Source organism: Sorangium sp. So ce590 (genome assembly GCF_051521365.1).
Classification (GTDB): domain Bacteria; phylum Myxococcota_A; class Polyangia; order Polyangiales; family Polyangiaceae; genus Sorangium.
Window position 1 is genome coordinate 5946149 of the sequence record NZ_CP150346.1, and the last position, 56808, is coordinate 6002956.

A 56808-nucleotide genomic window follows, 5' to 3' on the forward strand; every position below is an offset into this window, starting at 1 on the left:
CCGGGGCAATCCACCGTTCCGGATCGCGAAACCCGGGGTGCTGCTCGATGTGCACGAATCGCCGAGATCGCCGGGGAAGGGGCGCCGCCGCGCTGCCGAGGCCCCACTCCATCGGCGCGCCGTTGAGGAGCTGCCCCTGGACGTTGCTCGTCGCGTTCAGCGAGCACGCACGGCTGCCGGCGACGCCGATCCGCCATGTCGGCTCGCGGGCGAGGAGGTTCTTCCTGAGCTCCAGGATCTTGTCCTCCCCCGCGGGGGGCGTGTCCACGCCGTGAGAGAGGTGCACATCCACCGGCGCGCACGTGTCCTCGGCCATGCCGTGCCACTGAATGGCCCACCACGGCTTCTCCCCGTAGTGGGCCATGACCTCCACATGCGTTGTGTGGAACATCGTCGCCGCGTTGCGGGTGGCGTCCGAGCTCGCCGAGGAGCCGTGGAATCCGCCCTCGCCCGGCCTCGCGTCGCGGTGCGCGCCGGCCAGGAGGAAGGTGCGGGATCTCGTCTTCTTGAAGACGGTGACGGCCTGCGTCTCGGTCCCTGCGTCCGCGATCGGGTGCGACACCTGGTGGCTGAGCTCCCGCTCGGCGCTCGCGTCGACGATGAAGGCCCCAAAGCCCCGATCGACCACCCCGTCCCCGTTCCAGTCGGCGGTCTCCATGAGCACGCAGTAGCTGCGGCCGTTGTCCGCGTCGCGGAAGCGCCGGATCTGCACGAAGAGCGACAGGCTGTAAGGGAGCGCGAAGCCGCAATCGCCGCGCATCATGGCGGAAGCGACGCTCCGCCAGGCGCTCATCTCCGCGAAGCTCGGGGCGACGAACGTCCCTGATCCCCGGCTGGGCATCTGGTCGCGAAGGCACGCCACGAGCGCCTCGAGGGTCGCGCTCGATGGACAGGTCCGCTCGACGGCGCCCGTGGCGCCCGTCGGGCGCGTCGCCAGGAGGACGCCGGCGCTCAGGACGAGAAGGAACGATCGGTCGCACCGCATGCCAAAGACACCTCCGGCTCCGGGCTCACCGGGCCGACGTGCGCCGCGTGCAAGGCCGGGACCGGGCGAGAGAGGGGCGCGCTGTGCGGATCGTTCGCGGTCGCCGCGGCCACCACATCGCAGCATCCCTCGGACCGCAGTGTCACGCCCCGCAAGGTCCCCGAAAAATGGCGGAAATAGTGGAGGCCTTATCCTCGGCGGCGTGAAGCTCCTCCCGCAAGCGCTGCTCGGGCGCGAGACCGCCGAGGCGATCGCCATCCCCGTCGGGGCCCTCGCGGCCTCGCTGCTCGTGTTCGGCGCCTTCGTGGCCTCCCAGGGGGCGAACCCGCTCGGCGTCTATTACGAGATGTACCGCGGCGCCTTCGGCACGTGGTTCTCGTTCCAGAACACCCTCCTGCGCGCCGCGCCGCTCATGCTGACCGCGCTCTGCACGGCGCTCCCGGCGCGCCTCGGCCTCATCGTCATCGGCGGCGAGGGCGCGGTCGTCGTGGGCGGGCTCTCGGCCGCGTCGGCGGCGCTGGCCTCGCGGGCGTTCGGCGCGCCGCCCGTCGCGGTGCTCGCCGCGATGCTCCTGTCGGGGCTCGCCGCCGGCGCGCTCTGGATCGGCCTCGCCGGCGCGCTGCGCGTGTACCGCGGCGTGAGCGAGACGATCAGCAGCCTGCTCCTCAACTACATCGGGATCGCGATCCTGAACCACCTCGTCGAGGGCCCCCTGCGCGACCCGGCGAGCCTGAACAAGCCGTCCACGGCCCCGATCGGCGCCGAGAACGCGCTGGGGAGCCTGCCCGGCGTCGAGGTCCACTGGGGCCTCGCCTACGGCGTGCTCGCCTGCGCGCTCTGCTACGTGCTCATGCACCGGACGACGTTCGGCTTCGCCGCGGCGATGAGCGGCGGCAACGTCCGCGCGGCGCTCCTCGCCGGCCTGCCGGTCAAGCGCCTCGTCGTGATCACCTGCATGCTCGGCGGCGCGAGCGCTGGGCTCGCCGGCATGGTGGAGGTCGCGGCCGTCCACGGCCGCGCCAGCGCGTCGCTGATCAGCGGCTATGGGACCACCGGGATCCTCGTCGCGTTCCTCGCGCGCCACGACCCGCTCGCGATCCTGCCGGTCGCCCTCCTGCTCGGCGGCATCGGCGCGAGCGGCGGCCTGCTGCAGCGCACCGCGCAGCTCCCCGACGCGACGGTCACCGTGCTCCAGGGGATCCTGTTCATCGCGATCCTCGCGAGCGAGACGCTCCACGGGCGCCCCCGCGCCGCCCGCGCGCCCGAGGTCCGGCAGGCGGCGCCGGCATCGGCGGTGGCGTGATGAGCGACGCAACGGCGCTGGGTCTCTGGGGCATCCCCCTCGCGGTCGCCGCCGGGGCCATCCGCATCAGCACGCCTTTCCTCTTCGTGAGCCTCGGCGAGTGCCTCACCGAGAAGAGCGGCCGCGTGAACCTCGGCCTGGAGGGCACGCTCGTCATGGGCGCGATGGGCGGCTACGGCGTCTCTTACCTCACCGGCTCTGCCTGGCTCGGCGTCCTCGCCGCCGGCCTCATCGGCGCGGCGCTCGGCGCGCTGCACGCGTGGCTGTGCTCGAAGCCGCGGGTCAACGACATCGCGGTCGGCATCGCGCTCATGCTCTTCGGCGTCGGCCTCGCCTTCTTCCTCGGCAAGCCGCTCATCCAGCCGACGGCGCCCCGCCTGCCCGCGATCTCGCTCGGCTCCTTCAGCGATCTGCCGCAGGTCCGCGCCGCGCTCGAGGTGAACGCCCTCTTCCTCATCGGCGCCGCGCTCGCCCCGCTGCTGCTCTGGATGCTGAGCCGCACCCGCTCCGGGCTCGTGCTCCGCACCGTCGGCGAGAGCGCCGACAGCGCCCGCGCGATGGGGGTCGACGTGAACCTCGTCCGGCGGCGCGCGACGATGGCCGGCGGCTTCCTGGCCGGCGTCGGCGGCTCGTTCCTCTCGCTCTTCTATCCCGGCAGCTGGAACGAGGGCCTGTCGAGCGGACAGGGGCTCATGGCCGTCGCCCTCGTCATCTTCGCGCGCTGGAACCCGGTGCGCTGCCTCGCGGCCTCGCTCCTCTTCGGCGGCGCGAGCGCGCTCGGCCCGGCGCTCCAGTCGGTGGGCGTCACCTGGGGATACCACCTCTTCAACGCCGCGCCGTACATCGTCACGCTGGCCATCCTCGTCGCCGCGAGCTCCGCGACCCGGCCCCTGCGCGACCAGCCCGCCGAGCTCACGCTCGCCCGATGAGCCCTGAAGACGCGAACACCCCAGGAACCACGCGAAACGCTGCGAAACGCTGAACGACAGGAGGACTCGACGCATGACCTACGTGGCCGCTGACCCCTACGCCTGGCCGTACAACGGCGAGCTCCGCCCCGAGACGACGGCCCTCATCGTCATCGACATGCAGACCGACTTCTGCGGCAAGGGCGGGTACATCGATCGGCTCGGATATGACATCTCGCTGACGCGGGCCTGCATCGCGCCGATCCAGCGCGTGCTCGCGGAGGTGCGCCGCCGTGGCGTCCACGTCCTGCACACGCGCGAGGGGCACCGGCCGGACCTCTCCGATCTCCCGGCGAACAAGCGGTGGCGCTCGCGCCGGACCGACGGCGGGCGCGGCACGGGCGTCGGCATCGGGGATCCGGGGCCGTGCGGGCGGGTGCTCGTCCGGGGAGAGCCGGGCTGGGAGATCATCCCGGAGCTCGCGCCCCTGCCCGGCGAGCCGATCATCGACAAGCCGGGCAAGGGCTCGTTCTGCGCGACCGACCTCGATCTCATCCTCCGCCAGCGCCGCATCGAGAACCTGATCCTCACGGGGATCACGACGGACGTCTGCGTGCACACGACCCTGCGCGAGGCGAACGATCGCGGCTACGAGTGCGTGCTGCTCTCCGACTGCTGCGCCGCCACGGACCCCGGCAACCACGCCGCGGCCCTGAAGATGATCACGATGCAGAACGGCGTGTTCGGCGCGGTCTCGACCTCCGCGGCGCTCCTGGAGGCGCTCGCGTCGTGATGGCCCCGCGCGTCCTCTCGAGCCCGGCGGCGAGGCCGACCCGCGCCGCCGCCGCCCGCGCCGCCGGCCCGCTCGGGCCGCCCCCGGCGCTCTCCGCCGCCGGGATCACGAAGCGGTTCGGGCCGCTGCTCGCGCTCGACGACGTGTCGCTGCGCCTCGCGCCCGGGAGCTTCCACGCGCTCCTCGGCGAGAACGGCGCCGGCAAGAGCACGCTTGTCAAGTGCATCATGGGCTATCACCCGGCCGACGCGGGCGAGGTGCGGGTCGGCGACGCCGCCCTGTCCATCAGGAGCCCGCGCGAGGCGCGGTCGCTGGGGATCGGCATGGTCTACCAGCACTTCACCCTGGTGATGAACATGACGGTCGCCGAGAACCTCGTGCTCGCGCGCCCGTCGCTCCCCCCCGTCATCGACTGGCGCAAGGAGCGCGAGGCGATCCGCGCGTTCATGGCGCGCATGCCCTTCCGGATGGATCCGGAGTGGACCGTGCGCGAGCTGTCCGCGGGCGAGAAGCAGAAGCTCGAGATCCTGAAGCAGCTCTACCTCGGCAGCAGGATCATCCTCCTCGACGAGCCCACCTCGGTCCTCACGCCCGCGGAGGCGGACGAGGTGCTCGGGATGCTCCGGCGGATGGCCGACGAGCAGCGGATCAGCGTGCTCATGATCTCGCACAAGTTCCGCGAGGTGACGGCGTTCGCCGACGAGGTCACGGTGCTGCGGCGCGGCCGGGTCGCGGGCCGGGGAGAGGCCCGGGATCTCACGCCGGCGGCCATGGCCGAGATGATGGTCGGCGCGCAGCCGGCGCGCGTCTCCGCGGCGCGCGGCGACGCGCCCGCCGGGGAGCCGGTCCTGCGCATCGAGGGGCTCGCCGCGACCGACGGCCGCGGGCGGCCGGCGCTCGACGGCGTGACGCTCACGGTCCGCCGCGGCGAGATCGTCGGGATCGCCGGCGTCTCGGGCAACGGGCAGGAGGAGCTCGTCGAGGTGCTCGCGGGCCAGCGGGCCGCGCGGGCGGGCAAGGTGCTCGTCCATGGCGAGCCGTACGGCGCCGGACGCGAGCAGACCCGGGCGCACCGGGTGCGGTGCCTGCCCGAGGAGCCGCTGCGCAACGCCTGCGTGCCTGCGATGTCGGTCGCCGAGAACCTCGGCTTCCGCGCCTTCGACAGGCCGCCGTTCACCGCGCTCCGCTTCGGCGTGAGCCGCGCCGCGCTGCGGCGGTCGGCCGAGCGCCTCGTCGCCGAGTACGCCGTCGAGACGCCCTCGGTCGACGCGCCGATCGGCCGGCTCTCCGGCGGGAACGTGCAGCGGGCCGTGCTCGCGCGCGAGCTCGGGCTCGGCTCCGGCGAGGGCATCGAGCTCCTCATCGCCGCCAATCCGTGCTTCGGGCTCGATTTCGCGGCCGTGGCCGAGATCCGCTCCCGCATCCTCCTGGCGCGCAACCGCGGCACGGCCGTCCTCCTCGTGAGCGCGGATCTCGACGAGATCTTCGCCCTGGCCGACAGGGTCCTCGTGATGAGCGAGGGCCGCATCGTCCACGAGTCGCCGATCGCCTCGGCCGACGTCGCGGAGATCGGGCGCGCGATGGCGGGGCACCGATGACGGCGCGGGCCCCCGAGATCGCGGCGAGCCCGCGCCCGTTCCGCCTCGCCGAGCCGGACGCGGTGGCGCTGCTCGTCATCGACATGCAGCGCGATTTCCTGGAGCCGGGCGGCTTCGGCGCGGCGCTCGGCAACGACGTCCGCCGGCTCCAGCGCATCGTGCCGACGGTCCGCCTGCTGCTCGACGCGTTCCGCGAGCGCGGCCTGTCGATCATCCACACAAAGGAGGGTCACAGACCGGATCTCTCGGACTGCCCGCCCGCGAAGCGGGCTCGAGGCGCGCCGGGCATGCGGATCGGCGATACCGGGCCGATGGGCCGCATCCTCGTCCTGGGCGAGCCTGGGAACGACTTCGTCCCCGAGCTCGCGCCGGCGCGTGGGGAGCTCGTCCTGCCGAAGCCTGGCAAGGGCGCCTTCTACAGGACGGGGCTCGACGCCCGGCTCGCGGCGCTCGGCGTCTCTCAGCTGCTCATCGCCGGCGTGACGACCGAGGTCTGCGTCCAGACCACGATGCGCGAGGCGAACGATCGCGGTTACGAGTGTCTGTTGATCGAGGACGCCACCGAGAGCTATTTCCCCGAGTTCAAGGCGGCGACCCTGGAGATGGTCCGCGCCCAGGGCGCCATCGTCGGCTGGACCGCCCCCGCCGCCGCGGTCCTCGAGGCCCTCTGATCCACGTCTATTGGTTGACGGAGCCGATGGCGCCGTTGACGAGGTAGTTCATGCTCTCGAGCACGAGGTCGGTCTGCCTCTGCTCGACGGCCTCGGCGATGACCACCTTGCCCTCGTTGTCCTTGACCGGCCCCTTGAAGATGACGAGCGTGCCGTCCGTGAGCCCCGCCTTCGCCTCCTCGGCCTTCTTCTTCGCCTCCTCGGAGACGGCGGGCCCGTAGGGCGAGAGCTTGACGAACCCCTCCTTGAAGCCGCCGCGCAGGAGGTGTTGATACGGCTTTCCTTCGCGGATCCACGCCATGTAGTCCGTGTATACCTTGGACCAGTTCCACTCGGCTCCGGTCAGGTACCCCTTCGGGGCGAGCGTTGCCTGGTTTGTGTGGTAACCGGTGCTGAAGACGCCGCGGCGCTCTGCCAGCTCGATGATCACCTTGGGCGAGTCCACGTGGGCGGTCAGGACGTCGACGCCTTGGTCGATGAGGCTGTTCGCCGCCTCCGCCTCCTTGACGGGCATCGACCAGTCGCCGGTGAAGATCACGGCCGTCGTCGCGCTCGGGTTCACGCTCCGGACGCCCAGCGTGAAGGCGTTGATGTTGCGAAGCACCTGCGGGATCGGCTTGGCCGCGATGAACCCGAGCTTGCCGCTCTTCGTCGTCATCCCGGCGACGATGCCGGACACGTACTCGGCCTCGTCGATATAACCGAAATAGCTGCCGACGTTGCTCGGGTGCTTCGACGCGTCGTAGAGGCCGCCGCAGTGGAGAAAGACCTTGTCCGGGAACTTCTCCGCCACCTTGAGGATGTGCGGATCGAAGTAGCCGAAGGACGTCGGGAAGATCACCGCCGCGCCGTCGAGGTGGATCATGCTCTCGATGGTCTTCTGCACGGCGACCGTCTCGGCGACGTTCTCCTCCTCGCGCGTCTTCACGCCGGCCAGCTTGGCGACCGCGGCGGCGCCCTCGGCGTGCGCCTGGTTGTAACCGTAGTCGTCCCGGGGGCCGACATAGATGAAGCCCACCGTGAGCGGCTGTTCGCTGGACGCCTCCTTGCTGCAGCCGGCCGCCGGCAGCAGCGAGAGCGAGAGGAGCAGCGGACGCAGGAAGGCGAAAGAGCTCCGGCGGCGCGGCGTGTCGGCTCCACCGGGGAGGAGCGGAGTTCTCGGGGTGTTCTTCACACCCTGGATCTGTACGCGCCTCTTCATTTCCGAGAGTTTTCCCGGCCATGAATTGTTCGCGCCCCACGCGATCGCCGTTGAGCGCGGACCGCTTGCCGTGCCATGGTTCCATCAACATGGGAGATTCGCGATGACGTCCATGAATCCAGCAGCAACGCGGAATGCGGCACCTGGGCATTTGCCGTTCATCGTTGCAGACGTGATGGCGCTCACCGCTCATCCGGACTTGGTCCCGTGGCGTCGCTTCCGGGAAGGTGTCGAGATCCATCGCCTTCACGGGAGCGGCGACGCGGGCTCCTCGGCGGCGCTCCTGCGCTATGCGCCAGGCGCGTCCGTGCCCCAGCACGTCCATCGCGGCCATGAGCACATCCTCGTGCTCGCTGGCTCTCAGACGGACGAGCGCGGGCACCACCGCGCCGGCACGCTGGTGGTGAACACCCCGGGCACCCGGCACAGCGTATCGAGCGCCGAGGGCTGCATCGTCCTCGCGATCTGGGAGCAGCCCGTCGTCTTCATCTGATCCACCTCACGAGGGGCACAGTCCGGTCATCTGGACATCCTCCCCGGCCATCTGGACATCCTCCCCGGCCATCTGGACATCCTCCCCGGCCATCTGGACATCCTCCCCGGCCATCTGGACATCCTCCCCGGCCATCTGGACATCCCACATCCGTACCCGGCGTCGGGGGCCGTCACGCGCAGCCGGGTGGTGGGGGCATCTGCCCGGAGAGATGTCACATGAAGGCGGGAAGGCGGAGGTTCGCCCGGACGCGGCCCTGCCGGCTCGGATATCCTGAGGGACATCGCTGCGATGCACGTCGCCCGGTGCACGCGGGATGGACGCCCGACGCGCGCCTGGTCCTCGTCTGTTCCTCATCTGTTCCTCATCTGTTCCTCACCTGATGCACCTCGTCTGCCAAGGCCTGATACGCGCCAGCGCGCTGGAATGGCGCCCCGGACCCGACGCGTGGGTGCTCACCGTCGCGTGCCATGCGCTGTTCGAGCTCGCGCCGTTCGAGTCGCCGATCACGAGCGGCCCCGCGGCCCCGCTGGAGGACGAGGGGGACGAGCGGCGGTTCGTCGAGCCGTGGGGCCCTGTCGCCCCGTTCAAGCGGTGGGGTGAGGTGCTCGTCGTCGGCCACGCGCACGCGCCCGAGGCCGGCGCGGCGACGTCGCTCATCGCGCGGCTCTCCGTCGGCGACATCGACAAGGCGATCGAGGTCCGCGGCGACTCGTGCTTCGCGTCGGACGGATCGCTCGGCGAGCCCGCGCCCTTCACGCGCGTGCCGCTCCGCTGGGAGCGCGCCCCGGGAGGTCCGTTCAGCGCGAACCCGGTCGGCGTGCCGACGGGCAGCGGCGCGCTCGCCGATGGATGGGGGCGAGCGCGCGCGCCGAACCTCCTGCCGATGGCGTCGTCGACCGCGATCCGGCACGGTCTCCTCGGGCCCGCCGGCTTCGGCCCGCTCCGGCCGGAGTGGCCCGACCGGGCGCAGCGCCTGCGCCGGCACGCGGCAGGCTGGGATCACGCGCGCTGGACCGAACGACCGCTGCCCGATGGCATCGACGCCGGGTACTTCAACGTCGCGCCGCTCGATCAGGTGACGAACGAGCTCACGGGCACGGAGCCGATCGTGCTCGAGCACCTGCACCCGCGCTTCCCGCGGCTCGCGACGCGCCTCCTCGCGCCGGCGCCGAGCGCGATCGCGGCGCTCAACGGCGTCGAGCAGCGCGTCCCCCTCCGGTGCGACACGCTCGTCATCGACGCCGATCACGGCGTCGCGGCGCTCGTGTGGCGTGGGCAGCTCATGCTCGATCGCCCTCCGGGCGAGGGGGTCGTGCTCGTCAGCCAGGGCGAGCTCGCGCCGAGCCTCACGGGCACGATGATGGCCCCGCTCTCGTCGAGGCCTTCCGCGGCCCTCCCGTTCCTGCAGACCCCCGCGCAGCTCGCCCCGGAGCCGCCCGCCGGAGCCGCGCCGGACGCGGCCGACCCGCGCTTCCCGCCGGCCGACCCGCGCTTCCCGCCGGCCGACCCGCGCTTCCCGCCGGCCGACCCGCGCTTCCCGCCGGCGCCCCCGTCGTCGCGCCCCGGCGAGGAGGAGGACCCCGCGCAGACCGTCGTGCCCGCCGTGGTGCTCCCGAGGCCCGCGCTCCCGTTCCACGCGCTCTCGCCGGTGCGATCCCACGGTCGCTCGCTCGCGCCGCACGAGCACGAGCACGAGCCGGAGGAAGGGCCGCCGACGCCGCCGGCGCCGCCGACGCCGCTCCCGCCGCCGGCGCGGCTCGCGGCGATGAGCGTCGCGGAGCCCGTCCGGACGGCGGCGGCCGCGCCCGACGCCGCCGTCCCCGAACGACGTCCCGCGGCTGTCCCCGAGCCGCTGCCCGCCGAGGGGCCGTCAGAGCCGACCTTGCCGGTCGAACCGTACCCCCTCGCGCGATGCGCGGCGATCGCGGCGCGGCTCGCGAGGCGCCCCGAAGCGCTGGACGCGATCCTCGCGGCGGAGGCGCTCTCGACGGACACGTGGGAGGCGCTGCACGCGCACTGGCTCGACGCGATCCGCGCCGACGTGGGGCGCGGAAAGAGGCGGCTGCTCTCGTCGTACGACGGGGCGTACATCGCGGCGCTGGAGGCCGAGCGAGGGCCGATCACGGCGGGCGAGTACGCCCGGCTCGTGATCGCGTCCGAGCGCGGGAACGACGCCCGGACGCGCGCGGAGCTCGGCCTGCCAGACGGCGTGCTGCTCCGGCTCCGGCGCGTGTGGCTGGAGAGGATCGTGAAGGATCCGATCGCGGCCCAGGAGGTGCGCGCGGCGATGCGCAGCGCGGCGGAGGCCTAGAGAGAGCGACTAGTTGAGGTCGATCGGGTCGCCGTAGACCTGCGTGTGGCCGCTCGAGTGGATCGTGATGTCGGTCCCCGAGATCACGATCTTGCCCGACTTCTCGAGCACGATGCTCGACTTGCCGCAGACGATCTCGACCCTGTCCCCGACCCGGGTCGCCTGCACGCTGCCGATCTCCACCGTCTCGTTGTTGCCCACGGCGCGCGATCGGTTCATTCCGACCACCTCGCGCGCGTTGTTCATCACCTGCTTCGCGAAGTCGTTGCCGACGGTCTGATCCTCGTTGCGCCCGATCGCGCTCACGCGATCGTTGCCGACGGTGACCTCCTCGTCGCGCTTGACGGTCTTGTGCAGGTCGCGCTCCGCCTGCATCCGGACGAGCTCCTTGCCCGCCGCGTCCTCGAACATGATCTCGTTGTAGCCGCCGGTCTCGGGCGACGAGCTGCTCTTCCAGCCGCTCTGCGTCTTGTTCTCGGGGAGCTTGTACGGCGTCTTCTGGAGGTTCGTGTACACCCGGCCCGTGATGATCGGGCGGTCGGGATCGGCGCCGAGGAAGTCGACGATCACCTCCTGGCCGACGCGCGGCAGGCTGGTGCCGCCGAAGCCGGCGCCGCTCCACGGCTGGCTCACGTGGATCCAGCACGACGACCCGTCGTTCATGCGGCCCTCGCGGTCCCAGTGGAACTGCACGCGCACGCGGCCGAACTCGTCGACGTGGATCTCCTGGCCGGGCGCGCCGACCACGGTGGCGCACTCGACCCCCTGGACGCGCGGCTTCGGCGTGCGGAGCGGCGGGCGGTACGGGACGTCCGCGGTCACGCCCCGGCACGCGTGCCGGAGGGAGCCCGGGATCTCTCCCGTGAGCGTCGACTCGAGGACGAGGAGCGCCCTGTCCGGGCCGAGCTCGGCCTTCGGGTGGTCGAGGAACGAGAGGACGGTGCCCGGCGCGAGATCGATCGTGTTGGTCTCGAAGGTGATCTCGCGGGCCGAGGCGCGCTTCGCGTCGAGCCGCCGCTGCGCGAGCGCGGCCCCCTCGGACTCGTCCGCGCGGTACTTGCCCTTGTCATCGGCGGCAGGCGTGCTCTCACCCCGGTCGCTCTCGAACAGGAACGCCCCGGGGACGTAGTGGAACCGCTCGAGCCGCTCCTCGACGCCGCCCGGGCCGGAGGCGCTCGCCACGAGATCGTACGACGCCGGTCGCCGGGTGTCGTGGTCGCGGACCGTGTACTTGCCCGGGCGCAGCCGGCGGGCGACGTGAACAGCGGTGACGTGCTCCCGGTCGGCGTCGGTCGGGTGGTCGCGGAACGCGATCGGGCGGCGACGGGCGTTGCCGTGCGGTCCGTCGTCGAGGACGAGCCGGCTCTCGCCGCCGCTCTCGAAGTAGAAGCTCACCCCCGCGTCCTCGAGCATGCGGCAGAGGAACGTGTAGTCGCTCTCGCCGTACTGGACGCGGTACTTGCGCTTCCTGTAGCTCCCGATGAGGCGCAGCGTCGGGGCGATCTCCCGCTCCTCGAGGAGCTTCAGGGCGATGTCGATCTCCGACATGTGCTGGAAGATCCGGTGGTTGCGCCGCTGCGTCGCGAGCCACAGCGCGGGGACGAGCGTGAGCTCGTAGGTGGAGAGGTGGCGCTCCTCGACGGCGATCTGCCGGAGGTGGCTGCAGATGCCGGACCACGCGCGGACCTTGTCGCTGTGCGCGGCGAAGCGCATCGGCCGGCCGATGACGGCCTCGAAATCGATGTCCGGGTTGTCCGACACGGCGACGACGCGCACCTCGAAGAGCGCCGACATGCGGTCGGATACCGTGAACTGGCGCACATCGAGCATGTCCCCGGACGCGACGTGCACCTCCGCCCGGGCCTCGCCGCGCGCGCTCAGCGCGCCGGCCACGCCGTTCCCCTTCACCAGATGAGCCGGGTTCGCACCGTCGTCCATACATGCTCCCATGCCCGCTCCTCCCGCACGGGACGTGACGGGGCCGACCGGTGGATGGTACCCGGCGAAGCGAGCGCGCCACAAGGCCGGCTCCGGCCCCTCACGAGGAGGACGACGAGGCGCAGCTCGCTTTCTCGGGCACAGAGGTTCAGGTGGACCGCACTTTGCCGTAGGCTGGGCATCCATGGATCCACGCGGGAAGTCGCTCCCCCCGGGGCCGCTCGTCACGGACGAGGACATCCGGGAAGAGCTCCGGCGGCTGTTCGACGCCGGCCCCGATTCGGGGCTCGTCATCCGGGTCTACGGCGAGTCGGGCGAGGGGGCGGCCGCGGCGGACGCCTTCCGCGAGATGTTCGCGTCGCTGCGCATGTACGAGGGGAAGCCGCAGGACCAGCCCCTGGAGATCCTCGTCGACGCCCCGAGCAAGGCGCACATCGCCCGCGCGCTGTCCGTGCTCGGCCACCAGCAGCACCAGAAGCGGATCCTCGATCACATCCTCACGACGTTCGGCCGCCGCCTGATCGACCCGCTCGCCGAGATCCTCGACACGACCCCGAGCGGCTCGTTGACGGCGCGGCTGACCATGCTGCGGGACATCTTCCTCGCGCACATCGCGGATCTGCGGATGACGCCCGAGTCGCAGCAGATCCTCACGAGCGACCTGCGCAAGCTCCTGTCCGACGACTACCTGGCGATGGTGGCGGAGAACGAGGAGCGCGTGCAGCGCCCGCGCGTGGCGAGGCTCGCGCAGCAGATCCTGAGGCTCGTCGGCTCGACGTTCCACCAGGCGCTCAAGCGCTGGCCGGCGCACGCCGAGCAGATCGCCTCGTCGATCGCGCGGCGGAGCCCGAAGAAGGTCCGGCTGAGCGAGGTGCCGAGGCTCATCCGCGGCCAGATCACCGACGGCATCGAGGAGTTCCTGTGGATCGAGACGAGCGCGGACATCGAGGGCGCGCTCCGCCCGATGCTCGCGGAGCACCAGGACGTGATGCCGGTGAAGCAGGCGACGCTCGAGCGCTCCACCTACCGGGAGTTCGCGGACGCCTGCTGGGCGATCATCGCCGAGCATTGCTGACGGCGGGTCGAGCGCGCCGCCGGCTCGCCTCCCGTCGCCCATCGTCACCGGACGTCGACCTCTTCCCTCGTCGCCGGGCGCCGACCGCCTCGCCGGACGCTGAGATCCTGCACGTCCCGGTCGCTCTGCTCACCGCCTCCGCCACATGTCCCGGTCGATCGCGTCCGGCGGATGGACTGCTGTCCTCCGGAGGGGGACCCCGCTCGCGCCGCGTGGGGAATGATTTCCGTCACCCGCTGTTGTAAGGGGCCGCTGGCGCCTGGACCGCCGCGCTCAGCGGCGTCCCGTTCGCCGGCGCGGAGAGCTTCTTCCCTGCGCGGAGGGGTGCACGGCCGTGATCGAAATCAGCGACCTATACAAGTATTATGGCGACCGGAAGGCCATCGGGCCCCTGTCGTTCTCCATCGAAACGGGCGAGATCGTCGGGCTGCTCGGCCTGAACGGCGCCGGCAAGACGACGACGCTCCGGATCCTCGCCTGCGACCTCCTGCCATCCGCAGGCCGGGTCCTCGTGGACGGGCTGGATGTCGTCGACCACCCGCACGAGGTGCGGTCCCGCATCGGATATCTCCCCGATCGGCCGCCGCTCTACGAGGAGATGAGCGTGCGCGCGTTCCTCCACTTCGCGGCGCGCCTGCGCGGCGTCGAGCCCGGCGCCGCCGACAAGCGCGTGGCCGAGGCGCTCGCGGTGACGCAGCTCGAGGACGTCGCCGCCGATCCCATCAGCGCGCTGTCGCACGGCTACAAGCAGCGCGTCGGCATCGCCCAGGCGATCGTGCACAAGCCGCGGCTGCTCGTCCTCGACGAGCCGATCAGCGGCCTGGATCCGGTGCAGATCGTCGAGATGCGCTCCCTGCTCCGGAGCCTGCGCGGCGAGCACACCATCCTGCTCTCGAGCCACATCCTCTCCGAGATCAGCGAGACGTGCGATCGCATCCTCGTCATCCGGGACGGCGAGATCGGCGCGCAGGGCACCGAGCAGGAGCTCTCGGCGAAGCTCCTCCACGGCGTCCGGATCGAGCTCACGGTCCGCGGCCCCGCGGCCGAGGGCGCCGGCCACCGCGTGACGCGCGGCGAGGCGGCGCGGGCGCTCGAGCTCGCCCGCGAGATCGAGGGGGTCACGTCCGTCGAGCAGCTCGCCACGACCGAGCCGGGGAGCGACGTCGTGAGCTTCGCGGTCGAGGCCGATCGCGACGTGCGGGCGGCGCTGTGCGCCGAGCTCGTGCAGGCGGGGATCGGCATCCTCGAGGTGAAGCGGAGCGAGCGCGAGCTCGAGTCGGTGTTCCTGCGGCTCGCCACGCGCGCGCCGCAGGCGACGAAGGGGAGGCCCGCCGCCGCCGACGGGGCGAGGGCCGGCGGCCAGGCGAAGAAGGCCCCTGCCGGGGAGCAGGCGGAGGAAGGCGAGGGCGAAACATGAGAGGGACATTGCTCGTCGCGCGGCGGGAGCTGTCCGCGTACCTGAGGTCACCGCTCGGGTACGTCGTCGCCGCCGCGGCGTTGCTCATCGACGGCATCTACTTCCAGGTCGCGGCGCTCGGATCGGGCGCGCGGCTGTCGGCGGAGGTGCTGCTCAAGTTCTTCGACGGCACGGCGTTCATCACCATGGTCGCGGCGCTCATCCTCTCGATGCGGCTCATCGCCGGCGAGCGCGAGAGCGGGACGCTCATCCTGCTCAGGACGGCGCCCGTGCGCGACGGCGAGATCATCGTCGGCAAGTTCCTCGCCGCGCTCGCGCTGGTCGGCGTGATGACCGCGATCACGATCTACATGCCGCTGATGATCTTCGTGAACGGCAAGGTGTCCGTCGGGCACATCCTGGTCGGCTACTCCGGGGTGCTGCTGCTCGGCGCCGCGTCGCTCGCGATCGGGCTCTTCGCCTCGACGCTCGCGGCGAGCCAGGTCATCGCGGTCATCCTCGGGGCGGCGATCCTCGGGACGCTCGGCTTCCTGTTCCTCGTCGCCCGCGTGACGGCGCCGCCGCTCAACGACTTCGTGAGCGCGCTGAACCTCTACCCGCTCAACCAGAAGCCGTTCCTGAACGGCGTGCTCCGGCTGGAGAACGTCCTGTACTACGTCGCGGTCGCGTACTTCTTCCTGCTCGCCGCGACCCACACCCTCAGAGCACGGAGGTGGCGGTGAAGGACCAGAAGACTCAGGCCGACGAGGCCGAGATCAGCGGCGAGGAGGCGAGCGCCGCGCAGCGCGCCGCCGCGCCGGCGCCGGGCCCGGAGCAAGAGGCCCCGCCGGCTGGCGAGCCGGCGCCCGCCGCGCAGCCCGGGGCGCCCGCGCTGAGCGCCGGGGGCTGGATGGTGCCGGCGTACGCGGGCGCGCTCCTCGCCATCTTCCTGGGCGAGCGCGTGGTGCCCACGATCGATGGGCTCCGCTACGCGCTGTCGGGGCTCGGGCTGCTGACGCTCGTCCTCGTCACCGCGCTGCGCTTCGCGACGGCCGTGCGCGAGGCGGGCGAGCGCCGCGTCGTCGAGCGCGCGCTCGCGATCCTGTCGGCGCTCGGGGTCGTCGCGGTGGCGGCCTACTTCACGACGACCGACGCGGGGCGCGACCTGCTCGGCGTCTCGCAGGCCGCGCCCGAGCTGCGCGCGCGCATCGACGCGGCCACGATGGTCGGCTGGATCGCGCTGCTCGTCATCGCGACGGTGCCGCTGTTCTTCGGCGAGGCGGCGCTCGCGCCGATGCGGCGCGCCGAGCGCATCGAGGGCCGGCGCGTGCGCGCCGCGACGCTCTCGGGCGTGACGCTCGCGTTCGCGGCGGTCTACTCGGCGCTCTTCGTGTACGCGGCGAGCCAGCTCGATCTCAAGGCGGACTTCTCGTACTACCGCACGGCCCGCCCCGGCGACTCGACGAAGCGCGTCGCCGAGAGCCTGACCGAGCCGCTCAAGATCACGGCCTTCTTCCCGCAGCTGAGCGAGGTGGGCGCCGAGGTCGAGGGCTACCTGCGCGAGGTGAAGGCGGCGTCGCCGCAGATCACCGTGGAGATGCAGGACCGGCTGCTCGTCCCCGCGCTCGCCAAGGAGGCGAAGGTCACGCAGGACGGCGTCCTCGTGCTCTCGCGCGACACCTCGCGCGAGACGCTCACCATCGGCGCCGACATCAAGACCGCCGGCGCCAAGCTGAAGAGCCTCGACGCCGACTTCCAGAAGGCGCTGCTCAAGGTGATCCGCGCGCAGCGCACCGCCTACTTGACGGTCGGCCACGGCGAGATGAACGAGGCGACCTCCGCGGCCGAGGGGCGGACGGCCAAGAACCTCCGCAAGCTGCTCGAGTCCCAGAACTACGCCATCAAGGATCTCGGGCTCGCCCAGGGCCTCGGCAGCGAGCTCCCGAAGGACGCGAGCGTCGTCATCGTGCTCGGCCCGCAGAAGGAGTTCCTGCCGGAGGAGGTCGCGGCCCTCAAGCGGTACGCCGACGACGGCGGGCACCTCCTGCTCGCGCTCGATCCGGAGGCCAAGGTCGACCTGTCGCCGCTCGCCGGCGCCGTGGGCCTCACGTGGAGGCCCGAGGTGCTGGCGAACGATCGGGTCCACGTGCGGCGGCGCTTCAACGACTCGGACCACGCGATGCTGGTCACGACGCGGTACTCCTCGCACGCCTCGGTCTCGACCTTGAGCCGCCACGCGCAGCAGGCGCCGACGATCTTCCCGGGCGCGTCGTCGCTCGACAAGGTCGAGGGCGGCGACCTGAAGATCGACTTCGTCGTCCGCTCGCTGGGCGAGACGTTCGCCGACGCGAACGGCGACTTCAAGTTCGACGACGGGAGCGAGAAGCGGAGCGCCTACAACCTCGCCGCGGCGGTCTCGAAGGAGCTCGCGCCCGGCGACGGTGGCGGCAAGGACAAGAAGGAGCTGCGCGCGTTCGTGGTCGCCGACGCCGACGTGTTCAGCGACGCAGCATTCAGGAACGAGCCCAACATCGTGCTCGCGCTCGACGCGTTCCGGTGGCTCGGCGGCGAGGAGAGCTTCGCCGGGGAGATCACGACGAACGAGGACGTCCGGATCGAGCACACGAAGGAGAAGGACCAGGTCTGGTTCTGGGCCACGATCCTCGTGGCGCCGGCCATGGTGCTTGGGCTCGGGCTCTTCATCACGCGCCGCGGGCGGCGCGCGAGCGGGAGGCGCGCATGAGGTTGGATCGCAGCTTTTTCGTGCACCTCGGTCTTCTCGTGGTCGCGACCTTGTTCGCGGTCGTCGTCTGGACGCGCGACAAGACGGCGGCCGCGCTCTCGGTCGCGGACGTGACCGTCTGGGCCGGCCGCGCCGAGGACGTCGAGCGCATCGCCTTCGAGGGCAAGTCGAAGACGGTCGTCCTCGAGGCGAAGAAGGACAAGGACGGCCGTTACTTTGTCGGCACGGCCGAGCGCAGGACGACGCCCCCGGCCAGCAAGCCGAAGGACGATGTCCACGAGGACCACGGCGACGAGCCGCACGACGACCCGCCTGCGGAGCCGGAGCCGACGGTCAAGACGACGACGTTCGTCTCGGTGAGCGGCGGCAACAAGCTCGCCGAGACGATCGCGCCGCTGAAGGCCCTGCGCTCCATCGGCCGCATCGCGGACGATCGCGCCAGCGAGTTCGGCCTGGCCGAGCCGGAGGGCACGATCACCGTCAAGCTGCGCGGCGTAGAGCGCAAGCTGGTCGTCGGCGGCGCGACCCCGGGCGGCGCGGACCGCTACGCGCGCGACGAGGCCACCGGCGAGGTGTACGCCATCAAGGGCGACGTCTACCGCGATCTCGAGACCGCGGAGTCGCGGCTCATGGAGCGGGAGCTGCACGAGTGGAAGGACGTCGCTCTCACCCGGGCGCGCGTCATCGCGGGCGACAAGCGCCGCGAGCTCGTGCGCAGCGGCGATGAGGGCAAGAAGTTCTGGGCCGATCCAGCGAGCCCCGAGCAGAACGACGAGACCGTCGGCAACTGGATGAGCAAGCTCGACCGCCTCCGCCCCACGGAGTACCTGGCCGCTGCCCCGGAGCAGAAGGAGGTCGTGGCGCGGATCGAGTACACCGGCCGCTCGGGCGACATCGGCTTCATCGAGCTCGTGAAGGGGCCCCCCGGGGCGAGCGGCAAGCCCGACTACTTCCTGGTCACGGAGCGCACCCGCCTCTACGGCAAGGTGCCCGTGGGCGTCGCGGAGCAGGTCGAACAGGACGTCGGCGCCGTCGTCAAGTAGCCCCTGCGCCTCGCGAGCGCGCCCGGGGCAGCCCCCCGGCGCGCTCGCCGTTCCAGGGGCGCCGGCCGCGTCCCGCGGCGCAAGCTGCCCCGCCGGGATCGCTCTTTACTTGCCGTCCCGGGGCCGGTCCTGCAACGCTCGTGCGCAATGATCTTCCGACGATGGCCCACCCTGGCGCTGAGCGCTGCGGCGGCGCTCGCCACGGCGTGCAGCTCGCCGCCTCCACCGCAACCCGTAACGCCGGCGCCGGTCGTGACCGCGGCGCCCGAGCCGCCGGCCCCTCCTGCCCCGAAGCCCTGCAAGGCGCTCGACGAGCAGTGCCAGGCAGATGAGTCGACCCGGGCGAAGATCGCCGGGAGCTCGCTCGTGCTCACGCCCGCGAAGGGCTGGACCTACGCCCAGGCAGAGAGCGCCACGATCGCGCAGGCCGCGGACGAGGGCCCTGCCCTCGCGACGGCGCAGGTCGATACGGGCGAGGGCAAGCAGACGGCCGAGAAGCGCGACGCCGCGCTCGACGCGCTGGCGCGCGAGATCAACGTCACGCTGCCCAAGAAGAAGGTGAGCTGGAAGAAGCCCGACGACGTCAAGGAGATCGCCGGAAGGAAGATCGGCCTGTGGCAGAGGGAGGGCGCCGTGCGCGGGACCAGGAAGGGCCCGCTGCTGATCTTCGCCGACGCCGGCACGGACGGGGAGATCGTGATCGGGCTCGGCTTCGTGCCCGACGACGACAACTCCGGCGCCGACGCGACCATCCTGCAGTCGATCGAGTCGATCTCGGTCGCGGAGGAGTGATCTCGTGACGGCACCGAACGTCGCGCCGGGCAGCGTCGTCGCGGGGAGGTTCTCCGTCCGCTCGCTCCTCGGCTACGGGGGCGCGACGGCCACCTTCCGCGCGGTGACGGCGCAGGCGCGCGACGTCGCCCTCAAGCTGTACGCGCCGGCCATCGGACAGCGGCCGGACGCGATGCAGCACCTGCAGCGGTACGTGGCCGAGACGAACAGGCTGCCGCACGAGCTCGTCGCGCACATTCTCGAGGCCGGCTACGACCCGGGGACGGCCGCGCCCTTCACGGTGACGGACATGATCCACGTCCCGTCGCTCGCGGAGCTCGCGCAGCGCCGGCCCATGAGCTTCGAGGAGGTCGGGGCGATGCTCCGCTCGCTCGCGGCGGTGCTCGACGCGGCGCACGCGCGCGAGGTGCCCCACCACGGCATCAAGCCGACGAACCTGTTCATCGACCCGAGCGCTCCGGGCAGCGTGAAGGTCACCGATTTCGGGCCGTCCGTCGCGCGGAGCATGCTGCCGACGTCGGAGGGCTACGTCCTCTCCGCCCCGTGGCTCGCGCCCGAGCAGCTGCAGGCGGGCGCCCCGGCGGGCGCCGCCGCCGACATCTTCTCGGCGGCGCTGGTCGCCTTCTTCGCGCTCACCGGCCGCTCGTACTGGCGATCCTGCCAGGGTCAGGTGGACGTGCCGGCCTGGCAGCGCGAGCTCATGGCGCCGCGCCTGTCCGCGTCGGCGCGCGCCGCGGAGCTCGGCGTTCCGGTGAGCCCCGTGCTGGACGCCGCCTTCGCGCGCGCGCTGGCGCACGATCCGCGCGATCGTTTCCGCTCGGCGAGCGAGCTCGCGGCCATGCTCAGCGGCTTCTCGGCCGCGGCGATCGAGGTGGGCTCGACGCTCGCCCTGTCCCCCTCGGCGAACGAAGCGCCCGCGCCCGTGCCGCCGGCCCACGCCGTCCCCGCGGCGAGCGCGCCCGCGCCTCTGCCGGCGGCCGACGCGACGCAGCTGGCCCCTTCGCCTTTTTCACCATCGACGCAGCTGGCCTCCTCGCCTTTTCCGGCATCGACGCAGCTGGCCCTCTCGCCTTTTCCGGCATCGACGCAGCTGGCCCCCTCGCCTTTTTCACCATCGCCGCCGCCGCCCCCCGCGCCGTTTCCACCCTCGGCGGCCCTGTCATCTTCACCGCAGCCGCCGCCCCCTTTCGCTGACGCGAACCTCGGGCAGGCGCCGTCGCCTTCGGCCCAGAGCGCCGCTGCCGCATCCCCTCGGAGCGCCGGCGCGATGCTGACCGCGGTCAGCGCGCCGCGGTCGCCCTGGGGCAAGGCGGCTTCCCTGACGGTGGGCATCGCTGCGGTGCTGCTCGTCGGGGGCACGGCCGCCGCGTGGTACGTCATGGATCGCAGGGAAGAGCCGCAGCCGAGCCCCGCCGCGTCGACAACGGCGTCCTCCATGGCCCCCGTGCCGACGGCCGCGCCCGCGCTGCCCGAGCCGATCGCGAGCGCGCAGGCGGCCGATGCCGGAGCCCCGGCCACCGCGACCCCGATCGACGCAGGCGCCTCGACCGACGCGGGCGCGAAGACCGACGCGCTCGTGAAGATCTCCTGCAAGCCCGTCGCGTGCGAGGAGATCACCGTCGATGGCAAGGCGACCCGAGCCCCTGAGGTCGAGCTCGATCTCAAGCCGGGAGTGCACAAGGTCAGCGTCAAGCGCACCGGCTACTTCCCGCGGAGCATGAGCATCGTCGTCAAGGCTGGCACGCCGCTCGTGCAGGAGTTCCAGCTCACCGAGATCCCCCCGGCGCCGGCTCAGCCCGCGGGGCAAGCCACGAACAAGCCTTGCGGTAAGTTCCTCAAGCGCTGCAAGTAGCCGCGGTCCGCGCGCTCACGCGCGAGGGTGCGCCCGTCGGTACGCGGCGCGCACATGATCGTCGGCGAGGTGCGTGTAGATCTCGGTCGTCACCACGTTCGCGTGGCCGAGGAGCGCCTGGACGCTCCGGAGATCCGCGCCCCCCTCGAGCAGGTGCGTTGCAAAGGAGTGGCGGAGCTTGTGCGGCGAGCTCGGCTTGCCGATCCCCACGGCGCGCGCGTATCCCCCGAGGAGCTTCCACACCGCCTGCCGGGTGAGCGGCCCGCCGCGGGGGGACAGGAACAGCACCTGCGTCGCTGCGCTGCGCGGGTGCGTGGCGCGCGCCTCCAGGTAGGTGTCGATGGCCGCGAGCGCCGGCTCGCCGAGCGGCACGAGCCGCCGCTTCCCGCCCTTGCCGAGCGCCGTCACGATCCCCTTGCGCCGCTCGATGTCGGCGACCTTGAGGCGCACCACCTCGCTGACGCGCAGGCCGGCTGCGTACATCACGTGGAGCATCGCGCGATCGCGCAGCCCCTTGAAGGTCCCCTGCTCGGGCGCCTCGATGAGGAGCGCGATCTCGTCGAACGAGAGCACCTTGGGCAGCCGCCGCCCGACCCTGGGTCGCTCGATCAGCGCGCATGGATCCCGCTCGATGCAGCGCTCACGGAGCAGGAAGCGCATGAACCCGCGGACCGCAGAGAGGTGGCGAGCCGCCGAGCTCGCGCTGATACCCGCCTGACCGAGCGCGACCAGGTAGGTGCCGAGCAGCGCCTGGTCGATGCCGTCGACGGTCGAGATCCCGGTCGCCTCGGCATGGGCGACGAGCTTGGCGAGATCGTGCCCGTACGCCTCGAGCGTCAGGGGCGCCAGAGCCCGCTCGACGCGGAGGTGATCCAGGTATGCGTCCACCCAGGTCGCGAGGTCCACGGCCAACGCTACTGCGGAACCGGCCACGGACGCCAGAAAGCCGGGCGGAGCAGGTGCCCACAGGACGCCCCGGACGGCACCACGTCGTCCTTCCTTCCGGTCAGGAACCTCCCCGTCCTGGTTCCAGCCGGACGCGGAATGCGTCACAGTGGGCCTCGTGGTGTCAGCCTTCGAGGTCGTCGAGCCCCGCGGAGCGGAAAGCCCGGTCCTCGTCGAAGTACCGCACGCGGGTGTCCACATGGATCCCGAGTCGCTGTCCTGGACCATCGCGCCTGCGCGCAGCATCGGGCGCGACGCCGATCTCTACGTGGACGCGCTCTTCCAGGACGCTCCGGCCGAGGGAGCGACCCTCCTGTTCTCGCGGATGAGCCGGCTGGTCGTCGATCTCAACCGCAGCGAGTCCGACTGCGACGGCGATGCGGTCGAGGGCGGCGGTCGGGCGCCGTTCCCGAGGGGGCTCATCTGGCGCGTGACAACGGACGGCGAGCCCATCCTTGTCGCTCGACTTCCGAGGCGGGAGCTCGAGCGCCGGCTCGACCGCTTCTATCGCCCCTACCACCGTACCCTCAGCGAGATCCTCGCCCGCAAGCGCGAGCGCTTTGGCTTCGCGATCCTCCTCTGCGCCCACTCGATGCCGAGCCAGAGCCGCCGCGGCCATGCCGAGGGCGCGGTCGGCCGAGCCGACATCGTCCCCGGCACGCGCGGACGGACGACCGCCGCGAGCGCGGTGATCGACGCGGTCGATCAGCACGCGCGCGCCTGCCGCTTCTCCGTGCGTCATGACGACCCCTACAAGGGGGGGTTCAGTACCGCGCACTACGGCCAACCGCGCCGTGCCGTCCACGCCGTGCAGATCGAGATTGCACGCCGGCTGTACATGGACGAGCAATCCCTCGCCATGGATGGGCAAGGATTCACTACCGTGCGAGACTTCGGACGCACCCTGGTCGCGCGGCTCACCTCGGCCGAGCTGCTTGGTCAGCTCCGCAGCAACCCCATCGACGTCCGTGAGATCTGATCCAGCTCCAGCAATGGAAAAGCCTTACGGAGAGGCGAACCGCGACCGCCCGCCAGCGAGCCGTCGCGCGATCGCCGAACGGGACAAGGCAGCTCCAGCCCAGGCGGAGGGCGCCGCGGCCAGTGACAGCCCGGCCGAACCGCCCCCGGCAGGGCCTTCGGCGGCGCCGCCCGGCGCCGCGCCGGTCGAGCGGCTCTCCGGGTCGAGCCCAGCCATCTCGCTCGAGGAGACGCCGCCGAGCGCGCGCGAGCATGTCACCAAGCCGCTGCTCGCGTCCGAGGCGCTCATGGAGGACCTGGCGCCGATGCGTCCGGCGCAGGACGCGGCGCGGGTCTGGTGCGCCGTGGTGGGCGTGAGCTTCCTTCTGTTCGGTGGCCTGTCGGTCGCGGGGCTCCGCCCGGACGGCGTGGTCGCGGGGCCGCCTGCGTTCGTTCTGGGCATCGTCACGCTGTTCACCGCGCTCACGTCGGTGAGCTACAGGCAGCGCGCCGTCGCCATGGTGGTTCTGGGGACGATCGCGACCGTCATCGGCCTCCAGAGCTCCGGTCCCGCGGTCGGGTGGGGCGCTGCCCGGGCTGGGGCGGCGATAGCGCTGCCGGCGGCGCTCGTCTTCCGGTCCCGCTACAGGGCGTACACCGGCGCCCGGTGGCTGCTCGTCGTCGCGTTCCTTGTCGCGCTCCCCTCGTTCGGGCATGCCATCGCGCAGCTCGCCTTGCTCGACCCGCACCTGGGCCAGCTCGGCGCCCTGATGGTGATCCTGGCGGTGCTGTCGAGCCTCACCGGCTTCATGGGGTCGGAGACGACGGGCGCCGGTTCGTTCCTTGCGGTCGCGGTGGTGCTCGCCTTCACGGCCGACCTTGTCGTCGGCAGGCTCGCCCAGCTCAGCGCCTTCTCGCCGCGGGATCTCGTCAGCGTGCTCTCCGCAGGCCTGGCGTTCGCCGCGACGTCTGCGATCACGAGCCTTGGCCTGTTCCAGATCCTGGCCTGGCGTCTTGCCGCCGACGCCCGGCGTATCGATCTACACCGCCCCGAGAACGACAAGGAGGGCCGGGACCGGCGGCCGCCCTCGGGCGGCGAGTGGCTGACCTAGCTCCGCGGGCGGTCCACCGCCCCCTCCGCGGGCGATTTCCGGTGCATTGCGGCGAAGTACCCCCGGTGGACGCTTGACATGTCCCCCGGCTTCCTTCACTTTCCCGCGCTCCCGAGCCCCCCTGCTCCCCCGCGCAGGGCGTGCGCCCGGCCAGCTTGTTCGATACAGGATCGGGTACCGAGTCCGGTCCCCTTCCAACCGAGGACGTCATGGCGAAGAGCGACATCACTGGGAAGCGGAAGCTTCTGGCGCAGAATGTCTCCCACTCCAACATCAAGACGAAGCGCTGGCAGCTCGTGAACATCCAGACCCGGCGCGTCTGGGTCCCCGAGCTCAACCGCTTCGTGAAGCTCAACCTCACGACGCGTGACATCCGCACGATCGACAAGATCGGCGTCGTTGCCTACGCGAAGCGCTACGGCGTCACGCTCTAGCTGGAGCGGCGCTCGGTCGCGTCTGGAGCAGCGAGCCAGCGATAGCGACCCGGACGAGAAAACCGCCAGGACGCCAAGGGCACCAGGAGAACCGAGAGGTCCTCTCCGTGGTGTCCTTGGCGCTCTGGCGGTTTGATCACGTCTAGACCACCGTCGTGGCCTCCGCGCTGACGCATCCGCCGGAGGTATGGCGGCCGCTTCGGTCCGGCCGATCGCTCGGCTCCCCTGCGTCGGCTTCGGCCGATCGCTCGGTCAGCCTGCGCCGGCGTCGCCTCAGCCCTCTGCTGGCGGTGTCCGTACCCCTGCCATGAATCCGGCCGCGAGGCTGGCCGCGCGCGCGTCGCGGTCGTCGCGCAGGACGGCGAGGGCGCCGGCGGCGCTCAGCTGCGTGCGGACGTCGTGGAGGGCCGCCTCGAGCGCGTTGCCGCGGAGGAGCGCGCCGAGGGCGGTCACGTCGAGCTTGGACCTGCCGGTCACCGCGATCGCGGCCGCGAAGGCGCTGCGCTGGAGGATCGCGATCGGCGCCGCCGCCGGCAGGGGCGTGCCTGGGGCGAGGCGCGTGATTCCGCGGCGCACCGGGACGGCGTCGCGCCCGAGCACGATGTCGAGCTCGGGCACGGTGATCCCATCGTCGGTGCGCGCGTAGGCCAGCGCCGCCACGGTACCCCATCCGTCGCAGGCGACGATCGCATCCGCGGGTCGCACCAGGTCCCCGACCGGCCACGGCGCCTGGAGCGCTGTCGCGCCCTCCGCGATCGTGGTCGACGCGGCCTCCACCTCGGCCGGGACCGCCTCGGCCAGGTCTTCGGCGGTCAGGGTCCCACCGGCGACCGGCCCGCCCACGGCCAGCAGCGCCCGCTCCACGTCGCGCGCCCGGAGCGCTATCGCGCCGAGCGAGCCGACCTCGCGGAGCAGCTCGGCGCGCCCGCTCGCGCCCGCGCGCTCGGCTGCGGCCACGCCGGCCCGAACCAGCTCCCGGAGGCGCGCGCGCCCGAGGTAGCCGTGCAGCAGGACCAGCATCCCGAGCGAGCGCGGAACCGCGACGCGCGCGGCCTCCGGCACGCTTTGCCCGTCGACGAACCCGCGCGGGCGCGGCGCGCCGCGCCCGGGCTGGATCGCCCGTCCATCGAAGGCCCGCGCGCCCACGCCGACGCCTGCCGCAAGCGCGACGGCAGGCGCGAGCAGCACGTCGGGCTGCTCGCCAGCTGCGGCGAAGAAGCCGGCGATGATCGCATCGATCGCGCTGCCGGACGACTCGAGCGCGGCCCGAGCGGCCGAAGCCGCGAACGCATCACTCGCCGTAGCCGCCGCGCCGCGGATCACTGCTCCTCGTCCTCGGCGACGAGGGTGTTCGGCATAGGCATGGTAGGCCTTACCACGGCGGAAGCTGTTGAGCGATCGGGCTTGCGCGCGAGCGACGCCGCGAGCTGGGACTTGATCTGCGGCGCGCGGTCGCCCTCGACGACCAGGAACACCTCACGCCGTCCGCGCAGGCGATCGGCGACGCGCTCGAGCGCGGCCGCTCCCATCGACGACGACTTTCCGAGCGCGCGCAGCCGTGTGTAGACGATCGGCCCGGGCGGCGGCGCGTCGCGCGCGACGTCGAGCACCGGGAGGACCTTCGCGGCGCGCGCGGTCGCCACGATGTCGTCGCGCTCCCAGATCCCGGAGGGCTCCCAGCAGCGCACGACCCCTTCGGCGGGCAGACGCTCGAAGAGCGCCGCGAGCTTCTTGCGGTTGCTCGCCGTCGGGCGGAGCGACGGCGGCGTCTGGAGCACGACGCACCGGGCCTCGAGCACGGACGCCACCTCGAGCGAGGTCGACAGCGCTTCGTCGAGCTCGTCCCCGGCCACGAGCTCGCCGACCACGCGCGGCAGCACCACGCTGAAGACGAAGCCCGGCGGCACCGCTTTGCGCCACTTGCGCAGCGTGGTCGCGCGGGGCAGCGACGTATCGAGCGGACGGAGCTCGACCAGATCGAAGCGATCTTTGTACTTCTGGATATCCCCCTTGAGCGAGGGCAGTCCGACGAGGAGGCGGGCCATCAGCGCGGACTCTTAACCCAGGTTGCGCGCCGATGCAGCGCGTGGCCGACCGCGGCGTGATTTCTCATTTGAGGCTCAAAGTCCTTGATTTATTCGAAGTGGAACCACTGCGTCGGGTTCTCCCGCAGAAAGCGCTCCATCTCCGCCGTGATCTGCCGCGCCGCGACGTCGAGCTCGGACGGTCCTGGCCTCCTGGGCAGCGAGATGGGCGGCGCGATGCAGATCTCGTACTCCATGAAGCCGGTCCGCCGGGTGAACACCGGGACGATCGGCGCGCCGCTCACCGCGGCGAGCTGGAGCGGCCCCTCCGGGACGCGCCAGGGCATCCCGAAGAGCTCGACATCGCGCCCGCGCATCCCGGACGGGAGGCGATCGATCTGGATGGCCACGACGCCTTGCCGCCGCAGGTGCGCGAGCAGCGGGAGCACCGCGAGCGGATCGTCATCCACGTGCTGCATCCGCACGCCGACCCGATCGCGCGCGCCGTCCTGGATGGCCTGCGCCCGGCTGTCGCGCTCGCGCTGCATCACGATCAGCACGTCGGCCGCGTGCACCGAGCGCAGCAGCGGCGCCGCGGCCTGCCATCCGCCGGTGTGCGCCGTGACGACGATCACGCCGCGGCCGCGCCGGAACGCGCTCGTGAAGTGCTCGTCGTTCACGCACAGGCCGGTGAGCCGCTCGGACCGGCTGCTGCCCGCGATGAACGCGTCGGTGAGGCAGCTGGCGAAGTTGATGAACACCCGGGCGACGTCGCGGTACTCGTCGAGCGCCCCCCGCTCGCCGAGCGCCAGCCGCAGGTTCCTGCGCACGGCCCGCCGGTGCTCCGGCAGCACGGCCCCGCAGACGAGCCCGAACAGCGCGGGGCTGTGCCGGACGAGGAGATCTGGGCCGTAGGTCACCCCGGCGTCGACCGCACGCCGCCAGAGGACGGAGTCGTGCCGGCGCAGATCGTCGAGGAGCGCTCGGAGCCTGGGGGGGAGATCCACGTTCTTGCTCGTGCGCGCGGCGTCTTGCCGGCGAACACCGTAGCGGATCATCGGCCGCCCGCGAAGGGCGCCCGAGCACCGCCGCGCCTCGGCGCTACGATCGACCTCGACGCCCTCTGCGCCTCAACCTGCACCGGGATCCTCGAGCGACCCGGCAGGCTCCGCTGCGTCGGGGCTCGTCGACTCACCGCAGCCCGCGCGGCGCATGCCCCACGCGGCGACGGCGCGCACGGAGGGGTCGTCGTGGGTGAGCGCCGCGGCGAGCGCGCGCTTCGCGCTCGCCGCGGCCTCGCCTTCCGCCCCGCGCGCGAGCCGGTTCGCAGCGACGATGGTCGCGTTTCTGGCGAGCCCGCCGCGCCGCGCGCGCCGCACCGGCGTCCCGACGGTCAGCGCGTCGAACTCTTGCTCGTCCAGCGACGTGAGATCGTCGACGTCGCGCGCCTCCCATCGTGCGAGCGGATGGAACGGCGCGGTGCGATCGAGGGGCGGCGGCGCGGTCCTGTTGAACGGGCAGACCTCCTGGCACACGTCGCAGCCGAAGAGGTGCTCTCCCATGCCGGGCCGCAGCTCCTCGGCGGGCGCGCTTCGCTGCTCGATCGTCAGGTACGCGACGCAGCGCCGCGGATCGAGCACGAAGGGCGCATCGAACGCCTGCGTTGGGCACGCGTCGAGGCAGCGCGTGCACGAGCCACAGCGCTCTGCGATGGGCACGTCGGGGACGAGCGGCAGCGTGGTCACCACCTCGCCGAGCAGCTGGTAGCTCCCCTGCCCCGGCGTGATGAGCAGCCCGTTCTTGCCGACGAAGCCGAGGCCGGCGCGCACCGCCCAGACGCGCTCCATCACCGGCTCGACGTCGCAGAGCGGCCGCGCGAGGACGGACGGCGCGAGCGACCGGATGAACGACGCGAGCCGCCGCAGCCGGCGCTTCAGGTGGTTGTGATAGTCCTGGCCGCGCGCGTACCGCGCGATGATCTGCGCGAGCGAAGGGTCGCGCCCCTCGCTGTCCTTGGGCCGGGCATACCTGCGGCCGACGCACACGACCGAGCGCGCCCCCTCGAGGATCGCGCCGGTGTCCACCCGGCGCCGCTGCTCCGCGTACTCCGCGAGGTAGCCCATCTCCCCGTGCATGCCCCGCTCGATGAACTCGAGGTACCGCGCGTGCTCGACCCCGAGCGGCTCGTCCGCGCGCGCGACGCCGACGACGTCGAACCCGAGCGCGAACGCCTGCTCGCGCACCAGCCGATCGTGCGTCGGTCGCTCCGAGCTCGTCTCGTCTGCGGGACGGTGGGCCTCGCGCTTGCTCATGGCCGTAGGATGGACCGCGGGGCGGACGGCGGCGCTGGCGTCACGCTCGGCCGCCGCGCACCGCGAGGGCTCACCCGGCGTGCCAGTCGCCGAGCAGCCGATCGAGCGTGATCGCGCACGCCGCGCGCACGCTCAGGTGGTTGTAGCCGGTGGTCGCGGCCGCCCGGATGGGCTCGATCCGGAGATCGGCGTCGTCGATGATCTCTGGCGCGAGCCCCCAGCCTGTGCCGAACAGGATCAGCACCGGGCGGCTCGCCTGCGCGAGGCGCGCGCGGGTCGCTGCATAGCTCGTCACCTGGAGCCCTCGCGAGGCCGCCGCCGTCGTCCAGACCTCGACGCCGGGGCGCCCGGCGCTGCTCAGCGCGCCATACACGTCGTCCAGGCTCGAGACCACGCTCAGCACATCGAGCGCGACGGCGCGATCGGGGATCCGGCGCTTGCCGGAGCCGAGCACCCAGTGCTCCCTGATCCGCTCTGCCAGCGCGCGCTGTGCGGCCACCGGGTGCACGACGAACAGCCGCTCGGCCCCGTACGTGCGCGCGCTCCGCGCCATGTCGTGCAGATCGAGGTTCGTGATCGCGGTGGTCACCGTCTCGCCGGAGCGGTCGAGCACCGGGTAGTGGACGAGCGCGAGCGCGAGTCTCATCGTCGCACCTCGCCGCCCTCGTCCGGCGGAGGCTGTCCTCCGCGCGTCTTGCACCAGAGGTCGGGCCGGCGCTCGGCCGTGCGCTGCTCTGCCTGCGCCCGTCGCCAGCGAGCGATCACCGCGTGGTTCCCCTGCTGCAGCACCTCGGGCACCTTGTGTCCGCGGAACTCCACGGGGCGCGTGTACTGCGGGTACTCCAGGAGCCCGGACAGCGCGGGGCTATGCGACTCGTGCTCCGCCGACCCCGCGTTGCCCAGCACCCCTGGGAGCAAGCGCACGCACGCATCGATCACCGCCATCGCCGCCACCTCGCCGCCCGTCATCACGAAGTCGCCGAGCGAGATCTCCTCGTCGACGAACGCGCGCACCCGCTCGTCGAACCCCTCGTACCGGCCGCACACGAGCGCGACGGCAGGGCGCGCCGCGAGCTCGATGGCCTTCTCCTGGCGGAAAGGCTGCCCCTGCGGCGTGAGCAGCACCCGGTGCGCGCGCTGCGCAGGGCCCGAGGGCGCCGTCGCCTCTCCGGAAGGCGCGCCCGCCGGCTCGCCCTCGACGGCGGCCTCGTCGAGCGCCTCCAGGCAGCGGACGATGCAGTCGACGCGCATCACCATGCCCGAACCGCCGCCGTAGGGCGTGTCATCCACGCTCCGGTGCCGGCCGAGGCCGAACTCGCGCGGACTGCGCGTCCGGACCGCGAACGCGCCCGAAGCGAGCCCGCGCCCGACCATGCCGATCGCCAGAAATCCCTCGAAGAGCTCGGGAAACAGGGTGACTACATCGATGCGCATCGAACTTGCCGCGGCGGGCCGCCTCGCGCCGGACGGCGGCTCAGACGAGGCCTTCCAGCGTCACCAGCTGGACGATCTGCTGCTCCACGTCCACGCTGCCGACGAAGCTCTCGGTCAACGGGATCTCGATCGAATCTGCGCCGCGCCGCTCAACGACCAGCACGTCGCAGGTCGGGTACGACTGGAGCGACCTCACGTGCCCGAGCAGGTCGCCCTCTGGGGTCATCACGCGCGCCCCCTCGATGTCGCACGCGTAGAACTCGCCCTCGGAGAGCGGCGCGAACGCGTCCCGCGGCACGCACACCGCCGCGCCGCGCAGGGCCTCGGCCGCGTCCCGACCGTCGATCCCAGCGAGCCGCACGAGCAGCGCCTTGTCGGTGGGGCGCGCCGCGACGATCTTCGCGTCCCGCTCGGCGCCATCGGGGAGGCGCAGCCTGATCGGAGGCCGCGCGAGGAGCAGGTCGGATGATTCGTTGTAGATACGAAGCCGGAGCTCCCCCTGGACGCCATGCGGCCGGGCGATCTCCGCGACGGGGACGTAGCGTCGCTCCACCTTGGGTCCGCCTCAGTCGAGGATGTCGAGGTGTGCGCGCCGCCCCGACTTGCTCGCAGCGGCGCTCAGCAGTGTCCTGATCGACTGCGCGGTGCGCCCGTCCTTGCCGATCACCTTGCCGATGTCCTCGCGCGCGACCGTCAGCTCGATCCGGGGGAAGCGGTCGCCCGCCACCTCGCGAACGACGACCCGGTCCGGCTGGTCGACGAGCGCGCGGGCGACGAGCGCCACGAGATCGACCAGCGGAGACGTCGAGGAGACCATGCTACTTCGCGGCGTCCGCCGGAGCGGCTGCCTGGGCGAGCCCAGGGTGCTTCAGGAGCAGCGCCACCGTGTGCGTCGGCTGGGCGCCGTTCGAGATCCAGTGCCTCACGCGGGGCACATCGAGGCGGATCTCGGTCCTGCGCGGGTCGTACGTGCCCAACCGCTCGATGAACCGGCCGCCGCGCGGGCTGCGCTGGTCGGCGACGACGATGCGGTAGAAGGGCGTCTTCTTGGTGCCCGCGCGGGCGAGGCGAATATGAACGGCCATCTGTAGAACCTCGATCGATATGGAAGAGCCCGTGCTCACGTTGCGCACGGTCTGCTCTGAAGCGCCGGAGCGTAGCTTGTTCAGTGCTCGGCGCCAGAAGTGGGGGCGCAACCTAGGCGAAGTTCCCACCTCCGGTCAACCCCGCACGAACGTGGTCATCTCGACCAAGGACAATTTTTCGGCCCACGCCGCTCGGCGCCCTGCCGCGCACGGCGACCCAAGGACTGGGAGCGCGGACGCAGCAGACTGACCGGACGAGCTCGCTTCAGGCAACTTCAGGCAAGAAGACGAGCTCGCTTCAGGCAAGAAACGGAGCCCCATGCGCGCGCATCGAAGGATGCCAGTGTGCCCGTTTTTCGGGATTTACGGGGAGAGCGTGGAGGGTGTCGGGGACGTCCCGCGGACTTTGCGGGGCGGCGTCTCGCGTTTCCACGGGGACCGCGAAGGGGGCGTGCTACACGTGGTTTTAGCCCAGGTCGAGGATGATGACGCCCCGGTTGGGATCGTCCTCTTCAGTATCGGGAAGACGACGAGGAGCGGGGTAGCGTTCGATCGGCAGCTCGAGGCGCGGTCGAATTTCTTCGCTTCTTGACCGATCCTTCTCTTCTTCGCGCTGCCGTATTTGCTCGATGATGAACGGAGGAAGCATCGACTAACCCCGTAGAGTGCTCGGCCGAGTTGGTCGAACGAGGCCTGCGAGAAAGCACCCCGCTCTTACAAAGCGAATCTAGCAATGTGAGATGGCGGGTCAAGGTTATCGCTCGGGCTGACAGTGGTATGTTCGCGGCGCTCATGACGCGGCACGGCGCGTGGCTTGCGCACGCATCCTTCGAATTTCACAGGGATCATCGGCGTCTGTCGGTGCGCCGGCGGGCCACATCCTGCTCCCTCCGGATCGCGCTGATCGCGCTGATCGCCCTGATGGCGCTGCTCGCGCCCGCCCGAACAGCGAGCGCTGCCTTCGACGTGAACGACACGAGCTGGGAGGGGTGCTCGGAGTTTCTCGAGATCGCGCGCGCGGAGCTCGGCGTCGCCAGGGTCCACCCCGTCGCTGTGCTCGACTGGAGCCAGGTCGGCCCGGAGGACGGCATCCTCGTGCTCCATCCGCAGCAGGCGCTCGACGCTGACGAGACGACCTCGTTCATGAAGGCCGGCGGGCGGCTCGCCATCGTCGACGATTTCGGCCGCGGCGACGACACGCTCCGGCGGTTCCAGATCGAGCGCGTCCCGACGCCAGCCCGGCCGCTCGCCGCGCTCCGGAACCGCCCCGCCCTCGCCATCGCGGAGCCCGTCGCCGACGCCGTCGGGGGCAACTCCATCGGTCGGCACCCCGTCGTCAGCCACGTCGAGCGGCTCGTCACGAACCACGCGACCGGCCTCCGGCACCCGAACCTCTCGCCCGTGCTGCGGATCCGCGCCGTCAGCGAGCCGGACGTGATCGTCGCCGTCGCCGGGCAGGTCGGCAAGGGCCGGCTCTTCGCGATGGGCGACCCGTCGGCGCTGATGAACATGATGCTCCGGTACCCGGGCAACCGCGCCTTCGCCTCGGGCCTGACCCGCTACCTGGTCGACGAGGATGGCGCGGAGCCGCGCCGAGGCCGCCTCTACATCGTCGCGAACCGGTTCGACGAAGAGAGCTCGTTCGGCGGCGAGACGTCGCTCCGCAAGGACTTCGACGCGCAGCTCAAGGCGCTCGCGAACGCCGTCGAGGACGCCCGCCGCGACGGGCTCCCCGGCGGCGCCCTCCTCGCCCTCGCCGCCCTCGCCGGCCTCGCCCTCGCGATCTGGACCGCGCGCGCCTCGGCGAAGCCCTACCGAGGCCCGCTCCCTCGATACGCCCGTCCCACGCCGCTCGTCGCGCAGGGGGGCGCCGCCGGGCGCTTCGCCGTCCTCGCCGCCCCCTCGTCCCCGCGCGGGCTCGCGTTCCTCGAGCTGAAGAGCGCGCTCTTCGAGGCCCTGTCCGTGCGCTTCGGTCTCGAGGCCAACCCGGCGCAGGAGACGGTCGCGCGGCTCGTGGCCCGAGAGGGATCTCTTGACGAGCGAGCCCTCTCGGCTTTCAAGGAGGTTCTGGGCACCATGTACCGAGTCGAAGCGTCCGTCGTCGCCGGCAAGCCGGCGAGCGTGTCCAGGCCCGCGCTCCTGCACGCCGCCGGCGTCGTGCGGAGCGTCCTCGCCGCCTGCGGCGCCGACGGCCGGAGGCCACCGCGGGGGCCTCACCCCGGCGCGCCTGCCGACCCTTCGACGGCGTCCCCGGAGGCGCGGCCCTCACCGGCGGAAGCGAAGCTCGCAACACCACCCTCTGACAAAGGCGCTCGATGAACCAGGTTCAGGCCGTCGCCGTCGACGAAATCTCCGCTGCCAGGGAGCGGATCGAGGCGGTCCGGCGGGAGATCACGCGCGTTTACATCGGATCGCCGCGCGCGATCGATCTGATGCTCACCGCCCTGCTCGCGCAGGGGCACGTGCTGCTGGAAGGCGTGCCCGGCGTCGCGAAGACCACGCTGGTCAAGGCGTTCGCGGCGGCGCTGGGCGCGTCCGTCCGGCGGATCCAGTTCACGCCCGACCTCCTGCCCGCCGACATCACGGGGACGTACGTCCTGTCGCCCAAGGAGGGGACCTTCACGCTGCGCCCCGGCCCGATCTTCGCGAACCTCGTGCTCGCTGACGAGATCAACCGCGCCCCGGCGAAGACCCAGTCGGCGCTCCTCGAGGCCATGCAGGAGCGGCAGGTGACGATCGAGGGCGATCGCTTCGAGCTGCCGTCGCCCTTCATGGTGCTGGCGACGCAGAACCCGATCGATCTCGAGGGGACCTACCCGCTGCCGGAGGCGCAGATCGACAGGTTCCTCATCCGCGTGAGCATCGGCTACCCGCAGCACAAGGACGAGGTGGCGATGCTCCGCGCGCACAACGTCGAGCCGCCGCGGGCGCGCGCGACGCTCGCCGTCCAGGACCTCCTCATGCTGCAGGGCGTCGCGCGACGGATCCACGTCGAGGAGGACCTGTACGACTACGCGGTGAACCTCACGGGGTTCACGCGGACGCACCCTCGCGTGCTGCTCGGCGCATCGCCGCGCGCCACGCTCGCGCTGCTCCAGGCGGCCAAGGCGGCGGCGGTGATCGGCGGGCGCCCGTTCGTGACCCCGGACGACGTGCGCGGCATGGCGCCCGCGGCGCTCGCGCACCGCCTGGTGCTCGTGCCCGAGGCCGACGTGGATCCGAAGGCGCGCGACGCGATCATCGACGAGGCGGTGCAGCGCGTGGGTTACCGGCGCGCGGCGCGGCCGGCGTAGATCCCCCATGCAGCTCTATCCCACGCGCACCGCCGCCCACCTGGCCATCGCCGGCGTCGCGGTCATGGGCGCAGGGCTCATCGCGCGCGAGCCGGCGATCGTCGGCTGGGGCGGGGCGATCCTGGTCGCGATCGCGCTCGCCCGCGGCGTGACGCTTGTGTCGGTGGCGCGCATCCGCGCGGCCGGGTTCGAGATGCTCTGGAGCGGCTCGCGGCGTGTCCTCCGGTCCGCGCGCGGAGGCACCGTGGAGATCGAGGCCGAGGTGCGGAACCGCGACACGCTCGCGGCCCGCTACGTGAAGCTGCGCGCGATCGCCTCGTCGCAGCTCGACGTGCGCATCGAGCCGAGCCGAGGAGAGGTCTCCGCCTCGGGGCGGCTCAAGGTGAAGGTCGTCGTGCGCACGCCGCGCGTCGGCCAGCACGGGCTGCACGGGCTCGCGCTCGAGGTGCACGGCGCCCCAGGCCTCTTCGAGGTGCCCCTGACCTTCGCGAACCCGTACGGGATCGAGGTCCTCCCGCGGCCCTTCATGGCGTACCTCACGCAGCCGCGCGGCGGGCGCAGCCACCTGCTCGCGGCCTCCGGCAAGCCCGGGCGCGTGCGCGGCGAAGGCGACGACCTGCGCGAGCTGCGAGAGCACCAGCCGGGGGATCCCTTCCGGAAGATCGCGTGGAAGGCGAGCGCGCGCCGCGGCACGCTGCTCGTGCGGGAGTTCGAGCGCGAGGAGCGGGATGTGGTCTGGATCCTCGTCGACGCGGCCGTGGAGCTCTGGGCGGGCCCGCTCGGCCGCGCTCCGCTCGATCTCATGATCGACGAGGCCTCGGCCGTCGCCACGAGGCACCTCGGGCGCGGCGATCGCGTCGGGCTCATCCTCCTGGCGCCCGGCCCTCGCGTGACGATCACGCCCGACCACGGCCCTGGGCACGGCCAGAAGATCGCGCATGCGCTCACCGTCGGGTGCGGCACGTACGACGCGGATCGGAGCGAGCTCGACGAGGCGGACGTCGCTGCGCGCGTCCTCGAGCACCTCAGGCCGCTCGACGCGCGAGGCCTCGATGACCTGCGCCGCGGCGACCTCGACCGGCTGGCCGCCCGCGCCGAGTCGATGCGCGCCCGTGCGCCGTTCTCGGCGCCGGCGCCGCTCGGGCGCTCGCAGCGCGAGCGCACGCTGCGCCGCTACCTCGCGAGCTACGGCATCGAATCGCCCGCGCGGTCCGAGCTGGATCGACGCGATCCCACCGTGACCGTCGCGGAGTCGCTCACGCACATCGCGCGCAGCAAGCCGCGCGCGAGCATGGTCTACGTCCTGGCGCCGCCGCCCGCCGACGCGCAGCTGAGCCGGCTCTCGGAGGCGGTGCGACGGCTCTCGCGGAAGGCGATCCACGTGATGTGGACGCTCCCCGATCTCGAGCCGGGGCTCGCTCCTCCCTGGGAGGCGCCGCGACCGCTGGAGAGCGACGGGGACGAGCAGCAGAGGAGCCCCACGCCGGCAGACAAGGCGTTCCAGGAGCTCGCGCCCATCGCGGCCGAGGCCGTGCTCATCCGCGCGCGGGTGGCGCAGACCCGCCGCGAGGCGGTGCTCCGCAAGGTCGGCGTGCGCGTCGCGCGGCTTCGCTCCACGCCCGCGGCCGCGCCGAGCGCAGCCGCTGCAGCGCCCCACGAAGGGGCGCCCCCACCGCAGACCTGAGGTCGAGGGATGTCCATCGCAGAGCTCTTGCGCGCACGCGGCCTCTCCCCGAAGAAGGGGTTCGGACAGAATTTCCTCGTCGACGTCGAGGCGGCGCGCCGGATCGCCGAGGCAGCCACGACGCCGCCAGGTGGCGCGGTGCTCGAGATCGGGGCGGGGCTCGGCGCGCTCACGCGGCCGCTCCTCGCTCGCGCCGCGCACGTCGTCGCGATCGAGCGTGATCGCGACCTCGTCCCGATCCTCCGCGAGCAGCTCGCCGACCCGATCGAGGGCGGCCGGTTGACGTTGCTCGAGGCCGACGCCGCGCAGGTCGACTGGGTCGCGTCGCTCTCCGGTCACGCGCGCCCGCACACGGTGGCCGGCAACCTCCCGTACCAGCTCACCGGCCGGCTCCTCGAGCAGGCCACCACCATCGCGGACCAGATCGATCGCGCGGTCTTCATGGTGCAGCTGGAGGTGGCGGAGCGCCTCGTCGCCGCCCCGGGCAGCGGCGACTACGGCGCGCTCTCGGTCTTCGCGCAGGCCGCGTTCGACGTGCGCCGCCTCCTGATCGCGCGCGCCGGCGCGTTCTACCCGAGGCCGGAGGTCAACTCCGCCGTCGTCGTCCTGACGCCGTCGCGCCCGCGGCGCGCCGAGGAGACGGACGCCTTCCGCGCCGCCGTGCGCGCCGCCTTCTCGGCCCGCCGCAAGACGCTCCGGAACGCCTGGAAGAACCTCTACGGCTGGTCGTCCCAGGAGCTCGAGCGCCACGCGAAGGACGCCGGCATCTCGCTCGACGCGCGCGGCGAGACGCTCAGCGTCGAGGCGTTCGCGCGGATCGCCGCCCTCCGAGATCGCTGACCGCAGCCGCACACGGGCGTTCCCTCCCCGAGGAGAGGGTCGCGAGGCACGGGACCCCGCATGAGAACCCAGGGCCTGAGGCCGTGCCCCCCCACCACGAAGCGTCGGCACGAAGCGCGGCAGGATTTCTGGCGCGCAGCCACTAGTCGGACGCGCAGGTCCATGCTAGTGGGCCGCGCGACTCGTCAAAGCTCGTACGAGGAGGACTCCCGCTCCATGGTTGTTGGAAAGATCACCCAGGTCATCGGACCGGTCGTCGACGTCGATTTTCCGTCCGGCCAGCTACCCAAGATTCTGAACGCGCTCAAGCTGAGCAACCCGAGCATCTCGGCCGAGCCCGACAACCTCGTGCTCGAGGTCGCCCAGCACCTCGGCGAGTCGACGGTGCGCACCATCGCGATGGACTCCACCGACGGCCTCGTGCGCGGGATGGAAGTCCGCGACACGGGCAAGCCCATCATGGTCCCGGTCGGCAACGAGTGCCTCGGCCGGATCCTGAACGTCGTCGGCGTACCGATCGATGACGCCGGCCCCGTGCATGCCAAGAAGCTGTCGCCGATCCACAGGGAGCCGCCCCCGTTCATCGAGCAGTCGACCAAGGTCGAGGTCTTCGAGACGGGCATCAAGGTCATCGACCTGATCGCCCCCTACCGCAAGGGCGGCAAGATCGGCCTCTTCGGCGGCGCCGGCGTCGGCAAGACGGTGCTCATCCTGGAGCTCATCAACAACGTCGCGAAGGCGCACGGCGGCGTGTCCGTCTTCGCCGGCGTCGGTGAGCGGACGCGCGAGGGCAACGACCTCTTCCTCGAGATGAGCGAGTCGAAGCTCGCGGACGGCAGCCCTGTCATCTCGAAGGCTGCGCTCATCTACGGCCAGATGAACGAGCCGCCGGGCGCTCGCGCCCGCGTCGCGCTCTCGGCGCTCGCCGTCGCCGAGCACTTCCGTGACGAGGAGGGCCAGGACGTGCTCCTGTTCGTCGACAACATCTTCCGGTTCACCCAGGCGGGCTCCGAGGTGAGCGCGCTCCTCGGGCGTATTCCGAGCGCCGTCGGTTACCAGCCGACCCTCTCGACGGAGATGGGCGCCTTCCAGGAGCGCATCACCTCGACGACGAAGGGCTCCGTGACCAGCGTGCAGGCGATCTACGTCCCCGCCGACGACCTGACCGATCCGGCGCCGGCCACGGCCTTCGCCCACCTCGACGCGACCACCGTTCTCTCGCGCGCGATCTCGGAGCTCGGCATCTATCCGGCCGTCGATCCGCTCGACTCGAACTCGACGATGCTCGATCCCCAGATCGTCGGCGAGAAGCACTACTCCGTCGCGCGGCGCGTGCAGCAAACGCTCCAGCGCTACAAGGATCTCCAGGACATCATCGCCATCCTCGGGATGGACGAGCTCAGCGAGGACGACAAGCTCGTCGTGTCGCGCGCCCGCAAGATGCAGAAGTTCCTGTCGCAGCCGTTCTTCGTCGCGGCCCAGTTCACCGGGCTCGAGGGCAAGCTCGTCTCGCTCAAGGACACGATCTCGGGCTTCGAGGAGATCCTGGACGGAAAGCTCGACCACATCGCGGAGCAGGATTTCTACATGGTAGGCAATATCGACGAGGTGAAGGCTCGAGCGTCGAGGAAGGCGGCCTGACGCGGCCATGGCCGATACAATCCTCCTCGAAATCGTGACGCCCACCGGCGTCGCGCTGCGCGAGCAGGTCACGGACGTGACCGCACCGAGCGTCGCCGGCGAGTTCGGTGTGCTCCCGGGTCACCTGCCTCTGCTCGCCGCCCTCCGGACCGGCCTCGTGACGTACCACCAGAACGGCCAGGAGCACCGCCTGGCCGTTCATCACGGATTCGTCGAGGTCGTCAGCGATACGGCGCTGCTGCTCACCGAGCGCTTCGCCAAGAAGGATGATGTCGACGTCGTGCGGGTGCGCCTCCGGCTCAAGGAGGTCGATGCAGAGCTCGACCACTGGCAAGGCGACCTGACTGATCCGCGCCGCCGCGAGCTCATCGAAGAGGAGCAGTGGCTCGCCACCGAGCTCGAGCTCATCGGCGATCCGCCTCCTCCGATGGTTCGCGAGGATACGCGGTTCCTCGCCGACCACGCCGAGGCGCCGTCGATCGAGGAGATGGTCGAGGCCTCCCAGCCCGACGAGAGCCTCACGGACCACAAGAGACCCGGCTCTCCGTTCCCCGATCCGAAGTGACGTACCTGGCGGCTACCGCCTTGCGCGCGCGGCCGCCGCACAGGACACTGTTCTCCACACAGGCCGCGAGGGTCTTGGGGATCTCCCGCCTCGCGAGCTACCCGCACCGCCAAGGCGCTGGCGCAAACGGCGCCACGCTGTCTGGGTCCACCCGTGATGTTCTGCGGGCCCCGCGCGCACGGGGCCACCAAGGCAGCCCATGATCACTCCGGAGACGATCGCGCTCGTGAAAGAGCGCACGGATCTCGTAGCGCTCATCGGCGAAAGCGTGCGCCTCACGCGCCGCGGGCTCTCCTTCGTCGGGCTCTGCCCCTTTCACAAGGAGAAGACGCCCAGCTTCCACGTGAACGCGAACCGCGGGTTCTATCACTGCTTCGGCTGCAAGGAGACCGGCAGCGCCATCGACTTTGTGATGAAGCTCGAGGGCCGGACGTTCGCCGAGGCGGTGCGCGCGCTCGCCGAGCGCGCCGGCATCGAGGTGGCGGAGTCGCTGACCGACGCCGAGCGGCGCGAGGCGCAGGCGGCGCGCAAGTCGAAGGACGACCTCTACGCCGTCAACCACCTCGCCGCGACGTTCTTCGAGCACAGCCTCCGCGGTGGCCCGGGCAGCGGCCCCCATCCGCTCGCGCGCTACGCCCACGAGGAGCTCGTGCGACGCGGGCTGCCGCTCCGCGACGGCGATGGCGGCGTCGACCCGATCTCCGATGCCCTCCAGGCGTTCCGGATCGGCTACGCCCCGTTCGGCTGGGACGCGCTCGCGACCTACCTGCGGCAGCAAGGCATCTCCCCGGTCCTCGCGGAGCGCGTCGGGCTCCTCGTGCCGCGCTCCTCGGGGAGCGGCCATTACGACCGCTTCCGCCACCGGCTCATGTTCGCCGTGACCGACGTGATGGGCCGGGTGATCGCGTTCAGCGGGCGCGCGTTGCCCGATCCGAGCCCCGCGGAGCTCTCGTCGCTCAGCCTCACCGGCCCTGCGCCGCAGACCGACGGCGCGCCGGCCAAGTACATCAACAGCCCCGAGTCGCCGATCTACACGAAGGGAGAGCACCTCTTCGGGCTCTACCAGGCGCGCCAGGCGATCCGGCAGCGCGGCGAGGGGGTCCTCGTGGAGGGCAACTTCGACGTCGTCGCGCTCCACGCGCGCGGCATCGGCCACGCGGTCGCTCCGCTCGGGACCGCGTTCACGCCGGCACAGGCGAAGCTCATCAAGCGCTTCGCGCCCGTGGTCATCCTGCTCTTCGACGGCGACGCGGCCGGCAAGAAGGCCACGCGCGCGGCGCGCTCCCCGTGCCGCGAGGCGGGGCTCAGCGCGCGCGTCGCCGTGCTGCCGGCCGGCGTCGATCCCGACGATCTCGCTCGCGAGCACGGCCCGGAGGCGGTCGCGCGCATCCTGAAGGGCGCGCGCGGCCTGCTCGAGCACGTCATCGACGAGGCGCTCGACGGCGACAGCTTCGGCGGCTCGTCGCTGCCCGAGCAGCTCGCTCGCGTACGCGCCGTGGCCGCGTTGCTGGCCGACGAGGACGACCCGAACCTCAGGATGATGGCGAAGCTCTACGCCGATCGTGTCTCCTCGAAGCTCGTCATCGGCGGTCGCTCACCCGACGACCTCCGGCAGCTCGAGCGCGTCGTCGAGGAGTCCCTTTCCCGGCCGCGGAACCAGCCCAGCCGCGAGGTGACCCCCTCCGGACAGACGACCGAGACGTGGGAGCACGCGCGCTCACGCGCGCAGGTCCCGGAGGTCAGCCTCGAGATCCTTGGCGCGATCCTCGATTTTCCCGAGCTCATGGCCGACGATGAGGTGCAGACCGCGCTGGAATGCCTCGAAGGCGAGGTCGCCCTGGCAATTGCCACAGCGCGTCAAAATTTCACATTTGAAATGGGTCTTGCCGCCGGCGAATTTCTTGCGCAAGTCCCGGCTCCGATCCATTCATTCGCGGCTGGACGGCTGGTCTCGCCTGTCTTCGAAGCGGCCTCAACGGCCAAGGCGACGCTCTTGGAGAACTCACAAAAGTTGAGCAGGCAGGCCCTGGCGCGACAGAAGGCGGCCGTCATGAGCCAGCTCCAGAAGAGCGCGGTCGATGCCGATGCTGAAAACGCTTTGTTGCGTGAGCTATTCCAGCGGAGAGCGGGGGGGCTCGGTCTTCCTTGATGCGTTCCGTGTCGCCCCTACGTGGCGACCCGACGTGCGGATCCCTAGGGTTTGTCGGAATCATTTGGTGTCTTGTCGGTCGCGGCGAGCTGGTCGCCGTAAGTGGAGCATGAGGTAATGGCGAGCAAGGCCAAGCAATCTTCCGGTCGGGCAGGCGGGGTCGCAAGGGCGGCGGGGGGCGGCGCGCTGAACGGCGCGCGGCACGCATCGACACGCGGGCACGCTGAGGCAGGAGCACGCCCAAGCAACAAAGGAGACGCGGGCATCCGAGCCGAGCGGTCCGAGAAGGACCGGAAGACCCTGGAAAAACTCGTCGAGACCGGCAAGAGCAAAGGCTTTCTCACCTACGACGAGGTGAACGACGCGCTCCCCGCGGACGTCGCGCCCGATCAGCTGGACGACGTGGTGGGCGCCCTCGGCGACGAGGACATCGAGATCGTCGACGGCGCGACCCAGGTGAAGATCGCGCCGAAGCGCATCGCGGACGAGGAGGCGGGCGAGAAGAAGCTTGTCGTCACGCCCGACCGCGAGGAAGAGGACGTCGACTACTACTCGAAGTCGAACGATCCCGTCCGGATGTACCTCCGCAAGATGGGCAGCGTCTCGCTGCTCACCCGCGAGGGCGAGGTCGAGATCGCGAAGCGGATCGAGATCGGCGAGCAGAAGGTCAACGCCGCGATCCTCGACTCCCCCATCGCCGTCCGCGAGATCATCGATCTCGGCGAGAAGCTCCGGAAGCACAAGATCCGGGTGAAGGAGCTCATCAAGGACGCCGAGAACGACGACCAGGAGTTCGACGAGGAAGAGGCCGACCGGCGCATCATCCGCCTCATCGACAAGGTGAAGCGCGTCGACAAGAAGAAGGCGGAGCTCGTCGAGGAGCGCAAAGACGTAAAGACCGAGGTCCGCCGCAAGCAGATCGACGTCGAGGTCACGCAGGCGACAGCCGAGCTCGTGACGACGCTCGAGGAGATGCGCCTCAACAAGCGGACGATCGACAAGATCGTCCAGAAGCTGAAGAGCCTCATCTCGAAGGTCGAGAAGGCCGAGGCCGGCGCGACCGAGCTGGAGCGCCGCACGGGGCTCTCGAAGGGCGAGCTCAAGCGCGAGCTCATCAAGGTGAAGGGCAACCGCGCCCTCGAGGGTCGCCTCGCCAAGAAGCTCAACGTCAACCGCGAGGAGCTCAACGACTTCGAGTCGACCATCAAGAACGCCCAGAAGGGCCTGAAGAAGGTCGAGGAAGAGCTCAACATCGACGTCCTGGCGATCCGCGACACCTACGAGAACATCCGCGAAGGCGAGCGGATGGCGGAGCGCGCCAAGGCGGAGCTGGTCGAGGCGAACCTCCGCCTCGTGGTCTCCATCGCGAAGAAGTACACGAACCGCGGGCTCCAGTTCCTGGACCTCATCCAGGAAGGCAACATCGGCCTCATGAAGGCCGTCGACAAGTTCGAGTACAAGCGCGGCTACAAGTTCTCGACGTACGCGACGTGGTGGATCCGGCAGGCGATCACCCGCGCGATCGCGGACCAGGCGCGGACGATCCGCATCCCGGTCCACATGATCGAGACGATCAACAAGCTCATCCGCACCTCGCGCTACCTCGTACAGGAGTACGGCCGCGAGCCGACCCCCGAGGAGATCGCCGAGAAGATGGAGCTCCCGCTCGACAAGGTGCGGAAGGTCCTGAAGATCGCGAAGGAGCCGATCTCGCTCGAGACCCCGATCGGCGAGGAGGAGGACTCGCACCTCGGCGACTTCATCGAGGACAAGAGCGTGATCTCGCCGGCGGAGGCGGTGATCAACATGAACCTCGCCGAGCAGACCCGGAAGGTCCTGAAGACGCTGACGCCGCGCGAGGAGAAGGTGCTCCGGATGCGCTTCGGCATCGGCGAGAAGAGCGACCACACCCTCGAAGAGGTCGGTCAGGACTTCGAGGTCACCCGCGAGCGCATCCGGCAGATCGAGGCCAAGGCGCTCCGCAAGCTCCGGCACCCCAGCCGGTCGAAGCAGCTCAAGAGCTTCATCGACAGCTAGTCCGTGGGCTGGCCTGCTCGGCATCCGATGGCAGCCTCTGCGCGCGCACCGCGCGGCCGGGCTCTCCCCGGCGAGCCGCGCGCTCGCGCGGGGAGGAGCCCGCTCGGCGCGCAGCGCGCCGTCGCGGCCTTCCTCGTGGTCGCCGGCGCGCTCCATGGCGCCGGTTGCGGCAAGACCATGTCCGAGGAGGACTGCCGCAGGGTCGGCGAAGCCATGCGCGCCGCGTGGACGGCGGAGGTGAGGCGGGTGGGGCCGGCGGAGCCAGGGGGCTCGGGGAAGGCGACGGTTGTGCTCGCGAGCGAGGGTGAGCGGCTCTCGTCGGAGTGGACGTCCGACTGCAAGCGGGAGCTCACCGGGAGCGAGGTGGACCCGGGCGAGCTCGACTGCCTCACGCGCGTGAAGACGCTCGAAGAGCTCCGTCGGTGCGCCGCGCCGTGAACGCCGGCGCGCGCGCCGAACAGGCGTGACGGGCGCGCCGCGACGACTTCAGTTCAGGTAGCGCTTGTCCTTCGGGGGGTCCTTCTGGCCGCCGGGGATGACCCGGAGCGAGGCGCCCCCGGCGCGGCCGCGCGCCGCGGGTACGCGGCGGAGCGCGACGGACTGCGCCTGCAGCTGGCGGAAACGCATCCGCAGGTAGAAGCGCCGCAGCGGGGAGAAGTCGCCGAAGAGGTAGCCCGCCAGCATGCCGCCGAACGGCGTGATCAGCCCCTCGTGAGGCGCGCGCATGGAGATGACGTTGAGCACCGAGATGGCGAAGATGAAGACGAGCAGCATCGTGCCCGTCACGGGGAGGACGAAGAAGAGACGGACCGTGGTGTGCCGGTGCGCGAGCGCCCACGCGACGGCGACCGCCTCGATCATCCCGAGCCCGCCGTAGAATACGGGCTGCGCCACCTTCGGGAAGAGCGCGCCCACCGCCACCTGGAGCGCGAACGCGAAGGCCGCGGAGCCGAACAGGAACGCCAGCATCCGGCCGACGCCCCAGCGCTCCTCGAGCGAGGTGCCGAGGAAGTACAGGCCGAGCAGCGTCATGACGAAGTGCCACGGATCGCTCGGGCTGTGGATGAGCGGCGCGGTGAGCAGCCGCCACACCTGACCGTGGAGGACCCGATCGCTGATGCCAACGAACGGCGCGAGCACGCCTTCCCCCGCGCCCCCCCAGTTCAGCCCGAGGGTGAACATCACCCAGATACAGCCGATCGCGATCATCATCCCCAGCAGGGCCTTGCCTGGTTTGGGGAACCCCATTGAGCTGTGCTCCGGGCGCATAGCTTTCCACCTAACAGCCGCGCCCCCGCCGGGCAACCGCCGCCCCCTTACTTTACGGCGATTCGCCCCCCGGCCAGCGCCCGCACGACGAGCGCGACGCTCGCCGCGCGCCATCCTGGACACTCCGGCAGGGCACGCCCGGCGTGCGCGCGGGGCGCCGGGCAGCGCGCGCGCCATCGGCCGGCGTGCCCGGCGGGAGGCCATTCACGTCCCTGCTGCGTCCGGCGCCCGGCGACTCAGAAGAAGTTGCCGATGTTGAACTCGAACTTGTACGTCTCTTCGTAGGGCAGCCGCTTGAACGGGAAGCCCCACTCGAAGCGCAGCGGCCCGAGCGGGGAGAACCACCGGAACCCGAACCCCCACGAGGTGCGGACATCGAGCAGACGCTCGATCGAAAAGCACGGGTTCGTGACGTCGTGCGGCGAAGCGGGGGCGGCGTTGCAGTAGAGCTTCTCGAGATTCCACGCGTTGCCGAGATCGGTGAACACCACGCCCTTGATCTGCACGGCCTCGATGAGCGGGAACTCCAGCTCGAGGTTCTGGTAGTACATCAAGTTGCCGCCGATGTTTGCGCCGTTCACGATGGGCGGGGAGTTCGGATCGAGGGACTCGCGGAGCGGGAGCCGCGGGCCGATGTCCCGGATCTCGAAGCCGCGCACGTCGAGGATGCCGCCCAGGAAGAAGCGGGCGAAGACCGGCACGCCCTCCGGGTTGGGGCTCGTCACCATGCCGGCCTCGGTGTTCAGCTTGAGAACCAGGCTGTCCGTGATCGGGTAGTAGAACCGCCCCGTGGCGCGATACCGCAGGAACTCGTTCTGGCTGCCGAGCGCGCTGTGGGCGAGCTCCACCGAGCCCTGCAGGTAGATGCCTGAGGTCGGGAAGAGCTGGTTGTTGCGCGTGTCGTAGGTGAGCGCCGGGCGGATGCTGGACGTGATCCCGTCGTTGAAGAGGTTGTAGAGCGGGAGCCGCTGAAACGTGGACCGCGGGTCCGCCGTGCCGAGGCCGGTCGACGTGGAGGACGAGATCTCGTCGTTCTCCAGCGTGTAGGTCAGCTGCGCGCGGAGCTGCGGCTCGATGAGCGGGTAGCCGAGCGTGAGCGAGCCGCCCGTGGAGGTCTGCGAGAACTCCTTGTAGGCCCGCAGCTGGTTGTAGACGCTCACCGCCGCGGAGAACGGGCTGTCGAACAGGTAGGGCTCGAAGAAGCGGACGTCGATGAGGCGCCGCAGCCCCGAGATCTGCGCCTGGAGCGAGAGCGACTGGCCGCTTCCGAGCAGGTTCGCCTGCTGCACCTGCGCCGTCGCGATGAAGCTCTCGACGCTCGAGAAGCCAGCCCCGATCTGGAAGGTGCCCGTCGGCTTCTCGCCGATGTCGACGTTGACGTTGATGTGCTGGGCGTCCTCGCCCTGTTCGGTGGAGATGTCGACCCGCTCGAAGTAGCCGAGCGCCGTGATCCGCTGCTTCGACCGCTCCAGCTTCGTCTCGCTGAACAGCTGCCGCTCCTCCACCTCCAGCTCGCGGCGGATCACCTTGTCCCGCGTCTTCGTGTTGCCGCGGATCTCGATGCGCCCGAAGTAGACGGGCTGGTTTCTGCGGATGCCGACGGTGATGTCGACCTCGCGCCTGTCCGGGTCGAGCTGGGTGTCGGGCGAGGCCTCGACGTTGGCATAGCCGGCATCCCGGTAGAGCGTCTGGATCGCGCTGAGATCCTTCGCCAGCTCGGCGCGGTTGAACCAGTCCCCCGGCTTGGCCCGCACCATCTCGCGCAGCGCCCGGCGCCCGCCGAGCGGCTCGATCTCGCGCCCGTCGGCGTCGCGCTCGTACACGCGGAGCGAGCGGATGCGGAACCGCGGCCCCTCGTTGATCGTCAGCGTGACCTCGATGCCCGTGCGGTCAGGCGTGAGCATCACCCGGGGCGTCGCGACCTGCACCGCGAGGAAGCCGCGATCGTAGTAGAGGGCGTTGATCACGAGGACGTCGCGCTCGAACATGTCCTGGCGGAACGGGCCGCCCGTGCCGAAGGCGAAGAACCCTCCCTGCCCCGTGAGCATGACCTCCCGGAGCTCCTCGTCCGGGATGTTGTGGTTCCCGATGAACGTGATGCGCCGGACGGTGACGGGCGCGTGCTCCTTGATGGTGAACTTGAGGGTGACCTGGTTCTCCCGCTCCGGTTTGACCTCGTAGCTGACCTCGGCGAGGAAGTAGCCCTCCTCGGCGTACTTATCGCGGAGCTTCTGCACGCCGCGGCGGACGGCCGCGTAGCTCAGGATCGTGCCGGTCTTGATCTCGACCGAGAGCGCCTCGGTGAGGTCCTCGCTGTCGATCGCGTCGTTGCCGGAGAACTCGATGGCCTTGATGCTCGGGCGCTCGCGGACGAGCACCCGCAAGCTCACGCCGTCGTCGCGGCGGGTGAGGTCGACCTCGACGTCGTCGAACAGGCCGGAGTCCCAGAGCTCGCGCACGTCGCGGGCCAGCCCCTCGGGGGTGAACGGCCTGCCGACCCGCGTCTGCCCAAGGTAGACGAGCACGTCCTCGGACGAGATCCGCCGGTTGCCGGCGATGGCGACCTGGACCACCGGCTGCCCGCGAGCGAGCTCAGCCTCCGTGGGTGCCAGGTCGAGCGTCGGTTCGGCCGTATCGGCGGCCCCCTGCGCAGGTGTACCGGAGCCTGGCTGGGCTTCCCCGGTCGCGTTGGCCGGGGCAGACGGCTGAGCGGCACCGGCCGGAGCGGGAGCCGGCGGGGCGCCGCGCCCGGGCGCCTGCGTGTCCGGAGCACCTCCGGGCACCTGAGCTGCCGCAAGCCGGGGCCGTATCGCCGCTGCCGCAACGAACACCAGGAAGAGGCCGAGCCAGACGAGCCGCTGCCAGCGGCCGGGGAGGCGAAGCATTGAACGGGTGCCTGTCGCGTACAAGGCGCCACCCCGTAGCCCAGTGCGCCGTGAGTCTCAAGGGCGGACGCCGAAAACAGGGCGTCGCCGACCGATCGCGCCGCGAACCCCCTGCGTGCGGGGTCGATCTCTCGGCCACTTGACGCTATGCCAGGGGCCGCACGAACGCAGGCGAGCACGCGCTGCCAGAAATTCCCGCGAGGCAGCCTTGACCGAGCGCGAGGCCCTGGGTAATTGCCGAGGCTCGCCAGCGTTCACCTGAACATCGGAGCACCTGCTCAACCGGTGCCCGATCACTCCCTGGAGTAACGCGTGTCTCGAACCCCCTCCCTTCCGTCCGACGGTGAGCCGCCTCGCAAGGGCCGCCGTGGCGGCCGGCCCGGTGATAGCGAGCCTCCGCCGCCCCCGGCGCCCGACACCTCGCTCGCCGAGGAGGCGCAGCGCCGGTACCTGAACTACGCGCTCAGCGTCATCACGTCGCGCGCGCTCCCCGACGTGCGCGACGGGCTGAAGCCGGTGCAGCGCCGCATCCTCTACGCGATGCTGCACGACCTGCACCTCGGGCCGGACGCGAAGTACCGGAAGAGCGCCGCGGTCGTCGGCGACGTGATGGGCAAGTACCACCCGCACGGCGACGTCGCGATCTACGACGCGATGGTCCGGCTGGCGCAGGACTTCGTGATGCGGGCGCCGCTCATCGCCGGCCACGGGAACTTCGGCTCCCTGGACGGCGATGCCCCGGCGGCGATGCGTTACACGGAGGCGAAGCTCCGCCCCCTCGCGCTGGAGCTGCTCGGCGAGCTCGGCCAGCGCACCGTGAATTTCCGCCCGAACTACGACGGCACCCGCTTCGAGCCGATCGTCCTCCCTGCCCGCTTCCCGAACCTCCTCGTGAACGGGTCGCAGGGGATCGCGGTCGGGATGGCGACGAGCATCCCGCCGCACAACCTGAGCGAGGTGATCGACGCCTGCGTCGCGCTGATCGAGAACCGCGAGCTCACCACGCAGCGGCTGCTGTCGTACGTGAAGGGGCCCGACTTCCCGACGGGAGGCCAGCTGCACGCGACGAAGAAGGAGCTCGAGGCCGTCTACACGTCCGGCCAGGGCTCGCTGAAGCTCCGCGGCGAGTGGCTGCAGGAAGAGGGCGACGGCAAGCGCGGCGCCGTACCGCAGATCGTGATCACCTCGATCCCGTACGGGATCGAGCGGAAGGCGATCGTCGAGAAGATCGCCGAGGTGATCCTCTCGAAGAAGCTGCCGACGCTCGTGGACGTGCGCGACGAGTCGACGGCCGAGGTGCGCATCGTGATGGAGCTGAAGCGCGGCGCCGACGCGCAGCTCGTGATGGCGTACCTCTACAAACAGACGCCGCTCGCGATCAACGTGCAGGTGAACCTCACCTGCCTCGTGCCCACCGACAACGCGGACGTCGCCGCGCCGCGGCGGCTCGGCCTGCACGAGATCCTGACGAAGTTCCTCGACTTCCGCTACGTGACCGTGACGCGGCGGCTCGAGTTCGCGCTCGGCGAGCTGAGGCGGCGGATCACGATCCTCGAGGGGTTCGAGAAGATCTTCGACGCGCTCGACGAGGTGATCCGGATCATCCGCAAGAGCGAGGGCAAGGCCGACGCGGCCGAGAAGCTGATAAAGCGCTTCACCCTGAACGAGGAGCAGACGGACGCGATCCTCGAGCTCAAGCTCTACCGGCTGGCGCGCCTCGAGATCCTGCTCGTGCAGAAGGATCTCTCCGAGAAGCGCGCCGAGGCGAAGCGGATCGACGGGCTGCTCAAGAACGACGCGAAGCGCTGGGGGATCGTCCGCGACGAGCTCGTCGAGATCAAGGGATCCTACGGCGAGAAGCGCCGCACGAAGGTGGTCGGCTCGATCGACGAGCCCGAGTACCAGGCGGAAGACTTCATCGTGGCCGAGGACGCGAACGTCATCCTCTCGGCGCAGGGCTGGGTGAAGCGCGTACGCGAGGTGCGGGATCTCTCCTCGACGCGCATCCGCGAGGGCGACAGCGTGCTCGCGGCCGTCGCCGGCTCGACGCGGTCGACGGTCGCGTTCTTCTCGAATCTCGGCGCGTGCTACGTGTGCCGCATCCACGATGTGCCGCAGTCGACCGGCTACGGCGATCCCGTGCAGAAGCTGTTCAAGCTGGCGGACGGCGAGCAGCTGATCGCGATGCTCTCCTTCGATCCGAGGGCGCTCGATGTCCCGGCGCAGACCCCTGACTCCGCCGAGCCGGAGCCTCCCTTCGCGCTCGCGATCACCCGCGGGGGCCTCGGCTTCCGGTTCTCGCTGCGGCCGCACCGCGACCCGTCGACGCGCTCCGGGCGCCGCTTCGCCAAGCTGAACGAGGGCGACGAGGTGCTCTTCGTCCACGCCGTGGACGGCGCCGACAGGGTGCTCTGCGCCTCGAGCGACGCCTGGGCGCTCAGCGTGGCCGTGGAGGAGCTGGCGCTGCTCTCCGGCCCGGGCAAGGGCTCGGTGGTGATGCGGGTCGCCGAAGGCGAGCGCCTTGTCGGCGCCGCCCTCGCCCTCGGCCGGAACGACGTGATCACGGTCGAGACGGAGAAGGGCAAGACGCTCGAGATCGCCGCGGGCAAGATCGCCGGTCCGCGCGGCACCCAGGGCGAGCCGATCGCGCGACGCGACCGCTTCATCCGCGTGGTGCCGCCGGCCGTCGTCGTACCGACGCTGGAGGTGAGCTGAACATGGCCGCCACGAATCCCCCGGTCCGCGCCGCGTCCGGCGCGCGTTACACGGCCGCTGACATCGAGGTGCTCGAGGGGCTGGAGCCCGTCCGCAAGCGCCCCGCCATGTACATCGGTGGCACCGACGCCAGGGGCTACCACCACCTGCTCTGGGAGATCGTCGACAACGCCGTCGACGAGGCGATCAACGGGCACGCGAAGCGGATCGAGGTGACGCTCGACGCCGATCTCCAGGGCGTGACCGTGACCGACGACGGCCGCGGCATCCCCGTCGACGTGCACCCCCGGTACAAGCGCCCCGCGCTCGAGCTCATCTTCTGTACGCTGCACGCGGGCGGGAAGTTCGCGAGCGACAGCTACAAGGTCTCGGGCGGCCTCCACGGCGTCGGCTCGAGCGTGGTCAACGCGCTCTCGGAGCTCGTCGAGGTCCGGGTGCTGCGCGACGGGCTCGAGCACCAGCAGACGTTCTCGCGCGGCGCGCCGATCAGCAAGCTCAAGAAGGGCGCGCCCACCCGCAAGCACGGCACGAGCATCCATTTCCGGCCGGATCCGGAGATCTTCGGGCAGGGCCGGCGGTTCGATCCCGAGACCATCCGCGAGCGCCTGGAGGCCAAGGCGTACCTCCACGGGGGGCTCGCGATCGCGTTCCGCGATCTCTCGTCGGGGGAGTCGATCGAGCTCCTTCACCCGAACGGCATCGCGGACTTCCTGCCGAAGCTGGTCTCCCAGCGCGGCAAGGCCGTGACGCACCCGACCATCTTCTACATCGCGCGCGAGGGCGAGATCCGGCTGGAGTCCGCGCTCCAGTGGACGGAGTCGACCGACGACTACGTGAAGTCGTACGTCAACGGCATCCCCACGCACGCGGGCGGCGCGCACGAGGCGGGCTTCGGCTCCGCGATCGTGAAGGCGGTCCGCGCCTTCATGGACGCGAAGAAGATCCAGCCGAAGGGGGTGACGCTGACGGCCGACGACATCCGCGAGGGGATCGTGGGCGTCCTGTCGATCTACATCCAGGAGCCTCAGTTCCAGGGGCAGACGAAGGATCGACTCAACAACGCGGAGGCAGGACCGGCGGTCGAAGGCATGGTCCGGCCCGCGCTCGAGCAGTGGCTGCTCCACAACGGCACGGCCGGCGAGTCGATCGTGGCCCGCGCGATCCTGGCGGCGCGCGCCAGGGAGGCACGGCGCGAGGCGACCCAGCAGGTCCTGCGGAAGACCCCCGTGTCGCACCGGCTCAACCTGCCGGGCAAGCTCGCCGACTGCGCCTCGACCGATCCCAGCGAGAGCGAGCTCTTCATCGTCGAGGGAGACAGCGCAGGCGGCTCTGCCAAGCAGGGCCGGGATCGCCGGACCCAGGCGATCCTCCCGCTGCGCGGCAAGGTGCTCAACGCGGAGCAGGCCTCGACCTCGAAGGTGCTCGGCAACAAGGAGCTCCAGGACATCGTGAGCGCGCTGGGCTGCGGCTTCGGCAAGGACTTCGACGCCTCCAAATTGCGATACGGTAGAATTTTTCTACTGATGGACGCCGACAGCGACGGCCAGCACATCGCGACGCTGCTGCTGACGTTCTTCTACCGGCACCTGCCCGGCCTGCTCCGCGGCGGGCACGTGTTCCTCGCACAGCCGCCGCTCTACAGGATCGACGCCAGCAAGGAGACGTACTGGGCCCTCGACGACGCAGAACGCGACCGGATCCTCGCGAAGCTCCCGAAGACGGCCAAGGCGGATATTTCTCGCTTCAAGGGACTCGGCGAGATGCCCGCGGAGGACCTCAAGGCGACGACACTCGACATCCGCCGCCGGCGCGCGCTGCGCATCGTGATCGAGGGAGAGATCGAGACCGATCGCATCCTGAACGAGCTGATGGGCAAGGACGCGCAGGCGCGCTTCCGCTTCATCATGGAGCGCGCGCCGAACGCCGAGATCGACGTCTGACATCGATCCCTCGCCCCGGAGATCGCGGCGCCTCCTCGCGCGCGCGCGAGCCGCGTTGGATGCCGGATCGCCGGCTCACATTCATCACCTGACAGTCACGAGATCGCCGCGACGATGTCGCGATCCGTGCGACCGCCGCGGCGTGCGTGCGGCGTGCGCGGCGCACAGGCACGCTGTGCCAGGCACGGGGGATCCCCGGTGGCTGTGCCACGTGAACCGTGGGCCACACCCCTATGACATCGCGAGCTGGTTGACTCGCAAACGCGGCGTTTTGCGCTGTGGAACGCCGATTCACCTGAGCCAGGAGCGCTGAGTCAGCTTGCGGCCTGCTGGTTGCAATACGTCGCGCCGGTGGCCGCGATGACCGCGATGACCGCGGCACATCGCCCTTTCACCGCTGGAGAGGTACCCGTGACGACTGCGCTTCCCATCTCGACTCCGATCACACCCTCCTCGTCCCACAACATGCCGGCCGCACGCTCCCTGTCGGTTCCGGCCACGCCCATCGCAGCCGCGAGCAGCGGGTCGGTCGCACGGCCGACGACGCTCCCGGCGTCCGACGCTGCAACGCCGAGCGACAGCGCGCTGCCGCCGCCCGAGGACGCTTCAGCCATCATGAGCTCGCCCTCCACCCTGCCGCCGCACCCGGCAGCCCCGCTCCCGCGCAGCACCTCGGAGCGGCTCCTGCTCGGTCGCGACCGCATCCGCAGCGCCGCGGAAGAGGGACATAAGATCCGTTCCTACGAGCTCGCACTGGCTCTCAATCTGTCCGAGTTTCATTTCGCGCGGCTCTTCCGTGCCGCCTTCGGGCTATCGCCGCACGTCTACTACGACGAGGTACGCGCGGAACGCGCCCGCACACTATTATGCGAGGGGCACACCGAGAAGGAGGTCGCCCGTCGCATCGGCTTCCGCCGGCCGGCGGAGCTCCGGGTCCTCCTGTCGAAGCGCGGCGGCTCGCTGCCCCCGGCCGGCGAGGCGGAGGCGAGCGACGCCTCGGCCGAGTGATCCGTTGAGTGAACCAACGCAAGACGTCGGCCACGCGAAGCGCCGGAACCACCAGCCCCCCTGGCGCGAGACAAAGTGCTTACCTCCATGACATCGTGATCAGAGTCGCCTGTGCTTGAGTGAGGGGAGATTCGCCCTGACCCGATCGAGGTAAGCAGGGTCGAGCATCGCCATCGCGATCCCCTCCCCTTCGGAGGCCTGAGCGATCACCTCACCCCACGGATCGATCACGCACGACTTCCCGAAGGTCGCCCGCCCGCCGGGGTGCTTGCCCCACTGCGCTGCGGCCACCACGTACGCCTGGGCCTCGATCGCCCGCGCGCGGAGCAGGATCAGCCAGTGGTCCTTGCCGGTGAGCAGCGTGAACGCCGCGGGGACGACGATGACCTCGGCGCCTTCCGACGAGAGCGCGCGGTAGAGCTCCGGGAACCGGACGTCGTAGCAGATCGACAACCCGAGCTTCACGCCGTCGATCTCGGTGACGACGGGGAGCTCTCCGGCGGTCGTCGATGCCGACTCACGGTACTTCGTGCCATCGGCGATCTCGACGTCGAAGAGGTGAATCTTCCGGTAGCGGGCGGTGAGCCGGCCGTCGGGCCCGAAGACCGCGCAGGTGTTGTACGGCCTCGCCGCATCCGGCGCGCGCTCGGGGAAGCCGCCGGCCACGAGGGTCACCCGGGCGGACCGCGCCGCGTCGGCGAGACGATGCGCGATGGGACCGCCGCCGGCGTCGAGGTCCTCCGCGATGTGGCGCTTTCCTTCCTCGTTGCCCATGTACGCGAAGTTCTCGGGCAGCACGACCGTCGTCGCCCCACGGCCGGCCGCCTCCACGACGCGCGCCTCGATCCGCGCCAGGTTCTCGCTCACGTTCTCCTGGCTGGAGAGCTGGAGGGCCGCCCAGATCACCGGTTTTTGCATGGGGCAAGCCTACCGCACGAGGAACCGTAGCGGACCGCGCGTGGAAGAGCGCGCGGACTTCACCGGATTCCTCGTTGTCCGGACGCGCCCGCAGCTCCGCCGCCGCCCGCAGCTCCGCCGCCGCCCGCAGCTCCGCCGCCGCCCGCAGCTCCGCCAGCGCCCGCAGCTCCGCCGGCGCCAGCCAACCCGACGCTCGCCTCAGCGCACTCGAGCGGCGCGTCGTAGTAGGCGCACCTCGCGCCGCACGCGGCGCACACGCAGGCGAGCACCTGCTGATACGCCCGATGTGCGGCGCCCGCTTCGTCCGGGAACACGCACGCCGTCTGGCAGGCCTTGTTGTGACCGCAGCCCTTGAGGCACACGCTGATCTGCCTGCACCCGGGCTCGCCGTCGCACGCCGAGAGCTGCGCCTCGCAGCGCGCACCGCGGGAGGCGTGCTCGTTGAAGCAATCGCCGCATCGCCCCGCTTCGCCGCCATAGGCAACGACGCACTCGCAGAGGTTCGCCGGCCGAGGCTCCTCGTCGACGCTCGCATCGGGCGCGGCGCCCCCCGCTGCCCCCGCGCCGCTCGACGTGCCGGCATGAGCGCGCGGCGGCGGGAGCCGCTCTTCGGTGCAGCTCGGCGTCGACGCGAACGCGAGCGCCGCCCCCCACGCCGTCGCGCCGCAGAGGACAGCGCGGCCGTACGATCCGACAGGAGCGCGCAGCGCCCTCCACACGAACAACATGATGGAGCAAGCGTAGCCTGCCCCTCACCCGGGACCGAGATCGAGCCGCGCTGCTCACGGCCGTCCGAGGGATCGGCCGAGGTCGCACGGAACCCTCTCCCGGCCGCCGCCGATCGCTCCTATGCTTTGCTGACACATCGCAAAAATTCTCATGGAAATCGCTCCCCTCTCGCTGTTACCGCGCTCCGTGCTCGCCCTGGCCAAGGAGGTCGCGCGCGCGTTGCTCCGGCGGCCGGTCGTCGGGATCGCCGCCGCCGCACAGACCGCCGACGGCCGGTGGCTGCTCATTCGCCGCAGCGACACCGGAACCTGGGCGCTCCCAGGAGGGACCCTGGAATGGGGCGAGACGCTCCGCGACAGCATCGTGCGGGAGCTCGCCGAAGAGGCCGGCGTCGTCGAGGTCGAGCTCGGGCGGGTCGTGGGCGTGTACTCGCGGCCCGACCGCGACATCCGTTTCCACGCCGTGACGGTCGTCGTCGCCGCCCGGATCGGCGCACCCACACGCCCTCCACAGAACCCGCTCGAGATCCGCGAGGTCAGGCTGTTCCGCGAGGACGAGCTCCCGGCCGAGCTCGCGATGGGCATGGGGGACCTCCTCGCCGCCGCCCGGCGCGCCGGCGACACCGAGCTCGAGTGAGCCGAGGCAAGCGATGACGCAGGCACACCACGACGAGGCCGAAGCGCGCATGCTGCAGGGCGGGCTCGCGACGGATCCGACGCACAAGGCGAGGATCGATGAGCTCGCCGAGCGCATCGAGAAATACAGGGCGAGCTACTACGCCGGGCACCCGGAGATCTCGGACGCGGCGTTCGACGCCCTCGAGGATGAGCTCCGCGCCCTCGATCCCGCGCACCCGGTGCTCGCCCGGGTCGGCTCCGCCTCCCTGATCACGGAGTGGGAGAAGGCGCGGCACGAGATCCCGATGGGCTCGCTCAACAAGGTCGTCTCCGAGGACGAGCTCCGGGCCTGGGTCGCCCGGTGCGACGAGCTCCTCGCGAAGGACGCGCACGACGGCGCCGCGCAGCCGGCGAGCTCCGCCGGTGCCAGCGTCGCAGACGATCTCTTCGTGGCGGAGAAGCTCGACGGCATCTCCATCGAGGTCATCTACAAGGGCGGCAAGCTCGTCGATGCGATCACCCGGGGCGACGGCGAGTGGGGCGAGCGGATCACCGCGAACGTCGCGAGGATGAAGGGCGTCCCCCCGAGGATCCGGGAGCGGGGCCGGCTGTCCGTGCGCGGCGAGATCATCCTTCGCCTGTCGGACATGAAGCGCTATTTCCCCGGCGTCACCAGCCCGCGCAACATGGCCGCGGGCGCGGCCAAGCGGTTCGACGGCCAGGGGGCGGAGCACTGCACGGTGCTGTTCTACGACGTCGCCGATCACCTCGAGATCCCGACGTGCCGGGCGCGCTTCGCGTGGTTGCGCGATCTCGGCTTCGCGACGCCGCAGACCGCTCACGGCGACGTCGAGGACGTCGTGAAGCTCTATCGGCGCTACTCGAGCGAGCTCCGCGCGAGCCTCGACTACGAGATCGACGGGCTCGTCGTCTACGTGGACTCGCTCCACCTCCAGGGCATGCTCGGCGACGTCAACCGAAGGCCGCGCGGCGCGGTCGCCTTCAAGTTCGCGTCGCCGGCCAAGGTGACGACGGTCGTGGCGATCCAGTGGGACACCGGGCCGAGCGGGCGCGTCACCCCGGTGGCGATCGTCGAGCCGGTGGAGCTCG

General features: G+C 71.1%; 51 protein-coding genes (2 of these 51 only partly in view). 31 read left to right on the forward strand and 20 right to left on the reverse strand.

Features of this window, described 5'->3' with window-relative positions; all coding sequences use genetic code 11:
* Positions 1 to 985, reverse strand: the 5' portion of a protein-coding gene (locus WMF28_RS22075; RefSeq protein WP_437595219.1) for a hypothetical protein. Its footprint begins 20 nt before the window's first position; the window shows 985 of its 1005 coding nt (coding positions 1–985); its start codon is at positions 983 to 985; its stop codon lies off the left edge, out of view.
* A gap of 202 nt (positions 986 to 1187) precedes the next feature.
* On the opposite strand from WMF28_RS22075, the gene WMF28_RS22080 reads away from it, so the two are divergent.
* The 5 genes from WMF28_RS22080 to WMF28_RS22100 all read left to right on the forward strand — a co-directional run bounded on the left by WMF28_RS22080 (position 1188) and on the right by WMF28_RS22100 (position 6258).
* Positions 1188 to 2288: an ABC transporter permease gene (locus tag WMF28_RS22080; protein ID WP_437595220.1), complete on the forward strand. Its 1101-nt coding sequence runs from the start codon at positions 1188 to 1190 to the stop codon at positions 2286 to 2288.
* Positions 2288 to 3217, forward strand: a complete 930-nt coding sequence (locus WMF28_RS22085; RefSeq protein WP_437595221.1) for an ABC transporter permease — start codon at positions 2288 to 2290, stop codon at positions 3215 to 3217. The genes WMF28_RS22080 and WMF28_RS22085 overlap by 1 nt, the downstream gene beginning before the upstream one ends.
* A gap of 73 nt (positions 3218 to 3290) precedes the next feature.
* On the forward strand, positions 3291 to 3989 hold the full coding sequence (gene biuH / locus WMF28_RS22090) for a biuret amidohydrolase (protein ID WP_437595222.1): 699 nt from the start codon (positions 3291 to 3293) through the stop codon (positions 3987 to 3989).
* Positions 3989 to 5587 (forward strand): ABC transporter ATP-binding protein, encoded by a 1599-nt coding sequence (locus WMF28_RS22095; protein WP_437604296.1) that lies wholly within the window; start codon positions 3989 to 3991, stop codon positions 5585 to 5587. The genes biuH and WMF28_RS22095 overlap by 1 nt, the downstream gene beginning before the upstream one ends.
* The gene (locus WMF28_RS22100; RefSeq protein ID WP_437595223.1) at positions 5584 to 6258 is read left to right on the forward strand and encodes a cysteine hydrolase family protein; all 675 of its coding nucleotides are present in this window, start codon (positions 5584 to 5586) and stop codon (positions 6256 to 6258) included. The genes WMF28_RS22095 and WMF28_RS22100 overlap by 4 nt, the downstream gene beginning before the upstream one ends.
* A gap of 7 nt (positions 6259 to 6265) precedes the next feature.
* Here the strand turns inward: WMF28_RS22100 and WMF28_RS22105 are convergent, their stop codons facing one another.
* Complete coding sequence (locus WMF28_RS22105; protein ID WP_437595224.1) at positions 6266 to 7459, reverse strand: BMP family ABC transporter substrate-binding protein; 1194 nt, start codon at positions 7457 to 7459, stop codon at positions 6266 to 6268.
* Positions 7460 to 7634: 175 nt separating this feature from the next.
* Between WMF28_RS22105 and WMF28_RS22110 the strand changes: the two genes are divergently transcribed.
* Positions 7635 to 7952 carry a cupin domain-containing protein gene (locus tag WMF28_RS22110; RefSeq protein ID WP_437595225.1) on the forward strand — a complete coding sequence of 106 codons (318 nt, stop codon included), beginning with the start codon at positions 7635 to 7637 and terminating at the stop codon, positions 7950 to 7952.
* 6 nt (positions 7953 to 7958) lie between these two features.
* Here the strand turns inward: WMF28_RS22110 and WMF28_RS22115 are convergent, their stop codons facing one another.
* The gene (locus WMF28_RS22115; RefSeq protein ID WP_437595226.1) at positions 7959 to 8087 is read right to left on the reverse strand and encodes a hypothetical protein; all 129 of its coding nucleotides are present in this window, start codon (positions 8085 to 8087) and stop codon (positions 7959 to 7961) included.
* A gap of 247 nt (positions 8088 to 8334) precedes the next feature.
* Here WMF28_RS22115 and WMF28_RS22120 point away from each other — a divergent pair, with 247 nt between their 5' ends.
* Positions 8335 to 10266, forward strand: a complete 1932-nt coding sequence (locus tag WMF28_RS22120; protein ID WP_437595227.1) for a DUF2169 family type VI secretion system accessory protein — start codon at positions 8335 to 8337, stop codon at positions 10264 to 10266.
* Positions 10267 to 10275: 9 nt separating this feature from the next.
* Here the strand turns inward: WMF28_RS22120 and WMF28_RS22125 are convergent, their stop codons facing one another.
* Positions 10276 to 12216 (reverse strand): type VI secretion system Vgr family protein, encoded by a 1941-nt coding sequence (locus WMF28_RS22125; protein WP_437595228.1) that lies wholly within the window; start codon positions 12214 to 12216, stop codon positions 10276 to 10278.
* A gap of 172 nt (positions 12217 to 12388) precedes the next feature.
* Here WMF28_RS22125 and WMF28_RS22130 point away from each other — a divergent pair, with 172 nt between their 5' ends.
* The 7 genes from WMF28_RS22130 to WMF28_RS22160 all read left to right on the forward strand — a co-directional run bounded on the left by WMF28_RS22130 (position 12389) and on the right by WMF28_RS22160 (position 21105).
* Positions 12389 to 13279 (forward strand): hypothetical protein, encoded by an 891-nt coding sequence (locus WMF28_RS22130; RefSeq protein ID WP_437595229.1) that lies wholly within the window; start codon positions 12389 to 12391, stop codon positions 13277 to 13279.
* Between the two features lie 334 nt (positions 13280 to 13613).
* Positions 13614 to 14696: an ABC transporter ATP-binding protein gene (locus WMF28_RS22135; protein ID WP_437595230.1), complete on the forward strand. Its 1083-nt coding sequence runs from the start codon at positions 13614 to 13616 to the stop codon at positions 14694 to 14696.
* Complete coding sequence (locus tag WMF28_RS22140) at positions 14693 to 15418, forward strand: ABC transporter permease (RefSeq protein ID WP_437475460.1); 726 nt, start codon at positions 14693 to 14695, stop codon at positions 15416 to 15418. The genes WMF28_RS22135 and WMF28_RS22140 overlap by 4 nt, the downstream gene beginning before the upstream one ends.
* Complete coding sequence (locus WMF28_RS22145) at positions 15415 to 17418, forward strand: Gldg family protein (RefSeq protein WP_437595231.1); 2004 nt, start codon at positions 15415 to 15417, stop codon at positions 17416 to 17418. The genes WMF28_RS22140 and WMF28_RS22145 overlap by 4 nt, the downstream gene beginning before the upstream one ends.
* Positions 17415 to 18461: a DUF4340 domain-containing protein gene (locus WMF28_RS22150; RefSeq protein WP_437595232.1), complete on the forward strand. Its 1047-nt coding sequence runs from the start codon at positions 17415 to 17417 to the stop codon at positions 18459 to 18461. The genes WMF28_RS22145 and WMF28_RS22150 overlap by 4 nt, the downstream gene beginning before the upstream one ends.
* Before the next feature lie 147 nt (positions 18462 to 18608).
* Positions 18609 to 19253, forward strand: a complete 645-nt coding sequence (locus tag WMF28_RS22155; RefSeq protein ID WP_437595233.1) for a hypothetical protein — start codon at positions 18609 to 18611, stop codon at positions 19251 to 19253.
* A 4-nt stretch (positions 19254 to 19257) separates the two neighbouring features.
* On the forward strand, positions 19258 to 21105 hold the full coding sequence (locus tag WMF28_RS22160) for a serine/threonine protein kinase (protein WP_437595234.1): 1848 nt from the start codon (positions 19258 to 19260) through the stop codon (positions 21103 to 21105).
* Positions 21106 to 21120: 15 nt separating this feature from the next.
* On the opposite strand, the gene xerD is transcribed toward WMF28_RS22160, so the two are convergent.
* Entirely contained in the window at positions 21121 to 22011 is an 891-nt protein-coding gene (gene xerD / locus WMF28_RS22165) for a site-specific tyrosine recombinase XerD (RefSeq protein ID WP_437595235.1), read from the reverse strand.
* Positions 22012 to 22171: 160 nt separating this feature from the next.
* On the opposite strand from xerD, the gene WMF28_RS22170 reads away from it, so the two are divergent.
* The 3 genes from WMF28_RS22170 (at position 22172) to rpmB (ending at position 24553) form a co-directional block, all read left to right on the forward strand.
* Positions 22172 to 23029, forward strand: coding sequence for an N-formylglutamate amidohydrolase (locus WMF28_RS22170; RefSeq protein WP_437604297.1), 858 nt, complete (start codon positions 22172 to 22174; stop codon positions 23027 to 23029).
* A 13-nt stretch (positions 23030 to 23042) separates the two neighbouring features.
* Positions 23043 to 24119, forward strand: coding sequence for a hypothetical protein (locus WMF28_RS22175; RefSeq protein ID WP_437595236.1), 1077 nt, complete (start codon positions 23043 to 23045; stop codon positions 24117 to 24119).
* A 209-nt stretch (positions 24120 to 24328) separates the two neighbouring features.
* Entirely contained in the window at positions 24329 to 24553 is a 225-nt protein-coding gene (gene rpmB, locus WMF28_RS22180) for a 50S ribosomal protein L28 (protein WP_020737334.1), read from the forward strand.
* 273 nt (positions 24554 to 24826) lie between these two features.
* Here the strand turns inward: rpmB and WMF28_RS22185 are convergent, their stop codons facing one another.
* From WMF28_RS22185 to WMF28_RS22230, 10 genes are all read right to left on the reverse strand, one after another.
* The gene (locus WMF28_RS22185; protein WP_437595237.1) at positions 24827 to 25876 is read right to left on the reverse strand and encodes a hypothetical protein; all 1050 of its coding nucleotides are present in this window, start codon (positions 25874 to 25876) and stop codon (positions 24827 to 24829) included.
* Positions 25873 to 26598, reverse strand: a complete 726-nt coding sequence (locus WMF28_RS22190; RefSeq protein ID WP_437595238.1) for a DUF72 domain-containing protein — start codon at positions 26596 to 26598, stop codon at positions 25873 to 25875. Before WMF28_RS22190 ends, WMF28_RS22185 begins: the two co-directional genes overlap by 4 nt.
* Positions 26599 to 26687: 89 nt before the next feature.
* Positions 26688 to 27635, reverse strand: a complete 948-nt coding sequence (locus WMF28_RS22195; protein WP_437595239.1) for a lysophospholipid acyltransferase family protein — start codon at positions 27633 to 27635, stop codon at positions 26688 to 26690.
* Between the two features lie 72 nt (positions 27636 to 27707).
* Positions 27708 to 28889, reverse strand: a complete 1182-nt coding sequence (queG, locus tag WMF28_RS22200) for a tRNA epoxyqueuosine(34) reductase QueG (RefSeq protein WP_437595240.1) — start codon at positions 28887 to 28889, stop codon at positions 27708 to 27710.
* Positions 28890 to 28959: 70 nt separating this feature from the next.
* Positions 28960 to 29535: an RNA methyltransferase gene (locus WMF28_RS22205; RefSeq protein WP_437595241.1), complete on the reverse strand. Its 576-nt coding sequence runs from the start codon at positions 29533 to 29535 to the stop codon at positions 28960 to 28962.
* Positions 29532 to 30323, reverse strand: coding sequence for a tRNA (guanosine(37)-N1)-methyltransferase TrmD (trmD, locus tag WMF28_RS22210; RefSeq protein ID WP_437595242.1), 792 nt, complete (start codon positions 30321 to 30323; stop codon positions 29532 to 29534). The genes WMF28_RS22205 and trmD overlap by 4 nt, the downstream gene beginning before the upstream one ends.
* Before the next feature lie 40 nt (positions 30324 to 30363).
* Positions 30364 to 30876: a ribosome maturation factor RimM gene (gene rimM, locus WMF28_RS22215; RefSeq protein ID WP_437595243.1), complete on the reverse strand. Its 513-nt coding sequence runs from the start codon at positions 30874 to 30876 to the stop codon at positions 30364 to 30366.
* Positions 30877 to 30888: 12 nt separating this feature from the next.
* Complete coding sequence (locus WMF28_RS22220) at positions 30889 to 31140, reverse strand: KH domain-containing protein (RefSeq protein ID WP_437572994.1); 252 nt, start codon at positions 31138 to 31140, stop codon at positions 30889 to 30891.
* 1 nt (position 31141) lies between these two features.
* A complete protein-coding gene (gene rpsP / locus WMF28_RS22225) occupies positions 31142 to 31408 on the reverse strand; it encodes a 30S ribosomal protein S16 (protein WP_012237071.1) in 267 nt (88 codons plus the stop codon).
* Positions 31409 to 31874: 466 nt separating this feature from the next.
* Positions 31875 to 32057 carry a hypothetical protein gene (locus WMF28_RS22230; protein WP_437475505.1) on the reverse strand — a complete coding sequence of 61 codons (183 nt, stop codon included), beginning with the start codon at positions 32055 to 32057 and terminating at the stop codon, positions 31875 to 31877.
* A 212-nt stretch (positions 32058 to 32269) separates the two neighbouring features.
* Between WMF28_RS22230 and WMF28_RS22235 the strand changes: the two genes are divergently transcribed.
* The 9 genes from WMF28_RS22235 to WMF28_RS22275 all read left to right on the forward strand — a co-directional run bounded on the left by WMF28_RS22235 (position 32270) and on the right by WMF28_RS22275 (position 44055).
* Complete coding sequence (locus tag WMF28_RS22235) at positions 32270 to 33727, forward strand: DUF4350 domain-containing protein (RefSeq protein WP_437595244.1); 1458 nt, start codon at positions 32270 to 32272, stop codon at positions 33725 to 33727.
* Positions 33724 to 34701, forward strand: coding sequence for an AAA family ATPase (locus WMF28_RS22240; protein WP_437595245.1), 978 nt, complete (start codon positions 33724 to 33726; stop codon positions 34699 to 34701). The genes WMF28_RS22235 and WMF28_RS22240 overlap by 4 nt, the downstream gene beginning before the upstream one ends.
* A 7-nt stretch (positions 34702 to 34708) precedes the next feature.
* A complete protein-coding gene (locus WMF28_RS22245) occupies positions 34709 to 36385 on the forward strand; it encodes a DUF58 domain-containing protein (RefSeq protein ID WP_437595246.1) in 1677 nt (558 codons plus the stop codon).
* Between the two features lie 9 nt (positions 36386 to 36394).
* On the forward strand, positions 36395 to 37225 hold the full coding sequence (gene rsmA, locus WMF28_RS22250; RefSeq protein ID WP_437595247.1) for a 16S rRNA (adenine(1518)-N(6)/adenine(1519)-N(6))-dimethyltransferase RsmA: 831 nt from the start codon (positions 36395 to 36397) through the stop codon (positions 37223 to 37225).
* 216 nt (positions 37226 to 37441) lie between these two features.
* A complete protein-coding gene (gene atpD, locus WMF28_RS22255; protein ID WP_437595248.1) occupies positions 37442 to 38866 on the forward strand; it encodes a F0F1 ATP synthase subunit beta in 1425 nt (474 codons plus the stop codon).
* A gap of 7 nt (positions 38867 to 38873) precedes the next feature.
* Entirely contained in the window at positions 38874 to 39431 is a 558-nt protein-coding gene (atpC, locus tag WMF28_RS22260; RefSeq protein ID WP_437595249.1) for an ATP synthase F1 subunit epsilon, read from the forward strand.
* A gap of 199 nt (positions 39432 to 39630) precedes the next feature.
* Positions 39631 to 41580, forward strand: coding sequence for a DNA primase (gene dnaG / locus WMF28_RS22265; protein ID WP_437595250.1), 1950 nt, complete (start codon positions 39631 to 39633; stop codon positions 41578 to 41580).
* Positions 41581 to 41697: 117 nt separating this feature from the next.
* Positions 41698 to 43617 carry an RNA polymerase sigma factor RpoD gene (gene rpoD, locus WMF28_RS22270; RefSeq protein WP_437595251.1) on the forward strand — a complete coding sequence of 640 codons (1920 nt, stop codon included), beginning with the start codon at positions 41698 to 41700 and terminating at the stop codon, positions 43615 to 43617.
* Between the two features lie 27 nt (positions 43618 to 43644).
* A complete protein-coding gene (locus tag WMF28_RS22275; protein ID WP_437595252.1) occupies positions 43645 to 44055 on the forward strand; it encodes a hypothetical protein in 411 nt (136 codons plus the stop codon).
* Positions 44056 to 44103: 48 nt separating this feature from the next.
* Here the strand turns inward: WMF28_RS22275 and WMF28_RS22280 are convergent, their stop codons facing one another.
* The gene (locus WMF28_RS22280) at positions 44104 to 44865 is read right to left on the reverse strand and encodes a rhomboid family intramembrane serine protease (protein ID WP_437595253.1); all 762 of its coding nucleotides are present in this window, start codon (positions 44863 to 44865) and stop codon (positions 44104 to 44106) included.
* A gap of 257 nt (positions 44866 to 45122) precedes the next feature.
* Positions 45123 to 47459 carry an outer membrane protein assembly factor BamA gene (gene bamA, locus WMF28_RS22285; protein ID WP_437595254.1) on the reverse strand — a complete coding sequence of 779 codons (2337 nt, stop codon included), beginning with the start codon at positions 47457 to 47459 and terminating at the stop codon, positions 45123 to 45125.
* Positions 47460 to 48083: 624 nt separating this feature from the next.
* Between bamA and WMF28_RS22290 the strand changes: the two genes are divergently transcribed.
* On the forward strand, positions 48084 to 50486 hold the full coding sequence (locus WMF28_RS22290; RefSeq protein ID WP_437595255.1) for a DNA gyrase/topoisomerase IV subunit A: 2403 nt from the start codon (positions 48084 to 48086) through the stop codon (positions 50484 to 50486).
* A gap of 2 nt (positions 50487 to 50488) precedes the next feature.
* A complete protein-coding gene (locus tag WMF28_RS22295; RefSeq protein WP_437595256.1) occupies positions 50489 to 52426 on the forward strand; it encodes a DNA gyrase/topoisomerase IV subunit B in 1938 nt (645 codons plus the stop codon).
* A gap of 314 nt (positions 52427 to 52740) precedes the next feature.
* Here WMF28_RS22295 and WMF28_RS22300 read toward each other — a convergent pair whose 3' ends face one another.
* Complete coding sequence (locus WMF28_RS22300) at positions 52741 to 53043, reverse strand: hypothetical protein (RefSeq protein WP_437595257.1); 303 nt, start codon at positions 53041 to 53043, stop codon at positions 52741 to 52743.
* Here WMF28_RS22300 and WMF28_RS22305 point away from each other — a divergent pair.
* Positions 53042 to 53434: a helix-turn-helix domain-containing protein gene (locus WMF28_RS22305; RefSeq protein WP_437595258.1), complete on the forward strand. Its 393-nt coding sequence runs from the start codon at positions 53042 to 53044 to the stop codon at positions 53432 to 53434. The two genes, WMF28_RS22300 and WMF28_RS22305, sit on opposite strands and share 2 nt — an antisense overlap.
* A 99-nt stretch (positions 53435 to 53533) precedes the next feature.
* Here the strand turns inward: WMF28_RS22305 and WMF28_RS22310 are convergent, their stop codons facing one another.
* Positions 53534 to 54352 (reverse strand): carbon-nitrogen hydrolase family protein, encoded by an 819-nt coding sequence (locus WMF28_RS22310; protein WP_437595259.1) that lies wholly within the window; start codon positions 54350 to 54352, stop codon positions 53534 to 53536.
* A gap of 59 nt (positions 54353 to 54411) precedes the next feature.
* Entirely contained in the window at positions 54412 to 55080 is a 669-nt protein-coding gene (locus WMF28_RS22315) for a hypothetical protein (protein WP_437595260.1), read from the reverse strand.
* Between the two features lie 151 nt (positions 55081 to 55231).
* Between WMF28_RS22315 and WMF28_RS22320 the strand changes: the two genes are divergently transcribed.
* Positions 55232 to 55717, forward strand: coding sequence for an NUDIX hydrolase (locus WMF28_RS22320; RefSeq protein ID WP_437595261.1), 486 nt, complete (start codon positions 55232 to 55234; stop codon positions 55715 to 55717).
* Between the two features lie 13 nt (positions 55718 to 55730).
* Positions 55731 to 56808: the 5' portion of an NAD-dependent DNA ligase LigA gene (gene ligA / locus WMF28_RS22325; protein ID WP_437595262.1), read on the forward strand. 938 nt of this gene lie beyond the right edge of the window; the window shows 1078 of its 2016 coding nt (coding positions 1–1078); the start codon lies at positions 55731 to 55733; its stop codon lies off the right edge, out of view.

Excerpts from the sequence above, each read along its gene's own strand:
- WMF28_RS22300 (WP_437595257.1), bottom strand. The coding sequence starts at position 53,043 with ATGATGGCTGAAGCGTCCTCGGGCGGCGGCAGCGCGCTGTCGCTCGGC.
- WMF28_RS22220 (WP_437572994.1), bottom strand. The coding sequence starts at position 31,140 with ATGGTCTCCTCGACGTCTCCGCTGGTCGATCTCGTGGCGCTCGTCGCC.
- WMF28_RS22240 (WP_437595245.1), top strand. The coding sequence starts at position 33,724 with ATGAACCAGGTTCAGGCCGTCGCCGTCGACGAAATCTCCGCTGCCAGG.
- WMF28_RS22140 (WP_437475460.1), top strand. The coding sequence starts at position 14,693 with ATGAGAGGGACATTGCTCGTCGCGCGGCGGGAGCTGTCCGCGTACCTG.
- WMF28_RS22295 (WP_437595256.1), top strand. The coding sequence starts at position 50,489 with ATGGCCGCCACGAATCCCCCGGTCCGCGCCGCGTCCGGCGCGCGTTAC.
- WMF28_RS22120 (WP_437595227.1), top strand. The coding sequence starts at position 8,335 with ATGCACCTCGTCTGCCAAGGCCTGATACGCGCCAGCGCGCTGGAATGG.
- WMF28_RS22195 (WP_437595239.1), bottom strand. The coding sequence starts at position 27,635 with ATGATCCGCTACGGTGTTCGCCGGCAAGACGCCGCGCGCACGAGCAAG.
- WMF28_RS22100 (WP_437595223.1), top strand. The coding sequence starts at position 5,584 with ATGACGGCGCGGGCCCCCGAGATCGCGGCGAGCCCGCGCCCGTTCCGC.
- WMF28_RS22085 (WP_437595221.1), top strand. The coding sequence starts at position 2,288 with ATGAGCGACGCAACGGCGCTGGGTCTCTGGGGCATCCCCCTCGCGGTC.
- WMF28_RS22175 (WP_437595236.1), top strand. The coding sequence starts at position 23,043 with ATGGAAAAGCCTTACGGAGAGGCGAACCGCGACCGCCCGCCAGCGAGC.
- rpmB (WP_020737334.1), top strand. The coding sequence starts at position 24,329 with ATGGCGAAGAGCGACATCACTGGGAAGCGGAAGCTTCTGGCGCAGAAT.
- WMF28_RS22280 (WP_437595253.1), bottom strand. The coding sequence starts at position 44,865 with ATGGGGTTCCCCAAACCAGGCAAGGCCCTGCTGGGGATGATGATCGCG.
- WMF28_RS22130 (WP_437595229.1), top strand. The coding sequence starts at position 12,389 with ATGGATCCACGCGGGAAGTCGCTCCCCCCGGGGCCGCTCGTCACGGAC.
- queG (WP_437595240.1), bottom strand. The coding sequence starts at position 28,889 with ATGAGCAAGCGCGAGGCCCACCGTCCCGCAGACGAGACGAGCTCGGAG.
- WMF28_RS22155 (WP_437595233.1), top strand. The coding sequence starts at position 18,609 with ATGATCTTCCGACGATGGCCCACCCTGGCGCTGAGCGCTGCGGCGGCG.
- WMF28_RS22320 (WP_437595261.1), top strand. The coding sequence starts at position 55,232 with ATGGAAATCGCTCCCCTCTCGCTGTTACCGCGCTCCGTGCTCGCCCTG.
- trmD (WP_437595242.1), bottom strand. The coding sequence starts at position 30,323 with ATGCGCATCGATGTAGTCACCCTGTTTCCCGAGCTCTTCGAGGGATTT.
- WMF28_RS22095 (WP_437604296.1), top strand. The coding sequence starts at position 3,989 with ATGGCCCCGCGCGTCCTCTCGAGCCCGGCGGCGAGGCCGACCCGCGCC.
- atpC (WP_437595249.1), top strand. The coding sequence starts at position 38,874 with ATGGCCGATACAATCCTCCTCGAAATCGTGACGCCCACCGGCGTCGCG.
- WMF28_RS22125 (WP_437595228.1), bottom strand. The coding sequence starts at position 12,216 with ATGGGAGCATGTATGGACGACGGTGCGAACCCGGCTCATCTGGTGAAG.
- rpsP (WP_012237071.1), bottom strand. The coding sequence starts at position 31,408 with ATGGCCGTTCATATTCGCCTCGCCCGCGCGGGCACCAAGAAGACGCCC.
- WMF28_RS22150 (WP_437595232.1), top strand. The coding sequence starts at position 17,415 with ATGAGGTTGGATCGCAGCTTTTTCGTGCACCTCGGTCTTCTCGTGGTC.
- rsmA (WP_437595247.1), top strand. The coding sequence starts at position 36,395 with ATGTCCATCGCAGAGCTCTTGCGCGCACGCGGCCTCTCCCCGAAGAAG.
- WMF28_RS22275 (WP_437595252.1), top strand. The coding sequence starts at position 43,645 with ATGGCAGCCTCTGCGCGCGCACCGCGCGGCCGGGCTCTCCCCGGCGAG.
- WMF28_RS22115 (WP_437595226.1), bottom strand. The coding sequence starts at position 8,087 with ATGGCCGGGGAGGATGTCCAGATGGCCGGGGAGGATGTCCAGATGGCC.
- rpoD (WP_437595251.1), top strand. The coding sequence starts at position 41,698 with ATGGCGAGCAAGGCCAAGCAATCTTCCGGTCGGGCAGGCGGGGTCGCA.
- atpD (WP_437595248.1), top strand. The coding sequence starts at position 37,442 with ATGGTTGTTGGAAAGATCACCCAGGTCATCGGACCGGTCGTCGACGTC.
- dnaG (WP_437595250.1), top strand. The coding sequence starts at position 39,631 with ATGATCACTCCGGAGACGATCGCGCTCGTGAAAGAGCGCACGGATCTC.
- WMF28_RS22315 (WP_437595260.1), bottom strand. The coding sequence starts at position 55,080 with ATGTTGTTCGTGTGGAGGGCGCTGCGCGCTCCTGTCGGATCGTACGGC.
- WMF28_RS22105 (WP_437595224.1), bottom strand. The coding sequence starts at position 7,459 with ATGAAGAGGCGCGTACAGATCCAGGGTGTGAAGAACACCCCGAGAACT.
- biuH (WP_437595222.1), top strand. The coding sequence starts at position 3,291 with ATGACCTACGTGGCCGCTGACCCCTACGCCTGGCCGTACAACGGCGAG.
- WMF28_RS22205 (WP_437595241.1), bottom strand. The coding sequence starts at position 29,535 with ATGAGACTCGCGCTCGCGCTCGTCCACTACCCGGTGCTCGACCGCTCC.
- WMF28_RS22245 (WP_437595246.1), top strand. The coding sequence starts at position 34,709 with ATGCAGCTCTATCCCACGCGCACCGCCGCCCACCTGGCCATCGCCGGC.
- WMF28_RS22190 (WP_437595238.1), bottom strand. The coding sequence starts at position 26,598 with ATGGCCCGCCTCCTCGTCGGACTGCCCTCGCTCAAGGGGGATATCCAG.
- WMF28_RS22110 (WP_437595225.1), top strand. The coding sequence starts at position 7,635 with ATGGCGCTCACCGCTCATCCGGACTTGGTCCCGTGGCGTCGCTTCCGG.
- WMF28_RS22310 (WP_437595259.1), bottom strand. The coding sequence starts at position 54,352 with ATGCAAAAACCGGTGATCTGGGCGGCCCTCCAGCTCTCCAGCCAGGAG.
- WMF28_RS22305 (WP_437595258.1), top strand. The coding sequence starts at position 53,042 with ATGAGCTCGCCCTCCACCCTGCCGCCGCACCCGGCAGCCCCGCTCCCG.
- WMF28_RS22230 (WP_437475505.1), bottom strand. The coding sequence starts at position 32,057 with ATGCTTCCTCCGTTCATCATCGAGCAAATACGGCAGCGCGAAGAAGAG.